49 protein-coding genes (2 of these 49 only partly in view) are annotated in these 57,671 nt (G+C 54.9%); 8 read left to right on the forward strand and 41 right to left on the reverse strand.

Annotation, left to right across the window (positions count from 1 at the left end):
- The 17 genes from U9M73_RS09825 to U9M73_RS09905 all read right to left on the reverse strand — a co-directional run.
- Nucleotides 1-1,013, reverse strand: partial view of an HD family phosphohydrolase gene (locus U9M73_RS09825; RefSeq protein WP_009225549.1) — the 5' portion only. Its footprint begins 1,279 nt before the window's first position; the window shows 1,013 of its 2,292 coding nt (coding positions 1-1,013); the start codon lies at nt 1,011-1,013; its stop codon lies beyond the left edge, outside the window.
- Between the two features lie 49 nt (nt 1,014-1,062).
- Nucleotides 1,063-2,034 (reverse strand): PhoH family protein, encoded by a 972-nt coding sequence (locus U9M73_RS09830; RefSeq protein ID WP_009225548.1) that lies wholly within the window; start codon nt 2,032-2,034, stop codon nt 1,063-1,065.
- Between the two features lie 6 nt (nt 2,035-2,040).
- On the reverse strand, nt 2,041-3,222 hold the full coding sequence (gene yqfD / locus U9M73_RS09835; RefSeq protein ID WP_009225547.1) for a sporulation protein YqfD: 1,182 nt from the start codon (nt 3,220-3,222) through the stop codon (nt 2,041-2,043).
- Between the two features lie 3 nt (nt 3,223-3,225).
- Entirely contained in the window at nt 3,226-3,513 is a 288-nt protein-coding gene (gene yqfC / locus U9M73_RS09840) for a sporulation protein YqfC (protein ID WP_009225546.1), read from the reverse strand.
- Nucleotides 3,514-3,822: 309 nt separating this feature from the next.
- Nucleotides 3,823-4,266 (reverse strand): GatB/YqeY domain-containing protein, encoded by a 444-nt coding sequence (locus U9M73_RS09845; RefSeq protein ID WP_009225545.1) that lies wholly within the window; start codon nt 4,264-4,266, stop codon nt 3,823-3,825.
- A gap of 16 nt (nt 4,267-4,282) precedes the next feature.
- Complete coding sequence (gene rpsU / locus U9M73_RS09850) at nt 4,283-4,456, reverse strand: 30S ribosomal protein S21 (protein WP_005547957.1); 174 nt, start codon at nt 4,454-4,456, stop codon at nt 4,283-4,285.
- Nucleotides 4,457-4,587: 131 nt separating this feature from the next.
- Nucleotides 4,588-4,953 (reverse strand): histidine triad nucleotide-binding protein, encoded by a 366-nt coding sequence (locus tag U9M73_RS09855; RefSeq protein WP_009225544.1) that lies wholly within the window; start codon nt 4,951-4,953, stop codon nt 4,588-4,590.
- A gap of 247 nt (nt 4,954-5,200) precedes the next feature.
- A complete protein-coding gene (locus U9M73_RS09860; protein ID WP_009224098.1) occupies nt 5,201-6,355 on the reverse strand; it encodes an ABC transporter permease in 1,155 nt (384 codons plus the stop codon).
- Nucleotide 6,356: 1 nt separating this feature from the next.
- Nucleotides 6,357-7,481 (reverse strand): ABC transporter permease, encoded by a 1,125-nt coding sequence (locus tag U9M73_RS09865; RefSeq protein ID WP_009224099.1) that lies wholly within the window; start codon nt 7,479-7,481, stop codon nt 6,357-6,359.
- 43 nt (nt 7,482-7,524) lie between these two features.
- Entirely contained in the window at nt 7,525-8,460 is a 936-nt protein-coding gene (locus U9M73_RS09870; RefSeq protein WP_009224100.1) for an ABC transporter ATP-binding protein, read from the reverse strand.
- 137 nt (nt 8,461-8,597) lie between these two features.
- Nucleotides 8,598-9,710: a sensor histidine kinase gene (locus tag U9M73_RS09875; protein ID WP_009224101.1), complete on the reverse strand. Its 1,113-nt coding sequence runs from the start codon at nt 9,708-9,710 to the stop codon at nt 8,598-8,600.
- A 3-nt stretch (nt 9,711-9,713) separates the two neighbouring features.
- The gene (locus tag U9M73_RS09880; protein WP_009224102.1) at nt 9,714-10,457 is read right to left on the reverse strand and encodes a response regulator transcription factor; all 744 of its coding nucleotides are present in this window, start codon (nt 10,455-10,457) and stop codon (nt 9,714-9,716) included.
- An 80-nt stretch (nt 10,458-10,537) separates the two neighbouring features.
- Entirely contained in the window at nt 10,538-14,008 is a 3,471-nt protein-coding gene (locus U9M73_RS09885) for an AAA family ATPase (protein ID WP_323077143.1), read from the reverse strand.
- Entirely contained in the window at nt 14,005-15,204 is a 1,200-nt protein-coding gene (locus tag U9M73_RS09890; protein WP_323077144.1) for an exonuclease SbcCD subunit D, read from the reverse strand. The genes U9M73_RS09885 and U9M73_RS09890 overlap by 4 nt, the downstream gene beginning before the upstream one ends.
- 101 nt (nt 15,205-15,305) lie before the next feature.
- Nucleotides 15,306-19,331: a helicase-exonuclease AddAB subunit AddA gene (addA, locus tag U9M73_RS09895; protein ID WP_323077145.1), complete on the reverse strand. Its 4,026-nt coding sequence runs from the start codon at nt 19,329-19,331 to the stop codon at nt 15,306-15,308.
- On the reverse strand, nt 19,328-22,870 hold the full coding sequence (gene addB, locus U9M73_RS09900) for a helicase-exonuclease AddAB subunit AddB (RefSeq protein ID WP_323077147.1): 3,543 nt from the start codon (nt 22,868-22,870) through the stop codon (nt 19,328-19,330). Before addB ends, addA begins: the two co-directional genes overlap by 4 nt.
- Before the next feature lie 253 nt (nt 22,871-23,123).
- A complete protein-coding gene (locus U9M73_RS09905) occupies nt 23,124-24,497 on the reverse strand; it encodes a class I SAM-dependent rRNA methyltransferase (RefSeq protein WP_260070471.1) in 1,374 nt (457 codons plus the stop codon).
- Between the two features lie 173 nt (nt 24,498-24,670).
- On the opposite strand from U9M73_RS09905, the gene U9M73_RS09910 reads away from it, so the two are divergent.
- A complete protein-coding gene (locus tag U9M73_RS09910) occupies nt 24,671-25,696 on the forward strand; it encodes a Na/Pi cotransporter family protein (protein WP_009224109.1) in 1,026 nt (341 codons plus the stop codon).
- 71 nt (nt 25,697-25,767) lie between these two features.
- On the opposite strand, the gene U9M73_RS09915 is transcribed toward U9M73_RS09910, so the two are convergent.
- From U9M73_RS09915 to U9M73_RS09945, 7 genes are all read right to left on the reverse strand, one after another.
- The gene (locus tag U9M73_RS09915; protein WP_009224110.1) at nt 25,768-26,205 is read right to left on the reverse strand and encodes an NUDIX hydrolase; all 438 of its coding nucleotides are present in this window, start codon (nt 26,203-26,205) and stop codon (nt 25,768-25,770) included.
- Between the two features lie 305 nt (nt 26,206-26,510).
- Nucleotides 26,511-27,854, reverse strand: coding sequence for a tRNA (N(6)-L-threonylcarbamoyladenosine(37)-C(2))-methylthiotransferase MtaB (mtaB, locus tag U9M73_RS09920; protein ID WP_323077149.1), 1,344 nt, complete (start codon nt 27,852-27,854; stop codon nt 26,511-26,513).
- Nucleotides 27,855-27,857: 3 nt separating this feature from the next.
- Complete coding sequence (locus U9M73_RS09925; protein ID WP_323077150.1) at nt 27,858-28,622, reverse strand: 16S rRNA (uracil(1498)-N(3))-methyltransferase; 765 nt, start codon at nt 28,620-28,622, stop codon at nt 27,858-27,860.
- 89 nt (nt 28,623-28,711) lie between these two features.
- Entirely contained in the window at nt 28,712-29,395 is a 684-nt protein-coding gene (locus tag U9M73_RS09930; protein ID WP_323077151.1) for a site-2 protease family protein, read from the reverse strand.
- Nucleotides 29,396-29,401: 6 nt separating this feature from the next.
- Nucleotides 29,402-30,370, reverse strand: coding sequence for a 50S ribosomal protein L11 methyltransferase (prmA, locus tag U9M73_RS09935; RefSeq protein ID WP_009224114.1), 969 nt, complete (start codon nt 30,368-30,370; stop codon nt 29,402-29,404).
- 110 nt (nt 30,371-30,480) lie between these two features.
- Nucleotides 30,481-30,660: a YfhD family protein gene (locus U9M73_RS09940; protein WP_009224115.1), complete on the reverse strand. Its 180-nt coding sequence runs from the start codon at nt 30,658-30,660 to the stop codon at nt 30,481-30,483.
- Between the two features lie 76 nt (nt 30,661-30,736).
- Nucleotides 30,737-31,105 carry a hypothetical protein gene (locus tag U9M73_RS09945; RefSeq protein WP_323077153.1) on the reverse strand — a complete coding sequence of 123 codons (369 nt, stop codon included), beginning with the start codon at nt 31,103-31,105 and terminating at the stop codon, nt 30,737-30,739.
- Nucleotides 31,106-31,320: 215 nt separating this feature from the next.
- Here U9M73_RS09945 and U9M73_RS09950 point away from each other — a divergent pair, with 215 nt between their 5' ends.
- Nucleotides 31,321-31,752 (forward strand): hypothetical protein, encoded by a 432-nt coding sequence (locus U9M73_RS09950; RefSeq protein WP_323077154.1) that lies wholly within the window; start codon nt 31,321-31,323, stop codon nt 31,750-31,752.
- A 3-nt stretch (nt 31,753-31,755) separates the two neighbouring features.
- Complete coding sequence (locus U9M73_RS09955) at nt 31,756-32,040, forward strand: YxcD family protein (protein ID WP_009224118.1); 285 nt, start codon at nt 31,756-31,758, stop codon at nt 32,038-32,040.
- A gap of 73 nt (nt 32,041-32,113) precedes the next feature.
- Here U9M73_RS09955 and dnaJ read toward each other — a convergent pair whose 3' ends face one another.
- From dnaJ to U9M73_RS10010, 11 genes are all read right to left on the reverse strand, one after another.
- Complete coding sequence (dnaJ, locus tag U9M73_RS09960) at nt 32,114-33,232, reverse strand: molecular chaperone DnaJ (protein WP_009224119.1); 1,119 nt, start codon at nt 33,230-33,232, stop codon at nt 32,114-32,116.
- A gap of 162 nt (nt 33,233-33,394) precedes the next feature.
- Nucleotides 33,395-35,230: a molecular chaperone DnaK gene (dnaK, locus tag U9M73_RS09965; protein ID WP_323077155.1), complete on the reverse strand. Its 1,836-nt coding sequence runs from the start codon at nt 35,228-35,230 to the stop codon at nt 33,395-33,397.
- A 59-nt stretch (nt 35,231-35,289) separates the two neighbouring features.
- Nucleotides 35,290-35,892: a nucleotide exchange factor GrpE gene (gene grpE / locus U9M73_RS09970; RefSeq protein ID WP_050769722.1), complete on the reverse strand. Its 603-nt coding sequence runs from the start codon at nt 35,890-35,892 to the stop codon at nt 35,290-35,292.
- Nucleotides 35,893-35,995: 103 nt separating this feature from the next.
- Entirely contained in the window at nt 35,996-37,024 is a 1,029-nt protein-coding gene (hrcA, locus tag U9M73_RS09975) for a heat-inducible transcriptional repressor HrcA (protein WP_009224122.1), read from the reverse strand.
- Nucleotides 37,025-37,131: 107 nt separating this feature from the next.
- Nucleotides 37,132-37,599: an N-acetyltransferase gene (locus U9M73_RS09980; RefSeq protein WP_009224123.1), complete on the reverse strand. Its 468-nt coding sequence runs from the start codon at nt 37,597-37,599 to the stop codon at nt 37,132-37,134.
- A gap of 171 nt (nt 37,600-37,770) precedes the next feature.
- The gene (gene hemW, locus U9M73_RS09985) at nt 37,771-38,976 is read right to left on the reverse strand and encodes a radical SAM family heme chaperone HemW (protein ID WP_260070479.1); all 1,206 of its coding nucleotides are present in this window, start codon (nt 38,974-38,976) and stop codon (nt 37,771-37,773) included.
- 115 nt (nt 38,977-39,091) lie between these two features.
- Nucleotides 39,092-40,909 carry a translation elongation factor 4 gene (lepA, locus tag U9M73_RS09990; protein WP_009224125.1) on the reverse strand — a complete coding sequence of 606 codons (1,818 nt, stop codon included), beginning with the start codon at nt 40,907-40,909 and terminating at the stop codon, nt 39,092-39,094.
- A gap of 137 nt (nt 40,910-41,046) precedes the next feature.
- Nucleotides 41,047-42,069 (reverse strand): glycoside hydrolase family 130 protein, encoded by a 1,023-nt coding sequence (locus U9M73_RS09995; RefSeq protein WP_028539687.1) that lies wholly within the window; start codon nt 42,067-42,069, stop codon nt 41,047-41,049.
- A 37-nt stretch (nt 42,070-42,106) separates the two neighbouring features.
- Entirely contained in the window at nt 42,107-42,940 is an 834-nt protein-coding gene (locus U9M73_RS10000; protein ID WP_009224132.1) for a carbohydrate ABC transporter permease, read from the reverse strand.
- A 3-nt stretch (nt 42,941-42,943) separates the two neighbouring features.
- Entirely contained in the window at nt 42,944-43,819 is an 876-nt protein-coding gene (locus U9M73_RS10005) for a carbohydrate ABC transporter permease (RefSeq protein WP_028539688.1), read from the reverse strand.
- A gap of 120 nt (nt 43,820-43,939) precedes the next feature.
- Nucleotides 43,940-45,295 carry an ABC transporter substrate-binding protein gene (locus U9M73_RS10010; protein ID WP_028539689.1) on the reverse strand — a complete coding sequence of 452 codons (1,356 nt, stop codon included), beginning with the start codon at nt 45,293-45,295 and terminating at the stop codon, nt 43,940-43,942.
- 250 nt (nt 45,296-45,545) lie between these two features.
- Between U9M73_RS10010 and U9M73_RS10015 the strand changes: the two genes are divergently transcribed.
- The 4 genes from U9M73_RS10015 to U9M73_RS10030 all read left to right on the forward strand — a co-directional run bounded on the left by U9M73_RS10015 (nt 45,546) and on the right by U9M73_RS10030 (nt 50,118).
- On the forward strand, nt 45,546-46,568 hold the full coding sequence (locus U9M73_RS10015) for a substrate-binding domain-containing protein (RefSeq protein ID WP_036700814.1): 1,023 nt from the start codon (nt 45,546-45,548) through the stop codon (nt 46,566-46,568).
- Nucleotides 46,569-46,745: 177 nt separating this feature from the next.
- The gene (locus U9M73_RS10020) at nt 46,746-47,705 is read left to right on the forward strand and encodes a glycoside hydrolase family 113 (protein ID WP_028539691.1); all 960 of its coding nucleotides are present in this window, start codon (nt 46,746-46,748) and stop codon (nt 47,703-47,705) included.
- Nucleotides 47,706-47,718: 13 nt separating this feature from the next.
- On the forward strand, nt 47,719-48,915 hold the full coding sequence (locus U9M73_RS10025; RefSeq protein ID WP_323077159.1) for an AGE family epimerase/isomerase: 1,197 nt from the start codon (nt 47,719-47,721) through the stop codon (nt 48,913-48,915).
- A 24-nt stretch (nt 48,916-48,939) separates the two neighbouring features.
- Nucleotides 48,940-50,118 carry a glycoside hydrolase family 130 protein gene (locus U9M73_RS10030; RefSeq protein ID WP_028539693.1) on the forward strand — a complete coding sequence of 393 codons (1,179 nt, stop codon included), beginning with the start codon at nt 48,940-48,942 and terminating at the stop codon, nt 50,116-50,118.
- 58 nt (nt 50,119-50,176) lie between these two features.
- Here the strand turns inward: U9M73_RS10030 and U9M73_RS10035 are convergent, their stop codons facing one another.
- The 4 genes from U9M73_RS10035 to gpr form a co-directional block, all read right to left on the reverse strand.
- Complete coding sequence (locus U9M73_RS10035; RefSeq protein WP_009224139.1) at nt 50,177-51,247, reverse strand: LacI family DNA-binding transcriptional regulator; 1,071 nt, start codon at nt 51,245-51,247, stop codon at nt 50,177-50,179.
- 92 nt (nt 51,248-51,339) lie between these two features.
- Nucleotides 51,340-51,867, reverse strand: coding sequence for a hypothetical protein (locus tag U9M73_RS10040; protein WP_028539695.1), 528 nt, complete (start codon nt 51,865-51,867; stop codon nt 51,340-51,342).
- Between the two features lie 18 nt (nt 51,868-51,885).
- Complete coding sequence (locus U9M73_RS10045) at nt 51,886-53,301, reverse strand: stage II sporulation protein P (RefSeq protein ID WP_009224141.1); 1,416 nt, start codon at nt 53,299-53,301, stop codon at nt 51,886-51,888.
- Between the two features lie 158 nt (nt 53,302-53,459).
- On the reverse strand, nt 53,460-54,473 hold the full coding sequence (gene gpr, locus U9M73_RS10050) for a GPR endopeptidase (RefSeq protein ID WP_009224142.1): 1,014 nt from the start codon (nt 54,471-54,473) through the stop codon (nt 53,460-53,462).
- A gap of 205 nt (nt 54,474-54,678) precedes the next feature.
- Here gpr and rpsT point away from each other — a divergent pair, with 205 nt between their 5' ends.
- Nucleotides 54,679-54,951: a 30S ribosomal protein S20 gene (rpsT, locus tag U9M73_RS10055; RefSeq protein ID WP_016311419.1), complete on the forward strand. Its 273-nt coding sequence runs from the start codon at nt 54,679-54,681 to the stop codon at nt 54,949-54,951.
- Between the two features lie 87 nt (nt 54,952-55,038).
- Here the strand turns inward: rpsT and holA are convergent, their stop codons facing one another.
- The gene (holA, locus tag U9M73_RS10060) at nt 55,039-56,067 is read right to left on the reverse strand and encodes a DNA polymerase III subunit delta (protein WP_009224144.1); all 1,029 of its coding nucleotides are present in this window, start codon (nt 56,065-56,067) and stop codon (nt 55,039-55,041) included.
- Nucleotides 56,068-57,216: 1,149 nt separating this feature from the next.
- Nucleotides 57,217-57,671, reverse strand: partial view of an anti-sigma factor family protein gene (locus tag U9M73_RS10065; RefSeq protein ID WP_323077163.1) — the final stretch only. It continues 760 nt past the right edge of the window; only the last 455 of its 1,215 coding nucleotides appear in the window; the start codon falls outside the window, past its right edge — the gene reads right to left on this strand; the stop codon is at nt 57,217-57,219.

Consider the following 57,671-nt stretch of genomic DNA (forward strand, 5'->3'; position numbering starts at 1 on the left):
ACGAACTGCGCGTTGTTGTATTTGAACCGGCTGGCGCCTTCCGATTGACGAATAAACATAATCAGCCCGGTCGCCATCAGCAAAGACAGCAAAACGAGCCCCAGTTGCGGTGAATAATCGACCTCATCCTTGAGAAGGCCGTTCTTCTCCAGCAGGGTGTACATTTCCTGGGTAATTCTTTCGCCCTTATGGACGAGCACATCCCCTTGCTTAATATATACCGTAGGCGTATTCTCGCGCGCTTCCACCTTCGCCGCCTTCGTTGCTTCTTCATCATAAAACTTATTAGCGGTGATGGACAGACGGGCAAGCTCCTGCACAACCTCGCGTGCAGTCCTTTTGCTTAGCGAGCTTGTGCTGACCATTTCCGCGACTTTTGCCCGTGCGGTTTGCGCTTCAACGATCGGATCCGCCGTCAGCCGGGCCACAATATCCGCAGCAACCGGCTTCATCGCATTGATATCCTCTGCCGTTAAGCGAGGGATCTTGATAAACGTCTCTTCCGAAATGTGATATTGCTGTTCATCAATGCGCTGGGTCACTTCCTCAAACAAGGTCGCCGAATAAACGCTGGAATTCCGATTGTTCATGATGAAGTTCTGCACATAATCCTTAACGCGCTGCGGCAGCTCCTCGCGATAGATCTTAATCTTATCTTCTTCCGAAACCTGGTCGTCCTGGTTCAAGCGGAAGATCCGGTCAAGCATTTGCGCGACTAATGTTTCGTTGCGGAGCGGCAGGATGGTGTAGACCTGTCCCACCTTCTCGGCAGCCTCCTCCTGCGCTTTCAGCGTCGCCTTGGTATCGGGAATGTCCATCGGCGCCAAGATTTCCTTCTCGCTCGGCAAACCTACCGCAATGTCATACGTTTCGGGCAACAATTTGGGCGCCAAGCTGACGTAGAACATAACGACAAGCAGCGCGAACAGAACATAACGCACGCTGGTGCTATGCTTCCATCCTGCAAATCTGAATTGTAACGCGCTTTTCTTTTGCTGATCGTCATTTGTCATATTAGACAGCCCTCCTGAACATGGTAAACCCTAACAACGTCTGGGAAGCTTACCCTTGGTTTTCGGCAGCGCGGTCGTACGCCATAATAATCTTCTGGACCAGCGAATGACGAACGACGTCGGACTCGGCAAATTGGACGAATCCGATCTCTTCGATTCCGCTCAAAATCGCCTTCGCTTCGACCAAACCGGATTTCTTCCCTTTGGGAAGGTCGATTTGCGTCACGTCCCCGGTAATTACCATTTTAGAACCAAAGCCTAGCCGAGTCAGGAACATCTTCATTTGCTCCGGCGTCGTATTTTGGGCTTCGTCCAAAATAATAAAGGAATCATCCAGCGTCCGGCCCCGCATATAGGCAAGCGGCGCGATCTCGATTAACCCGCGCTCCAGCGCCTTAGCGGTCTGCTCCGGTCCCATAACATCGTACAATGCATCATACAGGGGACGCAGATAAGGATCCACCTTCTCCTGGAGATCCCCAGGCAAGAATCCCAGGCTTTCCCCTGCTTCGACCGCCGGACGAGTCAAAATAATCCGTTTGACCGAGCCTTCCTTGAGCGCGCTAATCGCGAGGACAACGGCCAAATACGTTTTGCCTGTCCCGGCAGGGCCGACGCCAAAGACGACGTCCCGTTTCTTAATCGTCGTAACGTAGTGCTTCTGCCCGATCGTCTTCACCCGAATCGGCTTGCCGCGATAAGTAATGGCAATTTCACCTTTATATAAATCAAGCAGCTGATCCGCGCGGAAATCCTTAGCCAAATCGACGGCATATAACACGTCCCGTTCGGTCAAGATATATCCGTTCCGAATCAGTTCTAGCAAAACTTCAAACAACTGCTCTACCTTCTCCGCCTCACGTTGTTCCCCGCGGATGGTAATTTCCGATTCTCGCAAAACAATGCTTGCTGGTAAATGCTGTTCAATTAATTTCAGGAACGAATCCTGAGGGCCAAACAAAGAGAGTCCTTCAGCCGCACTGTGAAGCGGTAATTTGATGTTCACCAGTTGTTCCGACAAATAGCCTCATTCTCCTTGATCTTGTACTATCGGCACTTCTTCCGAAATGTTCTGTTCTACTTCGAAATGCACTTTTATATAAACTTTACCATTGTCCGCCTTCTCATGCAAAATTTTTTGATCCAGAATGACGCTATCCGTGCCGTATTTCGCCAGAATATCGCGCTTCGCTCGCTCAATTCCCTCCTGTTTTGCTTGTTCCTCCGTCCGTTTCAGCTCAAGCTCCGTCGTTTCCATCACCTTCTCGGTCATCCAGCCAATCGGGAGCTTCCAACCGCGCCATGTCAACGGATCCTGATCGGTCATCGTCTCTGATTGTGCATAAGTCACTTTGCCATAACCGGTTAACTGAATCGCAGTATTGCCAAAATATAAATACCCCCGTTGCTTGCGCTCTCCCGTGTAAACCTTCTGCTTATATACCAGCGGTACCTGGATGTTATACTCGTGCCAGACAATACCGCGGATCTTCGCCACGGGCACGACCAGCTTGCCGCCTTGGAATCCCGACACCAGCACTTGTCCTTTCTTCACCCGATCGTTTTTCCTGACCTCCGGCTGACCTTTTTCCACATAAATATGTGTGATCACCGCGTCATGCTTGCTGATCAAATGGCTTGGGCTGACCAGTTTCTGGTCCTTTGGTTTGGTCGCCTCCACCACTTGGATCGTGATTTTTGTCCCCGTACGGGTAACCCCAACCCAGGACGTGCCCGGCAGCTTGCGGGTGAGTTCGGCAGACAGCTTGTCCTGCTCAGGCAAACGAAAAATCCATTGAAACGGATAAATGCCCTCTTGTCTAGCCGCTTGAAGAATATCTTGGGAGGCAATCTCCTTGTTCCCTACTACCTCGACATCCCAGACCAGCGAAGATAAGCAAAAAATCGCCGCAACAAATAAAGCGAATCCGGCGATAAACCCCTTCCTCTTCCATACGCGGCCTAACACAAACGGGAGCCCGGAGCGTCCCTGAACCGACATTCGGCAGCCTGTCCGTTTCAAGAGCGGCCGCAGCCGAAAGAAGTCGGGCAGCGCGATCTTCATGTTCATTTGCCCTCCGGGCAAGGGTTGGACATCCCAAATGTCGATGCCCTGGTGAGATATCTCATTCACAAGCTGTTCGATCGATCCTCCGCGGACCGTGATGGTAACGATGCCTCTCAGCTGGTTTAAGGCCGGTGATTTCACGCTTCATTCCCCCGTTCCACGATATTTAATGCCGAAGATCCGCCCTTCCACGACCACTTCTTCGGGCATGATGGCTTTAATAACCAAGCCGCTTCCCTCGACTTCCAGCGTTCCTTCACTCAGCGCCAAATGCAGCGCTTCGGGAGAGAAGTGGACCACGCCCCGATGATTTTCTATATACAGCTGCTGACCTCCAATTAAGGTGAGCCTCGGCAAATCGAATACAAGGTCACTGGGCAGGTCGAGCGCATCGACCGTCCATTTGCGAATTTTGCGGACAAACCGGCTCATATGAGACAATCCTCCTTCCCCTACTGTACAAATTATGCGGCCCTGCTTGGATTTATGAGAATGGAAAAGGAGAAGTAAAAGCCAAGGTTGCTTAGGCCGGCAACCTTGGCTTTCATGGGGGGGATATATAATCGGATAGGAGGCTACCCATGAATTGAGTAGCCGACCTTCCACACCGTACGTACCGTTCGGCATACGGCGGTTCAACCGCTTGACACGTTTGTCCTGGGTTTGCTTATCGCCCATGCCGGGCGCACATGAAAAAACACCTTCTACGAATACATCGTAAAAGGTGTTTGTCTCTCGAAGTTATGGCAAAAGCTGTTGAACCGTCTGGTTTACGAGCTTACCGTCTGCCCGGCCTTTTACCTTGGGCATCAGTGCACTCATCACTTTCCCGAGATCGGCTTTCGAAGAAGCACCGGTTTCCTGGATGGTCTGCTGTACAATGACTTTAATTTCTTCTTCGCTTAGCTGTTCGGGAAGGTACTCAGCAAGGATCTCCGCTTCCGCTTTCACTTGCTCGGCAAGATCGTCACGACCCGCTTTCTCAAATTCTTGGAGGGCATCTTTGCGCTGTTTGATTTCACGACTTAGGATATCAAGCACTTCATTATCGTTCAAAGTTCTTTTCAAATCTATCTCAAGATTCTTGATCGTAGCACGAACCATTCGAATGGTGGAGAGCTTGAACTTGTCTTGACTCTTCATCGCTTGCTTCATATCTTCGTTCAATCGCTCGCTAAGATTCATCGCTGATTAAATCCTCCTAAAACTTTCTCTTACGAGCAGCCTCGGACTTTTTCTTGCGCTTTACGCTTGGCTTTTCATAATGCTTACGTTTCTTCACCTCAGCCAATACTCCATCTTTCGCGATGGAACGTTTAAAGCGACGAAGTGCAGCATCAATTGTCTCGTTTTTGCGAACTTTAGTTTCAGACACCAGTTTTCCCTCCCTCCGACCAGACCGTCCAAGAGCATAACACGGTTCATCAAACTTCATTATAGGGGAAAGAGAAATAGGGTGTCAACCTGAGCACCGGCTTTTTTCTCTTCCAAATTCTAAAAGGAGTTTTAGAGCGCGTGAGAGCTAGAGGATTGCACCAACGCGCCCAGCTTGGCGCCTCCAATCAGATGGTAATGCAGATGCGCGACCGCTTGTCCGCTGTCGGGTCCGCAGTTGTTGATCAGCCGGTACCCGCTCTCTGCAACGCCTAGCTTCTTCGCGGTTTCTTGCGCAACACGGTGCATCTCGCCGATCAGAGCAAAATCTTCGGGAGCCACGTCATTCATGGAAGCGATATGCTTCTTAGGAATGATCAGCACATGTACCGGTGCAGCGGGTTGAATATCGTGGAAAACAAGAACGCGATCATCCTCATACACCTTGTTCGACGGGATCGTCCCCTCGACGATTTTACAAAACAAACAGTTGTCCATCGGAAAGCCTCCTAAACAGATTCTGTGATAGGTTTCATTTTACCGAAAATAGGCAAAAAAAAGAAGCACCCTGCCGCCTCACAGAATGAGTTGGCTTTACGCACGGACGTATTGGACGGAAAAAGCAACGACTCTTTCTGTCACCAATACGTCCGGCGGGGTGCTTGCAAATAGGATGTCGGCTAACTGTAGTATAACAGCAGGTTGATACTGTTACTGTGATGTACATCACCGGCGAATGAATATTTTAAATGAAATTACGCGTATCGTTGTTCCGTGCGATCTTATAGGCTGCCAGCAGGAAGAAAACCAGGGCAAACGCGGCAAGTACGGACAGGTTAAACCAGATTTGAGCAAAGCCTACGCCTTGCTGCAGCGTTTCAATCGACTGCAACACCCAGTGCTGCGGCATGAACTCGGAGATCCGCCGCACCGCTTCCGGCATGATCTCGCTTGGGAAGAAGCAGCCCGCGAGCAAGCAGGACGGCGTCACGATAATATTTTGCAGAGCGCTGGAGATGCCGCTGTTCTTAGAGAACACGACGATCACGAGCGACAGGCCGATCGATACGAGCGCAAACAGCATCAGAAGCAGCGCCATCCGCCCAAACGGAATCCCAGTATCGATGTGGAACACGACCTCCAGGAAAAACAGGGTGACCACAATCTGTACCGCCATCACCACGAAATTGACGATCAAGTTAGAAATCACAAAATGCTTGGCGTTGATCGGAGAGGAAATCACACGGAAGAAGGTGCGGTCCTCCCGGCTTTTCAGAATCAACTCCGACAAATTCACGGCTGACATCATCATCAGCATAACCAGGAAGCCAATCGTTTGATACGTCATCGCATGCTTTTGCTCTACAGAGCTGTCAGCCGACTGGACGGTGAACGTAATCCCGGAGTGCTGATAATCTTCGTAAAGCTTGGCAAACTTCGCTTCGTCTCCCTGAGCAACCCGGGTAAGGGCAGCCAGATTACCGGTGTAATTGTAGAGCATCGCTTTCATGTAGGCGGTGACCTGAGCGCCTTTGACCGATTGAATTCCGATATGGTCGGGCTCCCCGGCAAGGATGCTTTGCGAATAGCCGGCCCCCAGCACCAGACCGCTGTCCAGCTTCCCGGCTGCCAGTTGTTCGCGAAGCCCTTGCTCCGTTACTTCCGTCAACTGAATCTGATCCAGCCCTTCCAGAAACCGGATCGTATCCACCGCGATCGGTTCATTCCCGTCATGATTCACAACGCCGACCCGCAGTCCGGCACTTTCGCTGTTGCCATAAATCATGAGCGATAATAAGACTCCAGCCAGCGGCAGGGCTACATATAGAATGAGATTACTGCGTTTACGAAACGTCTTCCGCAAAGTTTGGGAAGTCAACCACCAAATGTCCTTGAGCATGTTACAGACCCTCCTTGCGCCGCATCATCCAGGCTGCCGCTGCCAACAGAACGACGCCTAAACTTAAATTTAAAGCTACAACCGGCCACATCGCCGAAACTTGATTGTTATAAATGATTTGCGTAATCGCTACGTTCGCCCATCGAACCGGTGACAATTTGGCAGCCGCCCCCATCGGGCCGAGTTCTCCCATAGGAAAGTACGCTCCGCCTAAGAACGCTGCGACTTGAGTAAAAATCAAGATCACTCCTTGCGTTGCCGCCTCTTTCAGCACATAGCTTACTGCGAGCCCCAGACTGACGGCCATGATCACTTCCGAGCCTAACACGGCCAGCACCGCACCCGGATGCTCTCCCCAATAAGCCTTAAAGACATATTTACTAAAGAGAATCAGGAGGATCACGCACAGCAGGTTAATGACCACGTTGCCGAGTACCTTGCCGGCAAAAATCTCGCCTTTGGCAATCGGAGACGCCGCAAGCCGGATGCTGGTCCCCTGCCGAATCTCCCCGGTGATCAGCCGGCTGGCGGACAGCGAGCCCCACAAAGCGATCATGGTGGTCATCGCCAGCGCGTAATAATCAAGCGATCCGGGCTGACGGTCGGCTGCAATCGAGGTTTCTTTGATGTAATCCCGGTTATTCACCGCTCCCGCCGCCATCGCTCCTTCCGATTGGCCAGGAGCGTTCTTCTCAATAGCCATTATCGCGTTATATTGCTGGGCAAAGGCCGTCAGCATCCCTTGCACGACATTGCCCTGAATGGCATCCCGACCGCTTAAGTAGAGCAACACGCCTTGGCCGTTCAGTTCTACGTATTCATCGTAATGGTCGGCTTCGACCTCTTTCCGGGCATCTGCCCCCGGAGCCAGCGTCTCGAACGTTAGTCCCATACCGGCCGTTTCTTGAGCAAAAGCCTTGAAGGCTTGTGTTAAAGCCGGATTGTCACCGTTATCCTTCACCAACACGCGAATATCCCCTACCTGGGCGGTGCTGTCAAAAGCGTTCGACAGGGCTGTACCCAGAATTAACATCAGCACAATCGGAAAAGCGAGCATAAACACCAGCGTCCAACGGTTGCGCGCCTCCTGCTTAAGCTCCTTAAGTGCAATCGATAATGTATTCATTCCTCAGATCTCCTCCCAAAGCGATCGGTTTGCGACCGCTGCTCTAGTCCCGCAAGTTGCGTCCGGTCAGCGTCAAGAACACCGTTTCCAGATTTGGCTCCTGCTCCTCAACGGAACGAATGACAGCCCCGCCGTCGATTAACTGCTTCAGGATGCCGCTAAGGTTATCCACCGACAAGTCGCTATGAATACGAATTTCGGATTCCTGTGCCGTTACTGTCCTTACCCCGGGCAACCGCCGGATCAGCCCCAGGAACGCTTCGCCATCCTGTTTCAGTTCAATGCGCACTTCCTTCACATCGGTGATCGTGGCGATCAGCTGCTCTTTGGTACCGTCCGCGATAATTTTGCCATGATCGATAATGGCGATCCGGGAGCAGATTTCTTCAACTTCCTCCATGTAATGGCTGGTATAAATGATCGTGCAGCCCATTTCGTTCAGCTTCCGGACGGAGGTGAGAATGTAGTTGCGCGACTGCGGATCAATGCCAACCGTAGGTTCGTCCATGATGATCAGCTTCGGCCGATGGGCAATGGCGCAAGCGATATTCAGCCGCCGCTTCATCCCGCCGGAGAAGTTCTTCGGAAAGCTCTTCGCCTTATCCTCCAACCCAACAAAATGAAGCGCTTCCTCAACCCGCTCCTTCAGCTCTGCTCCCCGCAAGCCGTACAATCCGGCGAAAAACTTCACATTTTCATAAGCGGTCATATCCTGGTAAATCGCCAAATCCTGCGGAACAATGCCTAGGTTCATTTTGGCAAAGCGGTTGTGCTTGCTGATGTCTTTATCCAAAATGCGGATCTCCCCGCTCGTCGGACGCAGCAGCGAAGCGGCCAGATTGATCGTTGTGCTTTTGCCGGCGCCGTTGGATCCAAGAAATCCGAAGATCTCCCCTTCCCGCACGGATAAGGACATATTGTCAACTGCGATAAAGTCGCCGAATTTTTTCGTGAGTCCGCGAATCTCTAAAACGTTCATTGCAACCTCTCCATTCTGCTTCGTTCTTGACCTTATTGTAGAAAAAAAGGATGCCCTTATGTCAGTGCATAAGTTCATCCTTTGCGCATGAGAAAATTCATATTGTCTTAGGGGCGGACCCATGCCAATGAAGTTCTTCATGATTCGGGAGGTGCGTAGGGAATTAAGGTGGTCACCTTGAATCCCTGCGTGCCGTCTGCGATCACCGTGCCGTTCACCGCAGCCGCGCGCTCTTCCATACCGATCAAGCCCATTCCTTTGACGATCTTGGCTTGCCCTCGGCCATTGTCCGTTACGACGGCTTGAATCCATTTGCCGAGAACCCGCACTTCGACCTGTACGGAGGTAGCTCCACTGTATTTGGCCGTATTGGTCAGCGCCTCCGTCACGTTGTCATAAATGATTTTCCAATAAAGCGGTGTAATCTTCTCCAGATCTCCGCTATGGACGACCAGGGTCTGCAGTCCGGAACGGTTGCCAAAGGCTTCTACGGCGCTTTTCAACCGATGGATCCCTAACTGCTCCACCGGAGGCTTCATGTTCTTCAGCGTTTGCCGGATACGTTCAATCGATTCCTGGGCAATGCCAATCGCATTCTGCAGCAGCTTCTCCGCCCCTGGCGGGTCGGTATGCAGCACACGCTTGGCGGCCTCCATCTGGATCAGCGCCCCAGTCATGGAGTGGCCAACGCCATCATGAATTTCCTGGGAGAGACGGTTTCGTTCTTCCAGCTTATACGTGTATTCCGAAGCCCGAATGAAGTCCTCATTGTCGTTCAGCCGCTTCCGCAGCTTATCCTGAGTCAAACGCAGCTTGTCGAGCTGCTCCTCCTGCCGGCTTAACCTCATCAGCAGGTGGCGGACATGATGCCTGTTAAGCAAGCTGATGATCACGATAAACGCGTATACCGCTGCCAGCGTCCCTTTCAGGAAGAGCAGCGGTACTGCAAGCAGCGCCGCAGCAACGATGAGCGTGCTCTTTCCCTTTGCCATTTCATAGGTGGTTGGCGGCAGCAGCAGCACGAACTCGGGAGAGACGTAAACCGCGCAACAGGCGCAGTAGATCAGCATCGCTCCGTACAGCGCATTTCGATACGCCAATTTGGGAAGCAGAAGCGCCGTGAGGTCCAAGGCCAAATAAAGTAAAACGATCAAGATCAGCCAGGGGGACGGGGAAGCTTCCCTCGCATAGATCAAAGCAATGGCCAGGCCCAGCACGAGCCACTTGTTGCCGATGCTCCACCGTTCCATAAGCTAGCGGACCTTCCCGGTCAAGTAATAAATGGCGATTTGCGTGCGGTGCTCCAGCCCGGTTTTGTTCAGGATCGAGGTGATGTAGTTGGCTACGGTTCCCTCTGATATAAAAATTTCCTTCGCGATTTCCTTGTTGGACAAGCCCTTGGCAATTCGGGACATGACCTCCAGCTCCCGTTCGGTGAACCGCTCCAGATCGCTTGGCGACAGGCCGGTGCCTACCGGAGTTGAAGCTGCAGCAGGAGTCACCGGCGATGCAGTCGCATTCGCTTGCGCGCTCACCGATTCCGGCGGAGGCGGCACCTCCGCTTCCTTCGAAGCTCCGCCAGAGGCAAGCGTCTGCTTGAGCTTGTCCAGCACCACGTCCTGCAAGACGTTGTGGCCGTAATACACGCTTTTGATCGCGTCGCGAATGCGTTCCGGGTCGTTATTTTTCAGCAAATATCCTTTCGCGCCAAAACGGATCGCGTCCATGACGTATTCATCGTCGTCGAAGGTGGTCAGGATCAGCGGCTTCGCCAGCCCTTCCTCCGTCAGCAGCCGGGTCGCTTCCACCCCGTTCATATTTGGCATCCGCACGTCCAGCAACGCAACGTCTACCGGGTTAGATCGGCAGTACTCGACCGCCTTTTGTCCGTCCTCCACGGTCTTCGCCACCTCGAATTCCTCAAAGCTGTTTAAAATAATTCGCATTCCCTCACGGATAAACGAGTTGTCGTCTGCGATCAGCACCCGTATCTTCATACCGCTCCTCCGTTTCGTCTCCTTACTCGGCGGCGTTGCCACAAGGCCCGCCTTGCGCTTTCTTTCTAAATTTGTGAAGGCTACAGCCGTTCCAGCTTAATCCGGGAACCGGCCCCGCCGCTTTCCGACGGAATCACCACCAGCTTGCGGGCCAACCGGGTCTGCAACTCGGCAACGTGGCTGATAATCCCCACCGAGAGATGGTCGTGATGCAGGTGCTCCAGTGAGGTGATGACCGTATCCAACAGCTCGGGATCCAGCGTCCCAAAGCCTTCGTCCAGGAAAAAGAATTGCAGCGGATATTGGCCGCGAAGCTGAATCTGCGCTGACAAGGCCAGCGCCAGCGCCAGGGAAGCCAGGAAGGTCTCCCCGCCGGACAACGTCGCCACCGGGCGCTTCACGCCGCCGCTCGCATCGTCGCGGATGACAAAGCCGCCGCCGGAGTCGGTCTCCAGCGCATACCGCTGCTTCGTCAGGAACCTCAGACGTTGGGAAGCGGCATGGCTGACATTCATCAGCTGCTCCTCCGCGACATACTCAACGAACGCGTTCCCGCGCAGCGCTGATTGCAGCTTGGCGAGCAAGCCGGCTTCATGCTCCAGCTGGCTGCGGACCTGCTCCAGCTCCTGCCAGCGGACATGGCGAACCTGCAGGTCCTCCCAGTCCCGCTCGGCCCGGGCTTTTTGCTGCAAGGCCGCTTCATCTTGCTCTTTCGCCGCGGCGAATGCCGCTCTACTTTGCTGCCATTCCTCGTCGCTGACCGTTTGTCCCGACAGCTTGGCGTCCAGCTCACTTAGGCTAATCACGAGCTCCTGCTCCCGGCTGCGGTGTTGCTGCACCGTCTCCGCGATCGATTCCGCTTCTCCCGGGGCAAGCAGGTTATTCAATACGGAAGCTTCCTCCTCAAAAGGCGACGCCTCCAGCGCTTGAAGCCAGCGGGCCGCAAGCTCCGCCTCCTGCTCCCGGGCCGATGCGGCCGCTTGAGCAGCCAGCGCTTCCGCTTTGGCGAGCTCATGGCTTCGGGCCGCTGTTTCCGTCTGCATCGCTCGGCTGCGCTCCGCCTGCTCACGAAGGGCCGCCAGCTTCTCCCGTGCTTCGGTTAGCAGCTCATCAACCGGACGTTCCCCGGCCACGGCGTGCAATCTCTCCTGTTTCTCCCGCAGGAGATCCTGTTTCCCCTGCTCCTGTACTTCCCATTGGACCAGCGTTTTGTCCAGCTCGATCATTTCGCCGGTCAATGCCTGCAGCTTGGCCATTTTCTCCTCGATAAACGGCACGCTGACGGCGAGCCGGCCCCGCAAATCTTCGGCCAGCCGATCCTTGGCGGCATACGTCTCCATTTGCCGGGCGGCTTCCTCTGGCGAGAGGTCCGGGTAAAGCTCGGCCCACTCGCGCTGCTTGGCCGCGAGGGCCTCGCGGTGCTGCGCGCTGCGGGCGACCGCCTGCTTCAGCTGGCCGGAGGCCGCGGCTTCCGCCGCTTCGGCGGCGGCACGCTGCGGCTGCAAGGCCGCCAGCGCGCTTTGCGCTGCGCGGCCGTCCCGCTGCAGCGCCTCCAGCCGGCGGCGGCAAGCGGCGTGCCGCTCGGCCAGCGCCGCGGCCTGGCGCTGCAGGGCCGCGAGGCCGGCGGGCGCGGCTGCGTGCGGCGCGGCGAGCGCAGCCGCTGTGGCGGCGGCTTCGGCGCTGGCGGCGGCTTCGCCCGCAGCAAGCGCGCCTGGCGCAGAAGCAGGCTCGCCGCTGTAGCCGAAGGCGCCGTCCTGGGCCAGCGCCTGCAGCAGCGCGCTGCACACGTCGCGGTCGCGGGCGACGGCGAACTGCAGCTCGCGGGCCTCCGCGATCAGGGCGGCGAGCGTCTCAAGCTCCGCCTCCCCGCCGGCGCCCCCGTCGTCATCGCCCTCGGCCGGAGCCGGATGATGCGCGGAGCCGCACACCGGGCACGGTTCGCCGCTGTGTAGCTGCTCGGCTAACCGTGCCGCCCACAGATGACGTTCACGGGCTTTCAGCGCCTGACGCAGCGAGTGTTCGTATCCGGTGAGCTCAGCAGCATGTTGCTGCAGCTCCTTCTCCACTGCCGTCAGCTCCAAAGCGGTTTCCGCGAGCTGTCCGGCAAGCGCTTGGCCGGATTGCTGTACCTCGGCAATCTCCCTCGCGATTTGCTCCAGCTTGCCTGCAGCCTGCTGCAAGCTCGTACGCGCAGCCGCTTCCTCGGTCTCCGCTTGCGCAAGCTGCTCCTGCAACGCGGCCAACTGCTGGGCCAGCCGTACGGCAGCTTGCGCTTGATGACGCTCCTCGGCCTTAACTTCCGTGTCCTTCAGCTGCTGCTCCAGCTCGCGCTGGCGCGTCTGCGCCTTGGCCAGCAGCTGCTCCTCCTTCGCCGTCTGCTCGGCGAGGTGCTGCTTACGCTGCGCGCCCTCCGCGCGCTGCGCCGCGAGCCGCTGCAGCTCGGCGCTAAGGCGCGCGGCCTCATCCTGCAGGCTGCGCGCCTGCTCCAGCTGCTCGAGCCGCACGAGCAGCGCCGGCTCCTCGCGGCCGAGCGCCGCCGCTGCGGCTTCGGCAGCCGCGCCGGCCTCGGCGGCCGCCGCAGCCGCGGCCCGGGCGGCCTGCTCGGCCTCGGCCGCTTGCTGCGCGCGGACGGCGGCGGCGCGCTGCGCCTCTTGCCAGGCCGTCAGCACCGGCCTGAGCGCCTCGGCGGCGCTCCCGCGCGCCAGCTTCGCCTCCAGCGCGGCGATCTCGCCGACTTGCGCGCGCAGCGCCTCCAGCTGCGCCGCACGCTCGGCGCGCTCCACCGCCAGCTCGCGCACTTTGGCGAGCTGGTCGTAGCGCTGCTGCGCGAGCAGCAGCTCGCGGCGCCGCTGGGCGGCGAGCGCTGCGGCTTCGCGCACCGCTGCCGCCGCTTGCTCCAGCGCCTCGGCGGAGGCATTGCCGAGCCCTTGCTGCTCGGCAGCGACCTCAGCGCGGCGCTGCTCGTTCGCTCTGACCTTGCGGGTCAGCTTCTGCCCGAGCAGGTCGCCGTATTTCTCCAAGTGGAACAGGCGCTGCAGCATCGCCCGTCGGTCCGCCCCCTTCAGGGACAAAAACTCGGCGAATTTCCCCTGCGGTAATACGACCGCGCGGGTGAAATCGTCCATCTTGAGGCCCAGCTTCTGTTCCACGCAGCGCGTCACGTCAGCGAGCTTGTCGGCGATCACTTTTTCCTCATCATCCGGCAGAATTTCGATAAACCGGCTGATCGTATTGCTGACCGACAGCTCGCCCTGGCGCTTAAACCGCCGCTCCACCCGGTAACGCTCCGTCCCGGCAGCAGAGGTCAGCTCGAACGTAAACGCGACGAACAGCGCGTCTTCCAAATGGTTCATAATCCCTTGGGTTCCGCCGGATGCACGGCCGACCTTGCCATAAAGGGCCAGCGTGATCGCATCCAGAATCGTCGACTTCCCGCTGCCTGTCGGCCCAAAAATGCCAAACAACCCTGTCTCGCACAGCTCGGTAAAATCGATCGTCTGCATCTCACGGTAGCTTTGCAGCCCGGCTAATTTCAGCGTAATCGGCTTCATCGGCTTACTCCCTCCATCGCTCCATCCGCATCCGCACCTTCGTCCTCTTCTTCGGAGACGAGCGACATAAACAGCTCGACCAACTCGGCCTCCGGCTCGGCTCCGCCGGTTTGCCGCTGATAAAACTTGCGGAACAGCTCATGCACCGGCACACTCTCCCGGGAGGCCAGCTCCTCCTGCAGCTCCCGTCCCGGATATACCGGCCGGATATGGACGATCCCGTCATGGGCTTTGCGCAGCGCCTGGATGTCGCCCAGCGACATCGCTTCGCTCAGACTGATTTCGAGGTCGATAAACGCATTCGCGTCCCTCCCCTCCTCCAGCCAGCGGTACGCTTCTGCCAGTCCGCCCCGGCAGCTCCAGCGCACCAGCGGCCGCCCGCTGCTCAGGTACAGCTCCTCCAAGATCGGCTCCTTCCCGGTCGCCACGTCCAGGAGCATCACCGATTTGGCTTGTCCTGCCTCAGAAAAAGAATACGCCAGCGGCGACCCGCTATACCGGGTCAATCCGCCTCCCTTCACCGCCTGCGGCCGATGCAGGTGGCCCAGCGCCGTATATTGCGCGCCGATGTCCAGCGCCGACGGGTCCACGGTATATGCGCCGCCAACCTGAATCGGCCGTTCAGAGTCAGACTCCACGCCGCCAAGCACATAGATATGGCTCATCGCGAGGTTCACCGTGTCCGGGCGAAACGCACCGGCCAGCTGGCGCATCAGCAGCCCTACCTTGGCGCTGTAGGCAAGCCGCAGCTCGGATTCATCCGCGTCGCCGGCCAGCAGCTCGGACAGCCGAGCTTCGGAAGGATAGGGCAGCGCGGCGATGACCGCCGTCTCCCCGGTGCGCGGCACGGGAACGGTGATCGCCTCCGGCACCGGCAGCCCCACCAGCGAAATGCCCCGGCGCGCAACCAGCGGCGATACCGCGGCCACCCGCTCCGGCTGGTCATGGTTCCCGGCGATCACCGCCAGATGACAGCCGGTCTCCGTCAGCCGCGCCGCCGCCTCATAGAACATCGCTTCCGCCGCAGCCGGCGGGTTCACACTGTCATAGACGTCGCCCGCCATCAGGACGAGATCAACCTGCTGCTCCTTAACCATCTGCACCAGCTCGTCCAGAAACGCCTCCTGCTCTGCGAGCCGGCTGCGTCCCTCCAGCGTGCGCCCCAAATGCCAATCGCCCGTATGTAAAATGCGCATCCGTTTCTCCCCCTTGATTCCGGCCAAGTACGCCGGCGTTCAAAACATCCCTTTTTTCATAAAGCCGTAAAACCTGCAATTCTATCCATACTCATTTTAGATTACAGTCTCACCGCTTGGCCGCCGTCGAAGAAATACAACCACTTCTCATCCACGGTCGAACCGGTGATCTCCTCAACCGCCTTGGCGTACAGCTCCAGCTGGAACCGGTACGATTCCGCCAGGGCCGCAGCGCCGCCGCGATGCTCCAGCACCCGGTCGCTTTTGTAATCGAGCAGGTACACTTTGCCGCCTGCAGCGAACAGGCAGTCCACGATCCCCTGGATCAGCACCGTTTCCCCATCCAGCTCCCGGATTGCGTCGCCTGCTGTGCCGTCTTGCATGGCTTCCAAGCCCCCCAGCTGCGGCGAGACTTCCGCTGCAGGCAGCCCGTAGCTGAACGGCATCTCACGTTTCACCCAGTCCGCCTGCCGCAGCAGTTCGCCAAGCGGGCTCTGCAGCAATCTGGCGATGCTATCCACCTCGATGGCCGCAGCCTGCTCAGCGGTCATAATCTTCCGCTCGATCAACCGGGCGAGCGTCGCTTGGACGACCGCGATTCCCGGCTCTGCGTCAAACGGCAGATGCTGCATCAGCGTATGGTAGGCCACCCCGCGTTCGGTTGGGGTCAGCTTGCGCTGCTCCATGAACCGCGGCCGCCGCAGATGCAGCTTGAAATCCGGCTGCTCTTCCGCCTCCGCCTGCTCCCGCTCGCGCAATAGCTCCGCTTCGGCGAAGACGTCGCGCACCGGCTCCTCCTGCAGCATCAGCAGCGCCTTCATCTCCGTCACCGAGGTTTTGGCCGCGATTCGGCTTGCTGCCGCATAAGGATACGTCCAGCTGAGCCGGGACTCCACCATAGCTCTCATCTCAGCGGCCTCGGTACCGTCCGCATCCTCTGCAAGGACCGCTGTCGGCTGCCCGGACAGCAGCGCCTTGATTTGCGCCGTGTCCACCGCCGCAGCCTCTGCAGTTGCTGCCGCTTCTGTTTCCGCTCCTCCGTTCTGTCCCGCCGAGCGGGCGGAAAGAAACGCGATGTGCCAGTCAGAAGGGCTGTCCGCTAACACGGCAGGGCCAACCTCCGGCAGCCCGGCAAACTGTCGCAGCTCGCGCGCGCTTGGATGGCGAATCAACGCCGGGCCGATCCAGTCGAGATAGCAGCGGCCGCGCGCCAGCAAGTAATCTGGCAGCTGCTGTTCACTTGCCTCAAGTGCACCGCCCCAAGCTTCGACGGACTTGGTGAGATTTTTGACCGAGGAGACGAGCACGAGCTTGTCCTTCGGGCGGGTGAGCGCCACGTACAAGACGCGCATCTCCTCCGCCAGCAGCTCCATTTGCGCCCGCCGCCGGATCGCCAGGTTCGGCAGCGTCGGGTAGCTGACGCGCGTGTTCGCGTCGACGTACTTCGGACCAAAACCCAGCTCCTTATGCATCAGAAACGGCGCGTTCAGATCCTGCCGGTTAAATTGCTTGGACAATCCGGCGACGAACACAACTGGAAACTCCAAGCCTTTACTCTTGTGGATCGTCATGATCCGAACGCCGTCGCCCTGTTCCCCGGCATCCCCCGGAGCTCCAAGGTCTCCGCCGTTCTCGCGCAACCGTGTGACGTAACGCAAGAAGCGGAACAACCCGGGCGCAGAAGACGATACCTCGTATTGTCTCGCCCGATCCAGCAGCGCCTGCAGGTTGCTCTGACGCTGGGTTCCGCCCGGCAAGCCGCCAACCCATTCCAGATAACCGGTTTCCCGGTAAATCTCTCGGATCAGGTCGCCCAGCTGTCCAACCCGTGCCATGCTCCGCCAAGCTTCCAGCTGCCGTAAGAAAGCCTGCAGCTTCAGCGCCAAAGCATCATTGGCCGAAGGTTCAATTTGCCCCGTCTCCGGGTGATACACCGAGGCTTCCCCGGCGTCGCCTCCCCTGCTGTCGCTCAAAGCCGACTCCGCATTCCCTGCGGCTGCCCGTGCGAGCACCGCCTCATAGTAACGGCCGCTTGGAGAAGCAAGGCGAATGTCCGCCAGCTCCTCCTCGGAGAAATCGTACAGCGGAGAACGCAGCACCGCCGCCAGCGGAATATCCTGCAGCGGATTATCGATCACCTGCAGGAGCGACAGCATCGTCTCGACCTCGGACGCCTGAAAATACCCCTGGCTCAGTTCCCCGTACGCCGGGATTCCTTCCACCCGAAGCTCCTCGATCATCGCCGGCGCCCAGGTCAGCGTTGAGCGCAGCAAAATCACCATGTCCCGGAAAGCGACCGGGCGCATCGCCTGCAGCTGTTTGTCGTAGATGCGCAGCGGTTCGCCGCCTTCGCCCAGCATGCCGCGAATGCGGGCCGCGATCGCACGGGCTTCCAGCCGCACCGCTTCAATCAGCGCCGCCTCATCTTCCTCATCCCCGCCGTCGCCGTCCGTCCATTCGTTGTCCCCGCGTTCGGATGAATCTGAACCGCCGCTTGAGCCGTTGTCGCGATCGATCAGCAAGAGCTCGGGCCGATAATCCTCCGCCCCCTCCGGCGGAAAACCTTCTCCATACACCAGTTCCGCTCGTGTATCGTACGAAATTTCCGCCACGCTTTCGTTCATGATTTGCCGGAACAGCAAATTCACCGCATCAACGACCTCACGCCGGCTGCGGAAGTTCCGCGCTAAATCGATGCGCAGCCCGGCTCCGTCAAAATCGTCGCCATAGGTCCGATATTTCTCCAGGAACAGCCCCGGTTCAGCCAAGCGGAAACGATAGATGCTCTGCTTCACGTCGCCGACCATAAACCGGTTGCCCGGGTTCTCCCGGGAGATCAGCCGTACGATCGTTTCCTGCACCGTATTGGTGTCCTGATATTCGTCCAGCAGCACCTCATCGAATTGCCGGCGGTATTCCAAGGCAGCATCGGACGGCCGAAGCTCGCCCGGCTCCGAATCCGGATGCCGCAGGATCTGCAGGCAATAATGCTCCAGGTCGGAGAAATCGAGCCAGCCCTTGGACACTTTTTGCAGCCGGTAACGTTCCCCAAATTCGCTTACGAGCTCGGACAACGCGCCAAGCAGCGGAGCCATGTCATGCATCTCCCGCAAAAACGCCTCCGGCGGCCGGCCATAGAGTTGCGTGCGCAAATCGGTCACCGTCTTCTTCGCTTCCTCCCGCAGCGCCTTAACCCGCTCCTGCACCTCCGGATCGGTCTGGTCTTTCTTGACCGGCTTCAGCTTGCCGAAGTTCACACCCTGAAAGGCGTCATACAACGAAGCCCAAGCTCCGCCTGCCACCGCTTCCTGCAGCGAGCGGACCACGTTCAGATCGTCCTCCAGCGTGACGGCGTACGGCTCCGGCCCTCCTGGAGACAACGCCAGCGCCTTCGCTTGAGTCAGCAAGCTGATCGCGCCTCCCAGCGCCAACTTCGTATCGGCCAATAGGCTTTGGACCCATGCGCTCTTCTCTAAGGCATCGAGATCCGGAGCCATAAAAGCTGAGGATGCTTCCTGAAGCCAATGATCCGGCCAAGGATGGCTGCGCGAGAAGTCGTAAAGCCGCTGCACCAGCGTAAAGACCGCCGTATCGCTGCGCTCTCCGCCAAACAGATCTACCAGCTTCAAAAACGGGCTGTCCTCCGGTTCGCTGCCGTATTTGTCCTCAAGCAGCTCCTCCAGCACCTCTTGACGCAGCAGCGCCGTCTCGCTTTCCGAGGCGATCCGAAAGCCCGGATCTAACGGGATCAGCGTGTAATAGCGTTGGATCACTTCCATACAAAACGAGTGGAGCGTCGTGATCGAAGCACGCCCCAACATGGCCAACTGATGGTTTAGGTACTCGTTGCCCGGGTCCTTGGTCAGTTCCTTCTCCAGCGCTTCCGTGATCCGCCCCCGCATCTCCGCGGCGGCGGCTTTGGTGAACGTGGCCACCAGCAGCCGGTCCACGCTCAGCGGTTGTTCGCGGTCCGTCAGCTTGCGGATAATCCGCTCGACGAGCACCGCCGTCTTGCCGGACCCGGCGGCCGCCGCCACCAGCATGTCGCCGCCGGACAGAGCGATCGCCCGCCATTGGTCGTCGCTCCAATAACTGCCGGCCGGTTTGGGTTTCATCGGGATGGTCATGAAGGGTTCCCCTCCTTTCCGCTCTCCTGTCCAAGGAGCTGCCAAATTTCGTTTTTGCCCGGTTTGCCGAGGACGTGGTATGCATTGCCGTCCAGCGCTTCCTCAAAGCGGCACACCGGTTTGTAGGGACAAAACGTACAAGCCGTTTCCAGCCCAAGCCGATATGGGGCAATCTGCACGTCACCGTCGGTGATGCGCGTGCCGATCTCCGTAATCGTCCGCCGCACAGAACCCAGCAGCGTATCCCACTGCTCCGGCGTCGCAACCGAGGCGCTGCTATAAAAGCCGCCGTCCGCCTTGATCGCCACCGGGATGATATCGGAATAGCCTTTTTCCAGCTGAGCGTCCATCTTCGCAATCACATCCCGGTCTGCCAGCAGCAGGCCCTTCATCTTGAATCGCTTTAACAGCTCCTGCTGCGCCTGCTCCGCGCTCATGCCGTTGCTGCTCTGCAGCAGCGGGTTATGCACGTGGAAATACAGCGTGCCCGCAGGGAGCGCAGGCTGGCCAAGCCAGGCTTCCGCCGAGGACAATAAGACGTCCAGATACGTGAGCATTTGCAGCGATAAACCGTAATACACCTCATGCAGCTTCAGGTCGGTCTGGCTTGACTTGTAGTCGATGACCCGCAAGAGCAGGCCTTGCTCCCCTTCCGCCATGTCCACGCGATCAATCCGGCCGACGATTTCCATAACGCAGCCGTTCGGTAACTCAAACGTCAGCGGAGGCAAGGGCCGCCCTGGTCCAAAATCCAACTCCAGTCCAACCGGTTCAAAGCTGCCCCGGCGCGCTTGCTCGCCAAGGATCAACGAAGCACGGCCGACGATAGCTTTCAGCTTGCGGGAAATATAACCGTAGCGCTTGGAGCTTAACAGGATTTCTCCCTGCAGCTTGGGCGCCAGTTCATCAACGGCCGAATTGGCCGCCTGAATCGCCTCCTCCGGCGTGAGGCTCCCCCAGCTGCGGTTTTGCGCCTTAAAAGTGATCGCCATCTGACTGAGCGCAGCGTGAAACAACTGTCCGATGTCCGGCGCTTGCAGCCGGTAAAGCTGGCGTTCCTTCAGCTTCAGCCCATGCGAAGCGAAGTGCGCAAACGGACAAGCCGAGAACTGCTCCATTCGCGACACGCTTGTCCGCAGCCGCTTGCCGTAAAGCCGTCGGCTCGTTGCCGGCGTCAAACCGCGCACCCGGTTACGATAATCCAGTGAGGTCAGCAGGCGCGCCGCTTTGCTCTCCCATTCCGGCCGGGTCTTGTACCATTCCAGCACACGCCACCATAGCGGTGAAATGGACTCTCCCGCCTTCCACAGCCGCAGCTGGCCGATTAAGGCGTTCAGCGCCGGGCCCGGACGGGAGACGAATTCAAGCTGCGACGCCATCGGATCGGCAGAACTGCTTGCAGGTCCTGGTGTTAACAGCAGCGGCCGCTCCGTTAGTCCCGGGAAAATCCGCTTCACATGCCGGATCACCTCCGACGGCAAAAGCGCACCGCCCTCTCCGTCGGCAGCAGGGTAGCTCAACCACAGAGAACGGCTTGCCCCAGACAACGCTTCGTAAATGAGGAAGCGCTCATCCAGCAGCTTGCGGGCCAGCCCCGGAGCCAGCTCCAAGCCAAGCTCCGCCAGTCGCTCCCGCTCCTGCTCGCTGAGCACACCCTCCTCCTGCAGATTGGCCGGCATGATCCCTTCGTTGATGCCAAGCAGGAACAGATGCTTGACTTGCCCCGAACGCGTCCGCTCCGTACTCCCGATCAGCACCTGGTCGAGCGAAGGCGGCACAAGCGACACCTTCAGCTCCTTGAGCCCGGTCTCCAGCACGCCGGCAAACAGCTCCAGCTCCAAAGGCTCGTCCCCCATCATTTCCACGATCTGGTCGAGCACGTCCAATACCGCGCTCCATAGTTGGCGATGCTCCATCGCCTGACGCGGCTTGCCTTCGCGCACCATCCGATGCGCCAGCACATCCAGACGCTGGGCGGCCTCCACCCGCTCCAGCAGATGGAATACTGCGGCACACATGTCTGCCGCGTTCTTCGCCTTGCGGATCTCTTTCTCAAACGCTGACAAAGGGCCGGCGACCGCAGCGCGGCACCGCTCCAGCAGCTGCAGCTGCTCCATGGCTTTAACGGATGCCGCCGTTTGATCCTCCTGCTCCAGCGACAGGCTTGGCGCCGACTTCCAAGGACGGCCGTCAAACCAACGGTAACCTTGAATCCCGCTCGCCAGAGCATAATTCTCCAGCACATCCATATGCTCGCGCGTCAGGCTGCCGTCCAGCGGCAGAAGAAATTCGCTTTTCACGCAGCGAAATACGTCTTCGTATCTCCAAAACCCGAGTACCACGTCCAACGCGGCCCGGATAAATTCGATCATCGGGTGATACAGCATACTTGCTTTCTGGTCAAGAAAATAAGGGATCCCGTATGCTTCCATCGTCGGAGCAAGCAGTTCTTCATAATCCCCTAAGTTGCGCACCAGCAGCGCCATGTCCCGCCAACGCACGCCTTCTTCCCTGGCGAGGCGAACCATCTCGCGCGCCGCGCCTTCAACCTCAGCCCGCCGGCTGGCAGCCCGGTGCAAAGATAGGGCCTGTTCCAAATCTTGAGGCGGCTCGGACTTCGGCCACGGCGAACGCCGCTCGTACGCAGACTCCAGGTACGAAAGCGTCTCGCTCTCCCGAAACCGCGGAAACGGACGGGCCTCCAACAGCTCTGCCGGCAGAACTTCAATTCCCTCTTCTGCGGCCAGTCGGCTCAGCTTAACGAAGGCGGATGCAGGGGTATAAAACAGGTTTAGTTCATGCGGCAGATTTCCATTGCTGTATACCCGGTCCAACGTCAGCGAGACGGTGACGGAAGCCGCCGTCTTCAGCAGTGCGAGGATCGCTGTATATTCCTGCGGCGTAAACGTATGAAACCCGTCAATCCAAATTTCCGCCCCGCGCAAATAAGCCGACTTGCTAGCCCCCTGCGCCAGCTTGACGACATGGTCCTCGTTGTCGATGTACAAGCGGGACAGCTCTTCGTCATACTCCGCAAACAAAAGGCTAAGATCGTGCATTTTATCCTTTAATAAAGGGGATTCCCCTTCGGTCTGCTCCAGGAGTTGATAATGCTCCCGCAGAGCTGAGAAATCCACGTTGTATTTCTTCATTTCCGTGTATAGTCCGGCTATCCGGTCAATTAATCCGAGCTGGTCTCCGCCGTGTCCAAACAGCTTCAACTCGCCTTTGCGGCGGCGCATGAGCTTATATAGCAGCATTTTTTTGCCTTCATCATCGATCGGCACCAGCGCCGCACCGCCGGTTTCCTGCATGACGCGCAGCGCCAAACGGCGAAAGCCAAGCACCTGGGTGCGTACCGTACCGCGCAAGCCCGGGGCCGTGGCGATCCGCTGCTCGATCTGAAACGTGCCTTGCTCCGGGGTTAAAATAATCAGCGGCGGACCGATCGGCTGCTCGCGCAGCTTGGCGGTCACCCGGTCGAGAATGAGGCTGGTTTTGCCGCTGCCGGAGCGGCCGAGTATGAACTGTAAAGACATGGAAGTACCTCCTACGACGGACAATTCGTTAAGTTCCAGTATAGCATAAATACGATCAAACATTCGTATCTTCTTCAAGCATAAGAAAAACGTCAATCGACGTACATTCAATGTAGACAGACCGCGTTTAGCGGAAGTTTTTCTTGCGATATCAGGATGTCAATCCCCCGAAGCTTATACTTTCTGATACCTTAAAAAAGCCCCGTACCGCGAAAGCTCGCGAAACGAGGCTGTTTATCCGTTATATCCAATTTTACAACGCGTGTTTGCTGCGCACTTCGAAAATGGCAAATTTCAGGTAATGTCCTTCGTCCACCCCAAGGATTTGCGGATGATCCTTGCCGGCTGCCCGCCATTCCACAAGGCGCAGCACTTTGCCTGCATCCTCCGCGGCCTCGAGGATCGTCTCCAGGAACAGATCCGGTCGCATATGGTAGGAACAGCTGGCCGTTACCAGATAGCCGCCTTCATTCACCAGCTTCATGCCGTGCAGGTTAATATCTTTATAACCGCGAACGGCACCTTTAACCGCCGCTTTCGTCTTGGCAAACGCCGGGGGATCGAGGATCACGACGTCCCAAGTCCGCCCGCCGCCGGCCGTCAGCGGCACGGAAGTGTCCACCTTGGCGTCTTGGGCCGCACGGCGCGCCCGTTCCTCCAAGCCTTTCACCTGACTGCGCAAATAATCAAACGCATCAGCCACGACAAATTCGACGCGATCGGTGAACCCGTTCAGCTCCACGTTCCGCTTCGCGCTTTCGATCGCATGCTCGGAGATGTCAAGGCAGGTCACCTTTTTGGCTCCGTATTTGCAGGCATGTAAGGTGAAGCTTCCGGTATGCGAGAAGCATTCCAGCACGGTGGCTCCGTCCCAGTACGGGAAAGTGACTTCTTTGCCGTTCCGGTTGACCGGCGCTAGCCGCACGCCGCCGTCTTCCGTCGGCAGTTCCTGCAGCGTGATGCCGCTGCGTCCGCCCCAACCGGTCATCAGCGGCTTGATGGACGCCCGGTTCTCCCGCTGGTCGAAGAAATAGCCCGTTTTTTGCCCCTGCTCAATATCCACCTCGATCTTGAGCCCGTTCTCCGACACGATGACATGGCGCGGCGGCTGGCCAAAGATCGGCCCTTTCACCTGCTCCAAGCCCTCCATTTCCCGGACGGCTACATCGCTGCGTTCATAGATGCCAACGGGATGCAGCACTTCCGACAACGCCTCCACAATCTGCTCCCGACAGCGGTCCATACCCAGTGTAAGCAGCTGTGCAACCAGTACGTCACCAAACTTGTCCACGATCAGCCCCGGCAAAAAGTCGGCCTCTCCGTACACGAAGCGGTAAGCATCCTCCTTCACGAACCGTTCCCGATGCTTCAAGCATTCCTGAAACCGCCGGACAAAAAAGGCCGTGTCCATCGCTTCCAACGGCGTATACGACACAACGCGGACGGTAATTTGCGAAGCCGGGTTGTAATACCCGGTGGCCAGGTAACGGTTCCGGTGGTCAACGACCTCAACCAATCCGCCCGGTTCCACGTTCCCTTCCAAACGCTCGATTTCATTTTTGAAGATCCAAGGATGCCCTTTTTCCAACCGTTTCTTGCGGCTGCGCTGCAATATGACCCTTGCCACTTAATCCTTCACTCCTCATTAAAAATATGACCCACTGCGCCTAAAGCACCCCTGCGGCCGGGACGGTACGTCAGCTTGGCTGGCATGGAAGTTGTCCGACCGTCATATATGTAACTTGTACGATTGTCGCTTATCTGCATTTTACAGATGATCCGGGAAGGGAGGCTGCCAATATGTTTCATGAGATCTTGTTTCCAGTGACGTTTGGCTTCGCCCTGTTCCTGTTCGGCATGAAGGTGATGGAGGCTGCCCTGCACGCATGGGCGGGTCCCCGGCTGATCGGTTTTCTTCACCGGACGACGCGGACGCCTTGGACCGGCCTGCTGTCGAGCACCTTCATCACGGCCGTCTTACAGAGCAGCACTGCCGTGACGGTAATGACGATTGGCCTGGTTAATGCCCGCCTGTTGTCCTATGCGCGAACGCTGGGCATTATTCTGGGAGGCAATATCGGAACCTGCCTGACCACAGAGCTGCTTGCCCTTAATATAGCCAAGCTGGGGGTCCCCATGCTGATCGTTTCGTTAACGTTATGGGCGGCCGCTGTGCTGGGAGGCGAAATGCTGCCGGACGAGATCAAACGCCGCATGCCATGGTTGTTGCCCTTGCAGTTTGCCACACTGGCCTTAGCCGGCTTCAGCCTGGTTATGATCGCCATCCGCTTTATGCAGTCGATCGGTCCGGCGCTGGAAGAACGCGGCGTGATCTCCTGGCTGCTGGAGCATGCCACCGGCAGCCTGCTGTGGGGCGCCTTCGCCGGCGCCATCCTGACGGCGATCATTCATAGCAGCGCCGCAGTCGTCGCCATGACGATGGGACTCGCCGCCAGCGGTGCCTTGCCGGTGGAATTCGGCATTGCCATGGTTATCGGATCCAACGTTGGCACCTGCGTCACGGCGGTGATCGCCGCCATCGGCGGCACCCGATCCGGCCGATTCGTCGCTTGGTCGCACGTGGCGCTCAACGTGCTGGGGGCAGTGTTGTTCTTGCCGCTGGTTCCGCTGTTGCAAGCGGCGGCAGCCTGGTTAACCAGCGATCTTTCAGCGCAAATCGCACACACGCAGACGATTTTTAACGTCGTCTGCTCCTTGCTGGCGTTGCCTTTCTGCTATTTGCCCATCTGGTCCAAACTGGATCGGCCCGAGGACCTGGATCATCTCGCCGGCCCCCTCCTCCCGAATACGAAAGCGTCTAAATAGCCGTAAAAATGCAGTTATTTCCCCCGATATTCTCCCATCTCTTAAATATCGCAGAAAATAACTGCACCGTATTAGTTCTCCGGCTCGATACCAAGCATTTGCAACGCCTTCTCTAAGATGAAGTCGTTGTTGTCATATCCCGCCTTGCGTTGCTGACGCCAAGCCTCCTGCGGCTCATACCAGGACACGCTGCGGATCTCCTCAAGCTGAGGACGGAGGGCTCCGCTTTGCCATTCAACCAAGTAATAATGGACTTCTTTATCCACGTTCCCCAGCTTGGGATGATGGTAAGTATACGCGATGATATCAATCAATTTACTGATCCGGCCCACAATGCCGGTTTCTTCCAAAATTTCGCGCAGCGCCGTTTGTTCCACGGTTTCTCCCGGTTCCCGCTTTCCTTTCGGAAACGATATCTTGCCATAGCGATCGGTAATCAGTTGCACTTGCAGCCGTCCGTCTTGGATGCGGTAAACGACGCCTCCAGCAGAGATTTCTTTGAATGGCATTCTGGCTGTACCTCCCTTTATTTTACCCAATCCTCCCTTACCGTAAAAGAGGGCCCTATGGGTTCGCAGCCCTTAGGCATCCCGCAAACGGGACAAACGCGGGAGTGACTGAGGCGCTCCTGCTCGCTGTTCCCTCCGGGAAAATGCTGCCTTCGGCGCTGGGCGAGAAATTATTGACACCTGGTGTTATTTGTTAATTATAGGAGCATCGCACTCATACTTCCAATTTGCCCGTATGTAACAACAAGGATTTCACCCCCGACAGGGTGAAATCCTTGGCCTATGCCCGGTGTCGGGCGACAGTATTATGCTAAAGCTTGCGCGGCATCGTCCAGGACTCGGACTAACTGGCCTTCGCAGGTGTTCGCATCCGCTTGGGTCAGCTTCACGCGGCAGATTTTGCCGGTCAAGTCCGGTGTGCCCGGGAAGCGGATTTGCAGGTAGTTGTCGCTGAAGCCAGTCACATAGCCGTCTCCGGCTGTGCCTTTCTCATCCTTCTCTGGAATGACATCCAGCACCTGGCCAACGAATTTCTCCGCATAAGCAAGCTGCATTTGCTCGGACAAGTCGATCAGTTCATGCACGCGAGCATGCTTCACTTCCTCGTCGATCTGGTCCTCCATCCGCGCTGCCGGCGTACCGCTCCGCTTGGAATAAGGGAACACGTGCATTTCCGAGAAACCGATGCGTTTGATCGCTTCGAAGCCTTCGCGGAACAGCTCGTCAGTTTCCCCAGGGAAGCCGACAATAACGTCCGTGGTAATCGCAACATCCGGCATGAAATCACGGATCATTTTGATTTTATGCTCGAACTCTTCAATCGTGTACTTTCTTCTCATGCGCTTCAGCACTTCATTGCTGCCCGCTTGCAGCGGGATGTGGAAGTGGCGGCACATCTTCGAGGAGTTCTTCAACACATCCAGCATCCGGTCATCGATCTGGCTTGCTTCAATCGAACTGATACGGATGCGTCCCAGCCCTTCTACTTTATCCAAGTCCCACAGCAGGTCGGACAAACGGTAGTTCTCCAGATCATCACCGTAGCCGCCCGTATGGATGCCGGTCAGGACGATTTCCTTGTAGCCCGCAGCGACCAGTTGACGCGCTTGCTGAATCACGCTTTGCGGGTCACGGCTGCGCGACAGTCCGCGCGACCAAGGGATAATACAGAAGGTGCAGAAGTTGTTGCAGCCCTCTTGGATTTTCAGATAAGCGCGGGTATGATCGGCGAAGCTTGGCACGTCCAGCTCTTCGAACTCCCGGGTCTTCATAATGTTGCGCACGGCGTTAATCGGCTTACGTTGCTCTTGGAGCTGCTTGACGTAAGGGATAATTTTGTCCCGGTCTTGCGTTCCGATGACCAGATCCACGCCGGGAATATCCAGAATCTCCGCAGGCGACGTCTGCGCGTAGCAGCCGGTTACCGCGATGATCGCGTCTGGGTTGCGGCGCACCGCCCGCCGAATGATCTGACGGCTCTTCTTGTCACCGGTATTCGTAACCGTACAAGTATTAATCAAGTAAACGTCGGCGGCTGATTGCTCAAAATCAACCTGTTCATAGCCTTCGTTTTTAAATAGTTGCCAAATGGCTTCGGTATCATAGAAATTAACTTTACAGCCCAAGGTGTAAAAGGCGACAGTAGGCATCGCTCATTCCCCCCCCATTTCTCCGGATTCATACATGATGCAGGTCAGGGCGGCCATCGCAGCCGTCTCGGTGCGCAGAATGCGCCGGCCTAAACCAACGGATACCGCTCCCGCAGCTTCGGCTTCCTCCACTTCCGCTTCAGTAAAGCCGCCTTCCGGTCCAACGACAACAGCGACCTTCACCGTTCTCTCGGGCGTCAGCCCGGTGACGAAAGGCTTAAGCACGTCCCGCAGCTGCCGACCGTCCTCTTTTTCATAGCATAAACATACCAAATCGTAGTTCTTAAGCTCTACAAGCAACTTGTCCCACTTGACAGGAAGCTTAACCGCCGGGATTTTGCTGCGATGCGCTTGCTCGGCGGCTTCCTTGGCGATTTTCTGCCAGCGGGTGAGCCGCTTCTCCTCCTTCTTGCTGTCATACTGTACGATCGTACGTTCTGATAAAAAAGGAAGGAAAGAAGCCGCGCCGATTTCCGTGCACTTCTGAATGACGGTTTCCATCTTGTCGCCTTTCGGCAAGCTTTGGGCTACAGTCACTTGAAACCACGGTTCTCCCGACGCCGCCAGCTCCTCTATAATAGCCGCAGTCACTTGCTGCGGCTCTATGATCGTAATCTCCGCGAGGACTTCCCGGGATATCCCGTCGCTCACGATCAGCTTATCGCCGGGTTTGGAACGCATCACCCTGCCGATATGACGGGCATCCTCGCCGGCAATCGTCACTTCCCGATCGCCAAATTGCGCGGGATCCACAAAATATCGCTGCATGCCATCATCCTCACCGTTCCATCAAGGTCAAAATCACCAAACTACATCATACAACTTTTGAACTCCCGTTTCCAGTCCTTCTCCCCGGTCTAAACCCCAAACAATGCCAGGAAAAGATGGGCAAACTGGTAATAGATTGATTCGGCTGCATTATATAACGGCACAATCGTATATTGCTGCATCCCCGGGACGATCAGGATCACTAAGAAGATCAGCACCGACCACTGCTCATATTGCTGCAATTTGCCCAGCATGCGGCGCGGCACGACATCCTCCAAAATTCGATAGCCGTCCAGCGGCGGTAAAGGAATCAGGTTAAATAAAAATAAGAAAAAGTTCATGACCGTAAATAGATTAAAGAAAATGAGAACGGCTTGAAACAACTTCTCGTTCGTAATCGAATCCAGCACGCCAAAGCGAGCCAGCATCACGTAAACAAGCGTCCCCAGGACGCCCAGCAGCAAGTTGCTGAGCGGCCCGGCAACGGATACAATCACACCCATCAGGCGCGGTTTGCTGAAATTGTCCCGGTTCACCGGAACCGGCCGAGCCCAACCGAACCCGGCAAGCAGGAGCAGGATAATGCCCAATAGATCAAAATGAACTGCCGGGTTCAACGTCACGCGACCCAGCAGCTTGGCTGTCGGGTCCCCAAATTTGTTCGCAAAATAGGCATGAGAAAATTCATGCAGCGTAAAGGCGATCACCAGCGTGATCAAATAAAAGGGGAGCTGTTCCAACGGAACCCGCAATATTCGGTCTAGTAAATCCATATATAGTTACCTCTTTCTCGTCACAAAAGCGACCCAATCTTCTTCCCGGGCCGTCCGTTCCAGTTCGAAACCCGCGGCAATCAGCGCTTCTTGTACGGCTTGTTCTTTATTCTTATAAATCCCCGAGGCGATATAATAACCGCCGGGTGCCAATGCTTGATAGACATCCTCGATAAACAGCAAAATGATCTCTGCCAAAATGTTAGCCACGACCACCCGTACCGGCAGCTTGATCTCTACACCCGTGCTGCCTTCTCCTTTCAGAACGGATAACAGGTCGCTTTCCACGACTTGGATCCGGTCCTCAAGACCATTCAGACGCGTGTTCTCCTTCGCACTAGATACGGCTACCGGATCCAGATCCAGCGCCAACACCTTGGAGGCACCAAGCCGACATGCTCCGATGGCCAGAATCCCTGAACCTGTGCCGACATCAATCACTTCGTCCCCTTCTTGGATAATGCTCTCAAGCGTGCGTAAGCAAAGGGATGTTGTTGGATGCGTACCTGTACCAAACGCCATACCAGGGTCCAGCTCGATAATTTGCTCGTTCGGCGAAACTGGTACATATTCCTCCCACGTTGGTTTGATCGTCAGTCTCTCAGAGACCCGCAGCGGCTTGAAATATTGCTTCCAATTGTTCGCCCAATCGTCCTCACTGACATCCCGCACGGAGATCTCCGCAACCCCAGGATCGATATCAAAGCTCTTAAGTTCCTCGATGCGTGCGCGGACTTCCGCAATCACTTCGTCGATATCTAGTCCTTCCGGAAAATACCCGCTGATTTTCGCTTCTCCTTCAGGAATGTCATTAGGGGGAATTTCAAACCATTGTCCCAGTGAAGTATCCCGAGGTTTATCGTTATCGACGTGCTCTTCAATGGTTACCCCGCCTGCGCCTGCTTCATGCAGGAAGTTGGAAACCATCTCCACCGCTTCTTCCGTCGTATGTATAGTTATTTCTTTCCAAATCATCGTATGATTTCCTCCTTGACTTACATGCATAAAATTAATTGTACTATAGATTCAGGAACGTGACAAAACAAAACAGGGAACCATTCGGGTCCCCCGTCTGCTGCTTACGATTACAGCTTGTATTGTCCCTGCTGGCGTGCGTCCGCCCGTTCGCTGCGCTCCAGCGCTTCCCAATCCTCTTGATCAGCCCTCTCTTCGGAAAACTCCACATCCGTGTAATGTACGATCGGCAGATTTTTTCCTTTGGCAGAGATCCGCTTGGTTCGCCGATCCTCCTGGCTTTGACTCATCTCTCGCTTCAGCTCCTTTCCATGTATTCTCCGAGTATTCTCCGATTGGCATGATTGGAGTCATCCTTCTTAACGATTAAATCAAGCCGCCCGCTTCTTCAATGATGCGCAGCGCCTGATGATGAATCGATTCGTCAACGACAGCGGTCAGTAAAATATCATGGCCGGTCGGCCCGCCTTGTCCCCCATGGCTAAGTCCGCTGGCTGCCGGATCCGCTGCTGCCAATATCCCCGCTGATTGGTTGGTCATCGACGCATCCTGGATGACAGCCGCCAGGCTGGAGATGCTTCCCGTCACCGGGTTCATCGGATTGTAGCCCTCGCCGGCATAACGGCTGAATCTATCAATCGATATCTCTTCCACCCGCAGCGCATTTAATTTGCGGGCAACCCCTTCGGCCTGTTCCGGGCTTTTGAAATAGGCCAAAATGTTCTTTTCAGCCATCCTTCCTCCCTGCCTTTCGTTTTACACTTCAATGAAGCTGCACGCTCGCAGCCCATTATTCGGTAGGATGTAATTTTGGCCATGGCTTTATACAAATTTTGTTCGTTTACCGACCTGAATTGATTTAAAATTGAAACGTTTCCTTGGCTTGTCCGTATTACTCGATGGGGAAGCGAACATACTTATCTTACAATCATAGGAGGAGTTTATAGACGATGTTAAAAAGAATAATGCTTCTGATGATGGTCTTCACCGTCTTCTTCACCTTCACCGCCCCTGACTTTGCTGACGCCAGACGCGGCGGATTCAAATCCGGCCCTCGGTCGTACAATCCAACCCCGAAGAAGCCGTCGCAAAGCGAATATCAGAATACGACGGGCAATCGCACCGGAACCCAAACGGGAACTCCGACAACAAACCGCGGATTCTTTAGCGGCGGCAGCTTTATGCGCGGCATGATGATCGGCGGGCTTGCGGGTCTGCTGTTCGGCAGCCTATTCAGCAGTATGGGCTTCTTCGGCAATCTGCTGGGATTAGCCGTAAATCTGTTGGCAATCTATGTGATCATTGCCGCCGCAATGGCTCTGTACCGCCGATTCAAAAAGCAGCCGCGCCACGACGATTATCGCAACGGAGGCCGTTATTAAGCCATGATCCTCGGTATGGACGAAATTATTAACGCGATTTGCCTGCATACGGCCGAACGGAGGGGCGTCCGCCCCACCGATGTGACGGTCGAGCTCAGCTGGGACGAGGATACCGGCTATACCGGTGAAGTATGGGTGAACGGCCGCAGTTGGTATATCGTTGAGTCGAACATCATGGAGGCGATCATGGTGTACGTACATCGGGAATACGGAATGCGGGTCTTCCGGGAAGATATCCGGCTGATGCTGGAGGATGAAATCTTGGCGGAGATTCGGACGGAAGGTTGATTTTTCAATACAAAAACAAAAGCGCGAACTAGGGAATTATTTCTCCTTAGCTCGCGCTTTTATGTTGGAGCGATTAGTCTCCGCGAAACGCCCGTTTCATTCGGTCAAAAAACGATTGCTCATGCTCATGCGTCTGCTCGCCGTCCAACGAAGCAAATTGGCGCAGCAGCTCCTTCTGCTCTTCGCTGAGCTTGCTTGGCGTCACAACGACCACTTTAACATGCTGGTCGCCTTGACCGATTCCACGCAGGCGCGGCACCCCTTTCCCTTTCAAGCGGAAGTAGGTTCCGGTTTGCGTTCCTGCCGGAATTTTCAGCTTCACTTTCTCTGTCAGCGTAGGAATTTCGATTTCATCCCCCAGCGCAGCTTGGGCGAACGTCAACGGAACCTCACAATAGATATCGTCGCCCTCGCGGTAGAAGAAATCATGCGGTTTCACGCGGATCACGATGTACAAATCGCCGGCTGGACCGCCGCGCAACCCGCTTTCACCTTCACCGGACATCCGCAGTTGAGCTCCATCGTCAACCCCTGCCGGAATGCGGACATGAATTTTACGCTGCTTCTTTACCTTGCCGCTGCCTGCGCAGGTCGGACATTTCTCCTTGATGATTTGCCCTCTTCCGCCGCAGTTCGTACAAGTACGCCGGTTCACCATACGGCCAAACGGTGTATTTTGAACGACTTCCTGTTGCCCGGTGCCATGGCACACGGAACAGGTGACCGGTTTGGTCCCTGGTTTCGCTCCCGTTCCAAAGCAGGTATCGCAGCTTTCAGTACGCGGAATGGTGATGTCCGTTTCTTTCCCGAACACCGCTTCCTTAAATTCGATCGTCATCGTGTATTGCAAATCGTTACCGCGCTGCGGCGCATTCGGATCACGCCGGCTGCCGCCGCCGAAGAACATATCGAAGATATCCCCGAAGCCGCCAAAATCCGCGTCAGAGAAGCCGCCGCCCATCCCCTGATTCGGATCCATATGGCCATATTGGTCATAACGCGACCGTTTCGCTGGATCACTTAAGACGTCATAGGCTTCCTTGACTTCTTTGAATTTCGCTTCCGCATCCGCCGCTTTATTGACGTCCGGGTGATATTGCCGGGCCAGCTTGCGGTAAGCTTTTTTGATTTCGTCTTCAGTTGCGTTTTTACTGAGGCCCAGCACCTCGTAGTAATCGCGCTTCTCTGCCATCCTTCCACCCCCATCGGTCATCTTTTAATCACGAAGTAAATCTATTCAATAACCCTTATCAGCAAAAGGAAAGTCAAAGTGCGGTAGCAGCCCGCACTTTGACCTTCCCGGATGCCAAAGTCTATTCACCAGACTCAAACTGCTCTGTGAGCCATCTTAGCTTTATTTCTTATCTTCGTCAACCACTTCGTAGTCAGCGTCAACGACGTTATCGCGGTTTTGGCCGCCGGCAGCTTCAGCGTTGCCTTGCGCACCTGCCGCTTGCGAAGCTTGCTCATACAGCTTCACGGACAACTGCTGAACAACCTCGGTCAATTTCTCCGATGCCGCTTTGATTTGCTCCAGATTGTCGCTTTCCAGCACTTTCTTCAGCTCTTCTTTAGCGGCGTTTGCTTTCTCAACTTCAGCTGCGTCAACTTTGTCGCCCAGATCTTTCAACGTTTTGTCAACGCTGTAGATCAGTTGGTCAGCGTTGTTTTTCGCTTCAACCAGCGCTTTGCGTTTTTTATCTTCTTCCGCATGCAGCTCGGCGTCCTTCATCATCCGTTCGATTTCTTCATCGCTCAAGCCGCTGGAGGAAGTAATCGTGATTTTTTGGCTCTTACCGGTCCCTTTATCGGTTGCCGATACGTTAACAATCCCGTTCGCGTCAATGTCGAAGGTAACTTCGATTTGCGGTACCCCGCGTGGTGCAGGCGGAATATCACCCAGGATAAAGCGGCCCAACGTTTTGTTGCCGGCTGCCATTTCCCGTTCCCCTTGCAGGACGTGGATCTCAACGCTTGGCTGATTATCGGCGAAGGTCGAGAAGATTTGCGACTTGCTCGTCGGAATCGTTGTATTCCGTTCGATCATCTTCGTGAATACGCCGCCAGCCGTTTCGATCCCCAGCGAAAGCGGAGTAACGTCAAGCAGGACAACGTCTTTGACATCGCCAGTCAATACGCCGGCTTGCACCGCAGCACCAAGCGCAACGACTTCGTCCGGGTTTACGCCTTTATGCGGCTCTTTGCCCGTCAGTTTCTTGATCGCTTCTTGTACGGCAGGAATCCGCGTAGAACCACCGACAAGCACGACTTTATCGATGTCAGCCGGAGTAAGGCCAGCATCGCTCAAAGCACGGCGAGTTGGTCCAAGGGTGCGTTCAACAAGATCCGCAGTCAACTCTTCGAATTTCGCGCGGGTCAGGTTCACTTCAAGGTGTTGCGGCACGCCGTCAACTACCGTGATGAATGGCAGAGAAATCGTCGTCGTCAGCACGCCGGACAGTTCTTTTTTCGCTTTTTCCGCGGCATCTTTCAAACGTTGTACCGCTGCTTTGTCCTTGCTCAAGTCAATGCCTTGATCTTTCTTGAACTCGGCAACGAGGTAGTCGATGATCTTCTGGTCGAAGTCGTCGCCGCCCAGATGGTTGTCCCCGCTGGTCGCTTTAACTTCGAAGAAGCCGTCGCCCAGCTCGAGGATCGATACGTCAAAGGTACCGCCGCCAAGGTCATATACGAGAATCGTTTGATCTTCAGCTTTATCCAGACCGTAAGCCAGTGCAGCTGCCGTTGGTTCGTTCACGATCCGCAATACTTCCAAACCGGCGATTTTCCCGGCATCCTTCGTCGCTTGACGCTGACTATCGTTAAAATATGCCGGAACCGTGATAACCGCTTGGGTGACCGGTTGTCCCAAATACGCTTCGGCGTCAGCTTTCAGCTTCTGCAAAATGATCGCAGAAATTTCTTGCGGCGTATATTCTTTGCCGTCGATGACTTCTTTATGGTTCGTCCCCATATGACGTTTGATCGAAATGATCGTCCGATCCGGATTGGTGATCGCTTGGCGTTTCGCCGTTTCGCCGACGATCCGTTCGCCGTCTTTCTTAAAACCTACGACGGAAGGGGTTGTGCGCGCACCTTCCGGGTTAGGAATGACGACCGCTTCGCCGCCCTCCATCACCGCAACGCAGGAGTTCGTTGTACCAAGGTCAATACCGATTACTTTGCTCATTACGTTATGTCCTCCTTAATAGGTTGAATCGTCTTTTGGATTCGTTGTTAGCTGCTATATTAGCCGCTGACTTTGACCATCGCCGGGCGCAGCACCTTATCTTTCAGCATATAGCCTTTCTGCACAACTTCCACGACGATGCCCTCTTCATGCTCCTCGGATTCCACCTGCATAATCGCCTGATGGAATTCAGGATTAAACGGCTGGCCCTCCGCTTCCATCGGAGTGAGGCCTTCCGCCTTCAAGACGCCTTCCAGTTGGCGGAAGATCATTTCCACCCCTTTGACATATGAGGCGGCGTCCGAGATGTCTCCGGTTGTGTTAAGCGCCCGTTCAAAGTTGTCAATCACCGGAAGCAGCTCGGTAATCAGCTTGGCGGATGCGTATTTGCCCAGTTCTTCCTTTTCCTTCACCGTACGGCGCCGGAAATTATCGAAATCCGCCTGAGCACGCAGCAAGCGCTGCTGAAATTCCTCGTTCTCCGCACGCAGCTTCTCCAGCTCCGCAGTCACATCTGCGTTATTCGCTTCGTTGACAGCCTCAGCTGCACCCTCTCCACCGGCAGCGTCCTGAGTATCCTGCGGCTCTTGAGCCGCTACTTCATCCTGCCTCTCTTCGGATTCCGGGGTGTTTTGCAAGTCCTCTTTCACGTTATCGTTCATATTCGTTTCTTCCTCTACAGTGTGATTGTTGTCCTGAATCGGCTGTGATTCCTTCAAGATGCTCACCTCCTTAACATGCAGCTAGACCCGCAGATCATGCATGTTATTGCATCCGGCTCAGAAAATTGCTTAGGTCCTTCGACAAAATTTCCAAAATCCGGATCACTCGGGCATATTCCATCCGTGTAGGTCCCAAAATGCCGATCGTACCAACCGCTTCGCCTTCGACTTGATAGGTTGCCGTGATGAGGCTGCAGTTGGCAAAGGCTTCATGCCCGTTTTCGGTGCCGATTCGCACTTGAATGCCAGACCCGGATGCGGAAGAGATCATTTTCGTCAAGGTTGGGGTCTCTTCCAGTACATCCAGAATCCCTTTGACCTTCTCGACATCGCGGAATTCCGGCTGTGTCAGCATGTTCGTCGCCCCGCTCAGGAAGAGGCGTTGCCCCTCTGTGCCCGGGTCAAGCGCTTGATCCAGCACCTTCATCAGATCTTCAAAATGCTCAATATGCCGTTGCATCTCTTGAGCAATCTCGTTATACAAGGCAGTCTTGAGCTTATAGATCGGCACCCCAGCAAGTTTGCGGTTCAACAGGTTGACCACCCGCTCCATTTCGGATACGGATACGTCCGGCGGAATCGCGACGGTCTTGTTCTCCACTTGTCCTGTATTCGTCACGACGATCGCCACCGCCTTCGTTTCGTTTAACGGCAATAGCTGGAAGTGACGCAAAGACGTATGAAAAACTTCCGGCCCCAGCAGGATGGAAGTGTAATTGGTCATTTGGGATAGAATGGTCCCAGCATGTTGAATCACTTGTTCAGTTTCGTTTAGCTTTTCTGCGAAGAATGCTTTTAACGTCGTTACTTCTTCATTCGATAGTAAGTTCAACGGCGTCAGGTGATCCACATAGTAGCGGTAGCCTTTATGAGAAGGAATCCGCCCCGCCGACGTATGCGGCTGCTCCAAAAAACCGAGCTCTTCCAAGTCGGCCATTTCGTTCCGGATCGTTGCCGGACTGTACCCGACATCGCCCCGTTTCGAAATGCTTCGGGATCCCACAGGCTCCGCCGAGCGAATATAGTCATCAACAATAGCGGTCAATATCATTCTTTGGCGTTCCGTCAACATGGCAATCCCTCCCGGATAAACTCGATTTTTCCGAATCGTTAGCACTCAATGTCATAGAGTGCTAATCACTAATACAAAAATACCAAACCGACCTGACGATTGTCAAGTCAGTCCAGTATCTTGAGAACGGCGATTTCATCGCAGCAATGCTGCTTTGCACAATTGACGCAGTCGGTCCATACTTTCTCCGGAAAGATCTCTTTATTCACGACTGTAAAGCCATTTTTAATAAAAAAGGAAACCTCATAGGTGAGCGCCATCACTTTGGGGATCGCTTGTCTCCGGGCCTCTTCCACCAGTTGCTCGACCAGCATGGAACCAAGCCCCTTCCCCTTGTGGCCTTCGGCGATCCCAAGGGAACGGATTTCAACCAGTTCCTCCCCCAGCTTGCACAGCGAACCGCAGCCGACGACCTCGCCATCCACTTCCGCCACGACGAAATCCTGGATCTGACGCTCCAACACCGCCCGTGAACGCGGCAGCATAATGCCTCGCCGGGCATACCCTTCAATGATGTTATATAATGGCTCGACATCCGCTAAATTCGCCTGTCTGCACACGGCTACCGCTGGCATGCTGATTCCCCCTCGATCACAAATAATATGAATAAATATACATTATACGGTATAAAACTTCAAGAGAAATGTTTCATGGCCATGTCATTTTTCCAAGTATATTCAGCGACATGTAAAAAAGCAGCTTTGCTACTTCATTAAAGAAGCGCAAGCTGCTTGTTGGATAAGTCACTAATCCGTTAAGACGCCGATAAATTCGGCAAACACTTCGTTTCCGAACAACACGCCTTGCTTGCTGAGCCGATAGCCTTCACCGTCGCTATGAGGCTCCAACAGGCCGGCGCTTAACATCTTCGTAAGCTGCCGGGCAAATACATCGTCCAGCTCTTCGCCAAATTGTCTCCGGAAATCCGCCTTACGGATGCCGTCCAGCATCCGAAGTCCAACCATAACGAAGTCCTCCATCGCCTCTTCCCGGGACACGCCAAATTGCTCCAAGCGAGGCAATCCTGTCTTCGCCGCTTCCACATAAGGGTTCACGCCCTTAATGTTCACGTGACGCGTGCGGCCGACATACCCGTGGGCGCCGGCGCCCAAACCGTAATAATCCTCGTTCTTCCAGTACGTGATGTTGTGCCGGCTGGCGAAGCCGGGTTTGGCAAAATTGCTGATCTCGTATTGCTTGTAACCGGCTTGTTCCATTCGCTCCATTAACAGCAGGTACATGTTCAGTTCCTCCTCTTCGCTTGGAAGCGGGAGCTGATTTTTGTGGTACAACGTATGGAACAACGTGTTCTCCTCAACCTTCAGGCTGTAAATCGAATAATGCGGCAGCCCAAGCTCCAATGCCCGTGAGACGCTGTAGTCCAGCATCTCAACCGTTTGGTTGGGCAGACCAAACATCAAATCGATGGACAGATTATCTAGCCCAACAGCTCTAGCATTCTCCAAGCTCCGGTAGACATCATCGGTGTTATGGATCCGGCCAATGCCGCTCAGAAGCTCATTCTGGAATGCCTGCACGCCAAAGCTGACCCGGTTGACGCCGCCGTCTTTCATGACGGTCAACTTGTCGCGGTCCGTCGTGCCCGGGTTCGCTTCCATCGTAAATTCGATATCGCTGGCCCAATACGGGAAATGACGTCTGACTGATGCCAGGAAAAACTCCATCTCCTGCGGAGTCAGCACGGTAGGCGTCCCGCCGCCCACAAATATGCTGCGGATTTCGCCCGGCGGAGTTTGCTGGACCGTCAGCTCCATCTCCCGATCCAAGGCGCGCAGATAGTCCATCACCGGCTGATCTTTTAATACGTAGGAGTTGAAATCACAATAGAAGCACTTGTTGGTGCAAAACGGGATATGAATATATACCGCATGCGGTGCGCCGGATGGTCCGGATGATGTCACGCCGCTTGCCGCAGGGTTTTGGATCGGCATTCCCTGCCCCGGATGCTTCATCGTTTGGTCCATGGTCATGCCCTCCTCCAAGTTTCTCTTAAATAATAGTAGAAAGGAAAGCCTGACGGCTTTCCTTCGTCAACCAACCTGCTTCTTAATTGTCGTCGATCTTCAGCACCGCCATGAACGCTTCCTGCGGCACCTCGACGCTGCCGACCTGCTTCATCCGCTTCTTGCCTTCCTTTTGCTTCTCCAGCAATTTCCGCTTCCGCGAGATGTCGCCGCCGTAACACTTGGCAAGGACGTTCTTGCGCATCGCCTTTACGGTTTCACGGGCGATGACCTTCGTTCCGATCGAAGCCTGAATCGGTACCTCGAACATTTGGCGCGGAATCAGCTCGCGCAACTTCTCGCAGATGATCCGACCGCGGTGATATGCGCGATCGCGGTGCACGATAAAGGACAAGGCGTCCACCTGCTCGCCGTTCAGCAGGATATCCATCTTCACGAGATTGGATCTGCGGTAGCCGGACAGCTCGTAATCAAACGAAGCATAGCCTTTGGTGCTCGATTTTAACTGATCAAAGAAGTCGTATACAATCTCCGACAACGGAACCTGGTACGTAATCGTCACGCGCGTCGTGTCGAGGTATTCCATATTGACGAACTCGCCGCGTTTGCTTTGGCACAGCTCCATCACGGTTCCGACATAATCGTTGGGCACAATGATCGACGCTTTGACGTAAGGCTCCTCGACATAGTCGATTTTGCCGACCTCCGGATAGTTCGACGGGTTGTCGATGGAAATCGTCTCGCCGTTCGTCAGCGTTACTTTGTAGATAACGCTTGGTGCTGTCGTAATCAGCGGAATGTTAAATTCCCGTTCAATCCGCTCCTGGATCACGTCCATGTGCAGCAGTCCCAAGAAACCGCAGCGGAAGCCGAAGCCCAGCGCGCTTGAAGTTTCAGGTTCGAAGCTCAGCGAAGCGTCGTTCAGCTGCAGCTTCTCCAGCGCTTCACGCAGGTCGTTGTAATCCGACGTTTCGATCGGGTACAAGCCGCAGTACACCATCGGGTTGATCTTCCGGTAACCCGGCAGCGGCTCTGGTGTCGGATTCTTCGCGTCCGTCACCGTATCCCCGACACGGGTATCGCCAACCGTCTTGATCCCGGCGACGATAAAGCCAACATCGCCGACGTTAAGCTCGTCCACAATCGTCATCCGCGGTTTGAACGCGCCGACTTCGATGACCTCAAAGGTTTTGTCCGTCGCCATCATTTTGATTTTCGAACCGGCTTTGATCTTGCCGTCAATGACGCGCACATAAACGATAACGCCTTTGTAAGGGTCATAGTGGGAGTCGAAGATCAGCGCCTTCAGCGGTTTATCCGGATCTCCCGTCGGTGCCGGCACCTTCTGAACGACCTGTTCCAAAATCTCCTTAATCCCGATTCCGGCCTTGGCGGAAGCATGCACCGCTTCGCTGGCATCCAGGCCGATGACATCTTCAATCTCCTGCTTTACCCGGTCAGGATCTGCGCTCGGCAAGTCGATTTTGTTGATGACCGGCAAAATCTCCAGGTTGTTATCCAGCGCCAGATAAACGTTGGCCAACGTCTGCGCCTCAATCCCCTGGGCTGCGTCCACGACCAGCAATGCGCCTTCGCAAGCCGCCAAGCTGCGGGAAACCTCATAGGTGAAGTCGACGTGCCCTGGAGTATCGATGAGGTTCAGCACATACTCCTCGCCGTCGTCAGCACGGTAGTTCAGGCGGACCGCCTGAAGCTTGATCGTAATTCCGCGCTCCCGTTCCAAGTCCATCTGATCAAGAACCTGATCCTGCATTTCCCGGGAGGTCAGCGCCCCGGTATACTCCAGAATCCGGTCGGCCAAAGTCGATTTGCCATGGTCTATATGTGCAATAATACAGAAATTGCGAATTTTCGCTTGTCTAGCCCTAATATCTGTCATCCTTACCCCCACCACAAATCATCGAAGTAATGCAATCAATTTATTATAGCAGTTGAAGGGGCAAGCAGCAATCACGGCCAGCGATTTTCCGTTTACAGCTTCAACCTCTCCAGAAGAACCCGGTCGCCTCCGTCCCGCTACATTCTACCGATTTCTGCGTCATCGCCAACTTCCTCATGCGTCGCCTTGACATAATCCACGATTTCCTGAACCGTCGTATAGGCGATCCCAACATAGGTATCTGCAGCGCCGTAGTAAATGGCGATACGGCCTGTGGCAGCATCGGTCAAAGCGGCGCAAGGGAACACGACGTTCGGGACGAAGCCGCGCTCCTCATACCATTCCTCCGGCGTTAATACATACGTGCTGGAGCGATATTTCACGCGGGACGGTTCCTCTCGGTCAAGAATGACCGCACCCATGCTGTAAACAAGGCCATTGCACGTCCCGGTGACGCCATGGTAGAACATCAGCCAACCCTCGGTCGTTTCGATTGGAGCGGGACCGCCGCCGATTTTCACCGACTGCCACCAGCCTTGCCCGCCCTTGGTCATCACATGGCGATGTTTGCCCCAATAGACGAAATCCGGGCTTTCGCTAAGGAAGATGTCGCCAAACGGAGTATGCCCGCTGTCGCTGGGACGGGACAACATCACGAAGTTGCCTCCGATTTTCTTCGGGAACAACACGCCGTTGCGGTTAAATGGTAAGAACGGATTCTCCAAACGGACAAACGTCTTAAAGTCTTGGGTTTTGGCCACCCCAATCGAAGCGCCGTAGAAGTCCGTGCACCAAATAATATAGTAGGTATCCTCCACCTTCACCAACCGGGGATCATAGGCATATTGAGGTTGGAACGGCTTCCCTTCCTCATCCACAAAAGGAATACGCTCCTCGTCGATCTTCCATTCATAGCCGTCTTCGCTCCAGCCTGTATGCAGGTGAGGACGGCCGTTAATCGTTTCGGCGCGAAACACGCCAACAAAGCGGCCATCGTAAGGAACAACTGCGCTGTTGAAGATGCGCGCGATGCCTTTGGCCGGATTCCTCTTCACGACCGGATTGTCATTATGTCTCCATACGGGTCCTGCCGCATGCTCCGGTTTGTCTTGCCAAGGAATGTTCGGCAGGTTCTCTCCAATGATTTTCACTGTGCTCATGAGGTTACCCCTTCCAAATCAACTCAAATAAGTGCGTTTATTTAACGGAGCCTTGGGCAAATCCGTTATAGATGTATTTCTGCAGCGCCACAAAAGCAATCAGGATCGGCACAATCGTTATCATGATCCCGGCGCAGATCACTTCCCATTGCGAACCGTAAGGGCCTTTAAACTTAAACAGCGCGGTCGAGATCACCTGCAGGTCCTCGCTTGGCATATACAGGAACGGCGTGTAGAAATCGTTATAGATATTCACGCCTTTGACGATAATGACCGTCACGATGGCTGGGGCGAGCAGCGGCAAAATAATGCGCCAGTAAATCGTGAAATAGGACGCGCCGTCCAGCATCGCGGATTCGTCCAGCGATTCGGAAATCGAATCGAGGAATTGCATGAAAATATACACGGCGATAATGTCAGTGCCTAAGTAAAGCAAAATCGGAGCAAATCGTGTATCCACCAAGTGGAAGAAGTTGATGATTCGGAATGTCGCCACCTGGGTCGTCACGCTTGGGATCAAGGTCGCCAGCAAGAAGGCCCCCATCAACAGCTTGTTGCCGCGAAATTTGAAGCGGTTTAGGACATAAGCGATCATGGAGCCGATCAAGGTCGCGCCAAGAATTGAGATGACTACGATAATGACGGTGTTGCCGAAGCCAAGCAGCATTTTTCCATTAATAAAAGCCTTGGAGTAGTTGGCGAAATTCAGCCAGTTCTCCGGCGGCGTCAAGGGGCTGGTCGAACCGTATTCCTTGTTCGTTTTAAAGGAAGCGAACAGCACCACCACGATCGGAACGAGCGCGGCGAAAGCGCCCAGCAGCAAGCTGACATATTTAATGAAGGCCGCGGCTACGTATTTCAGTCTATACATGGCTTACTTCTCCTCCTTGATCAACAAGCGCTGCAGCAAGGTGACAATGATCACGATAAACAGCAGGACAACCGCCATGGCGGAGGCAAGGCCAAGCTTGTTATATTTAAACGCGGTGGTCACCGTTTGGATGACAAACGTATTACTTCCGTTGGAGCCGCCGGTCATAATGTACGGAATATCGAAGGCGCTGATTGCACCGCTGATGGCGAGGATCAGGTTGAGCTGCACAATTTTCATGATGCTGGGAATGATGATATGGCGGAACTGATGCCAACGGTTGGCCCCGTCGATCTCGGCCGCTTCGTAAATATCGGAACCAATCGACGAAATCGCGCCCAGGAAAATGATGAAGTTAAAGCCCATGTATCTCCACACGGATGCGCCCGCCAGCGAAATATTAATGATGTTCGGGTTCTTCAACCATCCCTGCGTGTAAGCGCCAAGCCCCACCGATTGCATCAAGGTATCCAGCGTACCGTCCGGACGGAAGAAGAACAGGAAGATAAACCCGATCGCTACCCCGTTTAAGAGGTAAGGAAAGAACAGGACGCCTTTAAAGAAGTTTTTGAATCGCACCTTAAAGCTAAGTATCGTTGCAAAATAAAGAGCAATTGCCATTTGAACAAAGGTCGCGCAAAAATAATACAAGCTGACCTTAAAGACGGTGAAATATTTGGAGTCGGTAAAGATCGTCTTGTAGTTCTCAAACCCTACGTAATCATAATGCTTGCTGTAGCCGTTCCAGTTGGTGAAGCTGTATTTGAACATATTAAAAACCGGCAAGTAGGCGAAAGTGAACAACAAGGCGACCGGGATCAGCGAGAAGGCGAAAATGATCACTTTCCGCTGGGTTTTGTAGCTTAAATTTTTGAACACCACTCACACCTCCAAAAATCCTGCAAAATGCCTATCTCTGTCTCTCCTTGGCTAAAATCACAAGGGAAACGCGCATCCGGCACGTTCCCCCTGCAACTTTGTCCTCCCCTGTGACCGGTGTTATTTCACGAATTTGGCGCGGGATTTCACCCAAGCGTCGTTGAGATCCTTCATGATGTCGTCATAGGATTCGTTCAGGTTACCGATCGCGGCTTCCATGATCCGTTTCTTGAATTCCGGCTGCCACAAGCCGATTTCCGCGTCTTTGTCGATTTTGTCCACCAGGCCCTCTTGCCCCGGTTTTGCAGGAGTCTGCAGTTCGAACTTCACGTCAGTTCCTTCGAATTGCTTCAGCGATTCCGGAAGAGGAGCGCCGACCACCGGGCTCATGCCGCCGGCTTGTTCCGTGGGATATCCGGATTTGTTGATGAACCAGTCCACCCAAGCTCTTGCCGCCTCTTTGTGCTTGCTGTGCTTGCTGATGCCCAGCGTATAGTCGTCTGCAAGCGGCATAATGATTTCCTTAGCATTCGTTGGGAAAGGCATGTAAGCGATGTCATCCGGATTCTCAGCTAAGCCTTGAACCTGCCCGATCGCCCAGGAGCCCAGCACCATCGCACCGATTTTGCCATTGGCCATGTCGGCTTTGGAAGCTTCCCAGTTCGTCGTTGTCGGGTCATCTTCAATCAAACCTTGTTTGGCGGTGTCGTACATCACCTTGTACAGTTCATAGTGCGGCTGTCCAGGAACGAAGTTGTCATCGGTGTTCGGCTGGATCACATTGACATAGTCGACGTCGCCGGCAACGGTAGTTAATACAGCTTCCCATTGCGTCAAAGGCCAGCTGTCTGCATAGTTGCTGTACAGAGGAATCGCGTCGCCTTTTTCTTTGATTTTGTGCAAAGCGGCCAAAAACTCGTCCGGTGTTCTCGGCGTCGTCGTTACGCCGGCGTCGTTAAATACTTTCTTGTTGTAGAGGATCCCGGAAAAGTTAACAGCGATCGGAATCCCGTAAACTTTGCCATCAACGGTTCTTTCCTCCAGGCCGATATACTGCTTGCTCATCTCTTCCAACGTACCCAGCGGTTCAAAAAACTCCGGCGTATCCGCCAGCGGAATGCTGGTTGGCAGCAACAGAACATCACCGTAATCGTCAGAGTTCATCCGCACTGTGATTTGTCCTTCATAATCGGAAAGCGCTTGGAAGTTTACTTTCACGTTCGGGTATTCCTTATTAAATTCGGCGGCATAATCCTTGAATACGGTGTCGACGATGTCTGTTCGTTGCGTAATGACGGTAATCTCTCCCGAGATGTCCCTTCCCGCCGTCTGTTCCGTGCCGGAGTTCGCGGTTCCGGCATTTCCGGCTGCATTGTTCTGTGCCGCGTTATTACGGTTGTTCCCTCCACAGCCAGCCAACAGAGTCAAAACAAGCATCAAGGCCAGCAAACCGATGAAAGCTTTGTTCTTTTTCACATCCGTTTCCCCTTTCAATTTATAAATTAAGTTATCGATAAACTAACTAAGATTCTATAATGTATACGCTTACTAGTCAATGGATAAATCCATTTATTTTCGGTTAATAAAGTAATATATTAAGTTATCACTTATGAATGATAAGTTTAATTTTTAGCTCATCTTCCTATTTACCAACAGAATCGGTATACTGGATTTTAGATCGATTGGCTCTGGATGATAGATTGAACGGGATGGTGAATATAAGTTCATGAAACGCAACATAACGATGAAAGATATCGCCGACAAGCTGGGCGTCAGCAGCGTTACGGTATCCAAAGCGCTGAATGACAAGGAAGGCGTCAGCGACAGCCTGAAGCTGAAGATCAAGAAGGTGGCCAGTGAGATGGGCTACCGCTTTAACTCGGCGGCCAAATCGATCAAGGACGGGCTTTCTTATAATATTGGCGTGATGATTCCGCAGCGTTTTACGGGTCTTAGAGAGTCCTTCTATTTGCAGGTTTATCAGCAGATCGCCATTCAGTTGGACCACTATGGCTATTTCGGAATCTTAAATATCTTAAGCAGCGAAGATGAGGAACAGCTCAATTTCCCGCGGGTATACAGTGAAAATAAGGTGGATGGCATCATCATTTTGGGGCAGGTCAGCAAGAAGTACATCGAAACGGTGCAAAATATGGAGCTGCCGAAGCTGTTTCTCGACTTTTATGACGAGCATGCCGCGATCGATTCAATCGTTACCGATAACTTTTACGGCGCTTACGAGATCACGAACTATCTGATCCGATGCGGCCACCGCGAGATCGCTTATGTTGGCAACGTCTATTCCACCAGCAGTATCCAAGACCGCTTCCTGGGTTACTACAAATCGCTGCTGGAGCACGGGTTGAAGTTTAACGAGCGTTATCTGATCAATGACCGTGATGAACACGGTACCTATATCGATATCGAGCTTCCGGAGCAAATGCCTACCGCGTTCGTCTGCAACTGCGACCAAGTCGCCTATCTTTTGGGCGAGCGCCTCACCAGCATGGGTTACCGTATCCCGGATGACTGTTCGATTGTCGGGTTCGACAACGACGTATACGCCACGCTGGCAAATCCGCCGCTAACTACGGTTGAGGTGGATATTGAGCAGATGGCCCGATCCGCCGTCAAGGCGATTATGGATAAAGTGTCCAACCCCCATCGCCGCATCGGCCGCATGCTGGTGCAAGGCAAGATCATCTACCGGGATTCCGTTAAGAACCTTAATACCGAACCCGCCGAGTAATCGGCGGTTTTTTGCTTCTTTAGGACAACTTCACGCTAACAAATTCAAAATAAAAAAGGTTGAATCCACCGTTTAGCCGTTATATAGTTATGTCATAATTAGTATTTTGTTATCTTAATTTATATAACAAATAATAACAAATTTTAAATTTTCGAGATCGTGGGGTGAAATGCAAGTATGCAATCGCTCGAACCTTATATTGCCGGAATGACTTGGGGGTTTATGGGCGTCAGGGGGACCTGGGGCAACGAGACCGCAGCTCATTCCATGGAAATGATGGCGAAGGTGACCCGCAGTAACTGGACGGCCATTGCTTTTGCCGCACTGCAAGCAACAGCCTTCTCCACGGATATCCCCTTCTGGGAGGCGCCGACGGTGACCGACGAGGAAGTCCGATGGGCCATTCGTAAGGCGCATTCGCTGGGGTTGAAGGTATGTCTGAAGCCGATCGTGAACTGCGCGGACGGAACTTGGCGAGCGCACATTAATTTTTTTGATCGAGACGTCCCTTGTGAACCAAAATGGTCTGACTGGTTTGCCTCGTATCGCGCATATCTCCTTCATTTCGCGCAAATCGCCGAGGAAACCGGGTGCGAGATGTTCTGTATCGGCTGCGAAATGGTGCAAACCGACCGGCGGGAAGCGGAATGGCGCGCTTTGATCGCCGACATTCGCCAGGTTTACCACGGACCGCTGACGTATAACTGCGACAAATATCAAGAGGACAATGTGATGTGGTGGGATGCCCTGGATGTGATCAGTTCCAGCGGCTACTACCCGATCGGAGATTGGGATCGTCAGCTGGATCGAATTGAAAGCGTTGTCCGGAGATACGGTAAGCCGTTTTTGTTTATGGAAGCCGGCTGCCCGAGCCGCACCGGGTCGGCGAACGTCCCAAATGACTGGACGCTGCAGGGTGCAGTGAATGAGGCAGAACAGGCGGAATATTACCGCACGATGCTGGAGAAATGCGGAGAACGCGATTGGGTCCGCGGCTTGATGCTGTGGGATTGGCCGGCGCGGCTGTACGATCGGAGCCAGGCTGCAACAAATGATGGTTACTGCATTTATGGCAAGGAAGCGGAGACGGTCGTAGCTGAAGCTTATGCCGCCAAGCTGAACGCGATCGAGCGATAAGGAGGTTTTTTACGTGGAAACCCATGATTGGAAGGTACAGCTGCAGCAGGAGCTGCAAGGCAACATTCTCCCGTTTTGGATCGAACATACAATCGATTGGCAGCATGGCGGCTTTGTCGGATACATCGATGAGCAGCTCAACAAGCACCCCGAGGCCGATAAAGGGCTGGTGCTGCACGCCCGCATTCTATGGACCTTCGCTTCGGCCTATCGTCGATTTCCCGATCCCAAATACCTGGAAATCGCCGAGCGGGCTTATGATTACCTGAAGACGCATTTTGTGGACCCTCAGTACGGCGGTTTCTATTGGATGGTGGATGTCCAAGGACGGCCGGTTCAAGACAAAAAGCAGGTCTACGGGCAAGCGTTTGTCATTTACGCTTTGACTGAATATTATCGCGCAACCTCCAGCGAAGAGGCATTGGAGCAAGCGGTCAACCTCTACCGCCTGCTGGAGCAGCACAGCTATGATCCGGTTCATAAAGGCTATGTTGAGGCTCAGTCCCGCGACTGGAAACCCACCGGGGATTTAAGTCTCAGCAACAAGGATCTAAACGAAAAGAAATCGATGAATACGCACCTGCACGTGCTGGAGGCGTACACCAATTTGTACCGGGTATGGAAATCCTCTGAGCTGCGGGGCAGCTTGTCCGAGCTGATCGAAGTGACGCTAGAGCAAATCATCGATCCGAAAACTGCCCACTTCCTGCTGTTCTTCGATGACGGCTGGCAGGTCAGAGGACATCATGTCTCGTATGGCCATGATATCGAGGGCAGCTGGCTGCTCGTCGAGGCAGCCGAGGTGCTGGGTGAGCCCGCTCTGCTGCAGCGCGTGAAGGAAACCGCCTTAAAGATGGCCGAGGCTGTGTATGCGGAAGGCGTTGACCGGGACGGCGGGATATGGAACGAAGCCGATCCAAACGGCCTGACTGACAATAACAAAGACTGGTGGCCGCAGGCGGAAGCGATGGTTGGTTTCTACAATGCGTACCAACTGACCGGAGACCCCAAGTACCGGGCGGCTGCAGCAAATTCCTGGAGCTTTATTCAAACGTATCTGGTGGATCGTAAACACGGCGAATGGTTCTGGGGCGTGGATCGAGGCGGCGCACCGTTGCCGGGCGAACCAAAGGTCAGCCCTTGGAAATGCCCTTATCATAACAGCCGCGCGTGTCTGGAAATGCTGGAGCGTCTGGAACGCGAGAAGTAATTTGATGGATCGGAGGAATTGAGAATGAGCCTATTTGACGAAAGAAAACAGCAGCTGACCGAACGTTACGAACAGCTGATTGCGCGCCGCAACGAGAAAATGCCCTATGGCAACGGGGTGTACGACCGCTACCGCTATCCGGTCTTGACGGCGGAGCATGCGCCGCTCATTTGGAGATACGATTTCAATCCGGCGACGAATCCGTATTTCTCTGAACGCCTTGGCGTCAACGGCGTGTTTAATCCAGGAGCCATCGAGTTGAATGGAAAATTTTATCTGATCGCCCGCGTTGAAGGCGTAGACCGCAAATCGTTCTTCGCTGTAGCCGAGAGCGATAACGGCATCGACGGCTTCCGTTTCTGGGATAAGCCGGTGGTTATGCCCGAAACCGAAGATCCGGACGTCAACGTCTACGACATGCGGGTCGTGCGGCATGAAGACGGCTGGATTTACGGGCTGTTCTGTACGGAGCGGAAAGACCCCCATGCGCCGCGGGGAGATCTGTCGAGCGCCGTAGCCCAGTGCGGCATCGCCCGCACGAAGGATCTCGTCACTTGGGAGCGGTTAGCCGACCTGAAAACGAAATCTCCGCAGCAGCGCAATGTGGTGCTGCACCCCGAGTTCGTAGACGGGAAATACGCGTTCTACACCCGTCCGCAGGACGGCTTCATCGACGCCGGCTCCGGCGGCGGCATCGGCTGGGGGTTGTCTGATTCGATCGAGCAGGCGGTCATCGACGAGGAAATCATCGTTGACGACCGCAAGTACCATACGATCAAAGAGGTCAAGAACGGCCAAGGTCCCGCCCCGATCAAAACGGATAAAGGTTGGCTGCACATCGCCCATGGCGTGCGGGGAACGGCGGCCGGGCTCCGCTACGTGCTGTACGCCTTCCTCTCCGACTTGCAGGAGCCGCAGCGGGTGACGCATCGGCCGGGCGGCCATCTGATCGCACCGGAAGGCGAGGAGCGTGTCGGCGATGTGTCCAACGTCGTGTTCTGTAACGGCGTCATCGCCCGCGACAACGGCGACGTCTTCATCTATTACGCTTCCTCTGATACGCGCATCCACGTCGCCACAACGACGGTCGACCGGCTGCTGGACTACGTGCTGAACACGCCGGAGGATCCGCTGCGCTCCTATGCCTGCGTACAGCAACGAATCGATTTGATCGAGCGGAATATCCAATTTCTGAACAAGTAAAACAAGCGAGCTGCTAGGAGTTCATCTCTTGGCAGCTCGTTTGTTTGAGTTGACTTCTTTACTCGGCCTTTCGATGCGGCTCGGCGGTGGAATCCCGGTATACCGTCTCGACGGAGATCATGATTTTCTCCCGCGGCGCGTCCGGTTGGGCCAGTCGTTCCAGCAGCTTCCTCACCGCCCGCTGGCCAAGGTTCTCCTTCGGCACGTTAATGGTGGTAATGGCCGGAGTGTACCGGGCCGCATCGTCGATATTGTCAAACCCGCTGACCGTGATATCCCCGGGCACGTGAAGGCCAATCTCACTCAGGACGGAGCAGGCATGCATCGCGATGGAGTCGTTCGCACACACAAGCGCGGTCGGGAGCGTCCCTTCCGCTTTCTGCCCCTCCAGCCATCCGCGCAGCACGTCGCCGTAAGCCCCGGTGTCGACACCTTCCAGCTCCAGCATCGGATCCTCCAGGGACTGCGGTGTCAAGCCGTTCTCCTCCAAGGCGCTGCGGAAACCAATCCAGCGGTCCCGAAAGCTGCGGGAAAACGTTAAATTGCCTAAGAAATGCAGCTTCCGATGCCCCAGGCCGATCAGGTGATTGGTCAAACGGGCCATCCCATCAACGTTGTTAGCGAAGACCGTGTCGCTTGGAATCAGCGGGTCCTCATGATCGACCAGCACGATCGGCAGCCCGATCCGGTGTACCTCCAGCAGGAATGGGGTGGCGATCTGCCCCACCCCGATCATCCCCAGAATCCCGTCAGGATTCAGGATGCTCATGAAGTTGTCACCGCGAGGTTCGGATACGATAATCATCCCCAGCTCCTGCGCCTCCAGCTCCCGGGAGATGCCTTCCAGCAGTCTACCCCAATACAGCGATTCCTTGTTCTGAAACCGGATATTTGGCATCAGCACCAGCACTGACTGCTTGCCGGCCGGTGCCGGCAGCGCGGTTCCCGTAGGGATGACGTTCTTCACATAACCGTTCTTCTGATTAAAATACCCAAGCTGGGAGGCAGCTTGAATGACCCGCTCCCGGGTCTGCTCGCTGACCCCTCCCTTGCCGGACAAAGCTTTGGATACAACGAATTTCGAGACGCCTAGATGGTCGGCGATTTGCTGCATCGTAATTTTTTTCAAGGACTCTAACCTCCGAAATAACGTATAACGAACGGGTTCATAACAATATAACAACAGTATAACAAACTCGCCATTCGTTATAAATCGTTATTTCATTCGCCTGGACCAAACCAGGAGGCAACCCAATGAATGCTCTTCTGCGACGCCTGCTGCAATAGGTGAGCCGCTTTGTCGGCAAATCGGTCGATGGCCGGCGGCGAGGGCGGCGGCATCAGCAGGTCAGCTGGCGTCTGCAGCGCCTGACCGCCCCCCGTCGTGTTTGGCACATCGGTCCCGGATGGGGAGGTTCCGTAGCCGGGAACCTGGGTATAACCGCCTGTCGTTCCTTGCGGCGCGGCATTGCCTTGACCGGTTGTCCAAATGGGGGGGGATCCGGCGGTCCAACCGTTGTTGTTCTGCTGCAATTGCTGCTGTAATTGCTGTTGCGATTGTTGCGGCTGCTGCGATTGCGGATAGGGATAGATCATGGATTGTCCGTTCATGCCTGCAGTCGTCCCTCCGGTTTGAAATCCGGGGCCGAGGATCGAGCTGGTTCCGCTTTCGGCAAGCTGCATCCCCAGCGTCACCCCAGTCGCCAGCAATAAACCGTATACCAATGTTTTTCGCAGCATTTTAGCCATGTCCATCCCCCATTCAAATCAAGATTTCTTGTTTGTGCTGTTCGTTCCTTTGTTCACGCTGTCCGAAGACTTATTGGAACTGCCCGCGCCTTTGTTCGTGGTGCCAGCGGACTTGTCCGTGCTCTTTGCGCTGCCGCTAGCGATGCCGTTCGTACTGCTCTTCGACAGCTTGCCTGCTTTCTCCGCGTCCTGACTTTCCCAATACAGATCGGCCAAAATTCCGGCCAGCACCTTGGCGGTACGCTCCAGCTCTTCCTGGCTGTTGTCGATGCCGCCGATTTCGATCAGCACGCTGTTCGGCGACAGCGACTGGTTATATTCCCCGTTGCCTTGGGAAGACGTCTTCCCCCAGATGCCTCTGGAAATCCCGGGATACGACTTCTCCAACCGTTCATGGATGGAGCTGGCGAATTTCTCATTCTCGCGCCAATTCTTGTTCCCGTGTCCGATAATGAAGTATACCTGGGCATAATTCACACCGTTGATGGTTGTTGTCGTTTTGTCGTGGCGCTGCGAGTCGCGGTGAATATCGATAAAATATTGCAGCTGACCGTTTTCAGCCATCGCTTGTTTGACAGTCTCTCGTGAATATTTATATGAGTAGTTGTAGTTGTAATTGCTCACCTTGGCCGCATAATTTTCGTACGTGTGTAAGGTTGCGACCCCTCTGCGTTCCAGCTCTTTCGCCAAGGCCTCTCCAACTAAGCCTACGTTCTTCTTATCCTCCGCCGAGCTCGGATTATCTACATTCGTGCCAAGCACGGGATTAAAAGATTCTTGCGGATGGGAATGATAGATCATCACGATATTTTTATTGCCCGGCTTGATGGAAGGCTCCTCCTGATCCCCGGACGTGCCGTCCGTCTTCCCCGGTTCCACTGCTGGCGGCTGTGCTGTGTCCGAATTGTCGCCGTCCTTCCCGGGATCCGCGTTACTTCCGTCATCGGGGATATCCGGTTCCGGGTGATCCGGCGCACTTCCGTCGGCTCCTGCGCCTGGCCGGTAGTCCTCCGGAGCCTGGGCCGTCCCGTTGCCGGAGCCGGTGCGCAGCAGGATCGGACTGTCAGCGCCAAGCCCTGGGACTTCCCGGGCTACCAAGCTCTTTGGATCGGACGGATTCACGTCCGTCAACAGCTGAAAGACGAAGTTCGTCACCTGCCGCCCGGAAATCGCCGGGGTCTGCTTCTCGCTAGCCACATGCGGCAGCTCCATGCCAACCATATCCATGAAGAATCCGCTGGACAGCGAGGCCGCCAGTCCTTTCATCGAGGAGACAGGGGAGGTGTTCAGCTGTTTCTCAGCGATCCCCAGCACCCCCAGCATGACGAAGAAGATCACCGACATGACCGACAGCAGCAAAAAGGTGCGTCCCATCGCCAACACATGAAGCAGATTCCTTCTCATTTTCCCTAGATTCCAAGCCTTGAATTTCATATGCATGTCCTCCTCCAGCCGCTTTCAAACTATATTCCAAATCTATGAACCTAGTTGAAAGGCTAGAACCTCAAATTCTCACACAAAAAAAGAAATCCGCTAGATTCGCGGATTTCCTTGAGATTTAAGGAGAAGGAACTAGAAGCAGCATACGCTCGTTAATGCGTGTAGGACGCCACGTTATCCGGAGTAACTGCCTCATGCAGCGAGATGTTGAGTCCGCTTGCAATGACGTTGGCGACGTCCTCGATGAATTCATCAATTTCCTTCGGCGTGACGATCAAATCATGGCCGAGCGGTTCAAGCACCTCTTTGACGAGACCCAGACGCTCGTTTTCGCTCAGGTCGTTCAGCATGCCCATGATCTGCTTGGTCGGAGCTTTTCCGTCGTCGCTTTCCTGGTTAAAATGATTTTTCATCAAATCCAATACATTATTTACGATCGTCGATGCGTAGCACACCGTTGGAACGCCGATGGCGATACAAGGCACGCCCAAAATTTCCTTGGTCAGCCCCCGCCGCTTATTGCCGATCCCTGAGCCGGGATGGATGCCGATATCGGCGATCTGGATCGTGGTATTCACCCGCTCCAACGAGCGCGAAGCCAGCGCATCGATGGCGATGATGAGATCGGGTTTTGTCCGATCCACGATCCCCTGCACCACTTCGCTGGATTCAATACCGGTAATGCCAAGCACCCCGGGGGCAATCGCGCTAACCTCGCGGTAACCTGGCGCTACCTGGTCCGGTGTCAGCTCAAAATAATGGCGGGTGACCATCACATTTTCCACCACCAGCGGTCCAAGCGCATCCGGCGTGACGTTCCAGTTGCCGAGGCCAACGATCAACGTCTTCGCCTCCGGTCCAACCCCGATTTTATTTAAAAATGCAGTAAACTCCTTGGCGAACGCCGCAGCCACCTTCTCCTGCAGCTCGGTATCCTGATTGCGGAGACCGGGAACCTCCAGCGTCACATAATGCCCCTGGATTCGTCCAATTTGCCGCGAGGCTGCCTCATCGGTCACATCCAGACGGGTAATCTTGATCCCGTCCTGTTCCTCGACCTGCTCATTGAGCCCAGGGACCGGGCCGCCATGGATCGTCTCCGCCATTTCCTTTGATTCAACGGCCAAGTCAGTGCGTACGGAATATTCGCGCAAGTCCAAGTTCATGCCATAAGACCTCCATTTCCTCTGATTGCCTTTATTGTGCGGGAGAGGGAATGGGTTTATACATCCCTTCTGCGAGGCTGAAAAACTTGCGCGAAATTGAGAGATTCGGTATGATGAATTTATTGCTTTTTGCTATCTTGCGTGATAAAATATTTTAAGTTGTGAATCATCTGGGTTGATATATGCTTTACAGGAGGTGAATGCAATGCCTAACATTAAATCCGCAATCAAACGCGTAAAAACGAGCGACAAACGCCGCGCGTTGAACGCTTCGCAAAAATCCGCCCTGCGTACGGCTGTGAAGACAGTTGACACCGCTCTGGCGAACAACGAAGTTGAAGCAGCTAAAGCTGCTTTCGTGGCTGCTACCAAAAAATTGGACAAAGCCGTTACGAAAGGTCTGATCCACAAAAATGCAGCTGCCCGTAAGAAATCCCGCTTGGCTAAAAAATTAAACGAACTTACGTCCCAAGCGTAAGTCTCGTTAAATGATACGAAGCTCAAAAAGACCTGAACGATAAATCGTTCAGGTCTTTTTGGTTATTGTTTAGGTCGGGCTTGTACCTCAAGCCGCCAGTTTTAGCAGGAACAGCTCCAGCCCCAGGACTTTGTCGATCTGCCCGCTCTTCATCCGGTAGTCCAGTTCGGCCAGCTCGGACAAAATCGCCTTCAGGCGGCCGGTCTCAAACTTCCGGGCCTGGTCGCCGGCCAGCTTGACGACGTACGGATGCAGGCTCAGCTGGGAGGCAATTTGCTGCTGCGAATAGCTTTGGCGGGCGAGCTCCTTCACCTGCAGCATAATCCGGAACTGGCGGGCGATCAGCGCCGCAATTTTAATCGGTTCCTCACGTTGCTTCAGCAGCTCGTAGAAAATGCCCAGCGCCTGCTCCAGCCGAATCGCGGCGATATGCTCCACCATCACGAACACGTTCTGCTCTGTGCTGCGCGCCACCAGCTGCTCCACCGCAGCAGTATCGATCATGCCGCCGGCTCCGGCGTACAAGCAGAGCTTGTCCATTTCCGCAGCCAATACAGCCATCTGCACACCGCTTGCCGCAATTAATGCTTCCGCGGCATCCCGTCCAATTCGGCAACCTCGCTTCTCTACCTCTTGCACAACCCACTGAACAAGCTCGCCGCCGCCAAGCGGCAAAAAGGACAACACCGTACCCGCCGCCTTGATCGCTTTGACAACCTTCTTTCGCTCGTCCAGCTTTTCACCGTTCACGACAAACACAACGACGCTATGTTCTGCCGGGTTGCCGATATACGTCAGCAGCGCCTCGACTTTATGCTCAATCTTGCCGCCTTCCTTGCCGCCTGCTACAAGCAGGGTGGAGTCGCGTACAACGATCAGCTTGCGCTCCACGAGAAAAGGCATCGTCTCCGCCTCCTCGACCACCACCTCAATCGGCGTCTCCGCCAAATCAAAGGTCGCGATGGCAAAATCCTTCTGATCCGGATCCACCAGCTGATCCTGGAGCAAACTAACAAACTCCTGAATTTGATACTTCTCCGTACCGTAACATACGTACAACGGGGAGACCCGCCCCTGCTTAATGTCTTTTATCGCTTGTTTTTGCTTTGCGTCCATCCGGTATCTCCCTTTCGACTTTGTTGCCTTCTTCCATCATACTTCGATTTCACGCATTCGTCCAAGCTCTGTTTATTGTTGTTCAGTCGAAATACCGTCAAGTTACTTGAGGTCACAGCAAGGGGAAACGTGCGCGGTTGTTATTAGACGGGGATGCGGCGGAAAATGTTCAGTTGCATGACAGGGGTTGTACTGTTCCAGCTCCGATGTACCGCGAAATGGGCCTAAGGTTGGCCTAAAGTAACGTAACGGACCGTACAGCCCTTATTTGTACATTTCCCGGCTATTTCCCGCTGTAACGGACACCTGAGACCTTATTGGGCACTTCCAGCACCCTTTTAGCTGGATTTGTCCAGAATAAGGTCTCCTCGGTCCGTTAGAATCGGTAAGCCTACGATATGTGAAAATAGCGGCTCTAGAGTCCGTTAGCCTGCGGGGATACCAGGAACCGAGCTCGGAAGGCCCGGCTGAATTCAAGATTCGACGTCGAAAACACTTCCCCGAGACACTTCGTGATCCCAAGATGATTTTTTAAACTACCTCTTCCAATGAAGGTTTAAAAAGTCAGGTTGGGAGCACCGAGAAGGTTGGATGAAGCTTAGGGACTGAGTAGCGGAGCGTAGCCGGAGGCTACGTGAGCAACGGAAGGCCCGGCTGAATTCAAGATTCGACGTCGAAAACACTTCCCTGAGACACTTCGTGATCCCAAGATGACTTTTTAAACTACCTCTTCCAATGAAGGTTTAAAAAGTCAGGTTGGGAGCACCGAGAAGGTTGGATGAAGCTTAGGGACTGAGTAGCGGAGCGTAGCCGGAGGCTACGTGAGCAACGGAAGGCCCGGCTGAATTCAAGATTCGACGTCGAAAACACTTCCCTGAGACACTTCGTGATCCCAAGATGACTTTTTAAACAACCGCTTATAATGCAACAGAGGGACCTCTGCCTCTTGGCGAAAGATCCCTCTGTCCCGGAACATCTATATAAACGCGGGCTAAAGAGCTCTAGAAACTCTCCCGCCAGCGGTCATACGACGATCAGGGGTTTAATCCGTTATCTCTACTATATATATAACCTATTCCATATCTCCTGAAAAGGTGACTGCCGCATGTTCAAAAAACCGCCCAAATTCGTCCGTCTTTTGCACTTATTTTAGGGTTGTGTTCCTTTTGCAGCATCCGTGGCCGCCTTCTCGGCATCGATGGTATGAACCGCAGGGGTTCCCTCGATTTCTGTCTCGTACGTAAATACATGGCCTGCTTCCGACCACGACCCGTCAACCCAATTCCCATCGATCACCTGATCAGCCACCAGTTTCCGTTCCTCGGCTTCGAGACGATATACATACAGGTGTCCGTCCTTGAACTCGGCTTCAAATGCGCCATCTGGAGAAGTCCAGATATTAAAGCTCGCGATGCCAAACTTCTCTCTGAGATCATCGATGAGCATTTGCTGATCTGCGATCGGATATTCCAGATTGTCCGGAGCTTGCGTATCGCCCGCAGGGTCCGAATTTCCCGCTTCTGGTGATGTTGGCTCCTGCACAGGAGCCTTGTCACTGCCGCCATTTGGAACCGAAGGGCTGCCGGACGAATGGTTCTTCCCTT

The sequence above is a fragment of the Paenibacillus phoenicis genome (assembly GCF_034718895.1).
Taxonomy (GTDB): domain Bacteria; phylum Bacillota; class Bacilli; order Paenibacillales; family Paenibacillaceae; genus Fontibacillus; species Fontibacillus phoenicis.

Excerpts from the sequence above, each read along its gene's own strand:
- U9M73_RS09860 (WP_009224098.1), bottom strand. The coding sequence starts at position 6,355 with ATGCTCAAGGACATTTGGTGGTTGACTTCCCAAACTTTGCGGAAGACG.
- U9M73_RS09925 (WP_323077150.1), bottom strand. The coding sequence starts at position 28,622 with ATGCAGCGATATTTTGTGGATCCCGCGCAATTTGGCGATCGGGAAGTG.
- U9M73_RS09995 (WP_028539687.1), bottom strand. The coding sequence starts at position 42,069 with ATGAGCACAGTGAAAATCATTGGAGAGAACCTGCCGAACATTCCTTGG.
- U9M73_RS09950 (WP_323077154.1), top strand. The coding sequence starts at position 31,321 with ATGTTAAAAAGAATAATGCTTCTGATGATGGTCTTCACCGTCTTCTTC.
- mtaB (WP_323077149.1), bottom strand. The coding sequence starts at position 27,854 with ATGCCTACTGTCGCCTTTTACACCTTGGGCTGTAAAGTTAATTTCTAT.
- U9M73_RS10030 (WP_028539693.1), top strand. The coding sequence starts at position 48,940 with ATGAGCCTATTTGACGAAAGAAAACAGCAGCTGACCGAACGTTACGAA.
- U9M73_RS09890 (WP_323077144.1), bottom strand. The coding sequence starts at position 15,204 with ATGCGCATTTTACATACGGGCGATTGGCATTTGGGGCGCACGCTGGAG.
- yqfC (WP_009225546.1), bottom strand. The coding sequence starts at position 3,513 with ATGAGCCGGTTTGTCCGCAAAATTCGCAAATGGACGGTCGATGCGCTC.
- lepA (WP_009224125.1), bottom strand. The coding sequence starts at position 40,909 with ATGACAGATATTAGGGCTAGACAAGCGAAAATTCGCAATTTCTGTATT.
- rpsT (WP_016311419.1), top strand. The coding sequence starts at position 54,679 with ATGCCTAACATTAAATCCGCAATCAAACGCGTAAAAACGAGCGACAAA.
- U9M73_RS09910 (WP_009224109.1), top strand. The coding sequence starts at position 24,671 with ATGTTTCATGAGATCTTGTTTCCAGTGACGTTTGGCTTCGCCCTGTTC.
- U9M73_RS10000 (WP_009224132.1), bottom strand. The coding sequence starts at position 42,940 with ATGTATAGACTGAAATACGTAGCCGCGGCCTTCATTAAATATGTCAGC.
- U9M73_RS09955 (WP_009224118.1), top strand. The coding sequence starts at position 31,756 with ATGATCCTCGGTATGGACGAAATTATTAACGCGATTTGCCTGCATACG.
- U9M73_RS10015 (WP_036700814.1), top strand. The coding sequence starts at position 45,546 with ATGAAACGCAACATAACGATGAAAGATATCGCCGACAAGCTGGGCGTC.
- hemW (WP_260070479.1), bottom strand. The coding sequence starts at position 38,976 with ATGCCGATCCAAAACCCTGCGGCAAGCGGCGTGACATCATCCGGACCA.
- U9M73_RS09880 (WP_009224102.1), bottom strand. The coding sequence starts at position 10,457 with ATGAAGATACGGGTGCTGATCGCAGACGACAACTCGTTTATCCGTGAG.
- dnaK (WP_323077155.1), bottom strand. The coding sequence starts at position 35,230 with ATGAGCAAAGTAATCGGTATTGACCTTGGTACAACGAACTCCTGCGTT.
- U9M73_RS09870 (WP_009224100.1), bottom strand. The coding sequence starts at position 8,460 with ATGAACGTTTTAGAGATTCGCGGACTCACGAAAAAATTCGGCGACTTT.
- grpE (WP_050769722.1), bottom strand. The coding sequence starts at position 35,892 with ATGAACGATAACGTGAAAGAGGACTTGCAAAACACCCCGGAATCCGAA.
- hrcA (WP_009224122.1), bottom strand. The coding sequence starts at position 37,024 with ATGTTGACGGAACGCCAAAGAATGATATTGACCGCTATTGTTGATGAC.
- addA (WP_323077145.1), bottom strand. The coding sequence starts at position 19,331 with ATGACCATCCCGATGAAACCCAAACCGGCCGGCAGTTATTGGAGCGAC.
- U9M73_RS09945 (WP_323077153.1), bottom strand. The coding sequence starts at position 31,105 with ATGGCTGAAAAGAACATTTTGGCCTATTTCAAAAGCCCGGAACAGGCC.
- U9M73_RS09865 (WP_009224099.1), bottom strand. The coding sequence starts at position 7,481 with ATGAATACATTATCGATTGCACTTAAGGAGCTTAAGCAGGAGGCGCGC.
- U9M73_RS09845 (WP_009225545.1), bottom strand. The coding sequence starts at position 4,266 with ATGAATCTTAGCGAGCGATTGAACGAAGATATGAAGCAAGCGATGAAG.
- U9M73_RS09915 (WP_009224110.1), bottom strand. The coding sequence starts at position 26,205 with ATGCCATTCAAAGAAATCTCTGCTGGAGGCGTCGTTTACCGCATCCAA.
- addB (WP_323077147.1), bottom strand. The coding sequence starts at position 22,870 with ATGTCTTTACAGTTCATACTCGGCCGCTCCGGCAGCGGCAAAACCAGC.
- U9M73_RS09855 (WP_009225544.1), bottom strand. The coding sequence starts at position 4,953 with ATGGACAACTGTTTGTTTTGTAAAATCGTCGAGGGGACGATCCCGTCG.
- U9M73_RS10020 (WP_028539691.1), top strand. The coding sequence starts at position 46,746 with ATGCAATCGCTCGAACCTTATATTGCCGGAATGACTTGGGGGTTTATG.
- U9M73_RS09885 (WP_323077143.1), bottom strand. The coding sequence starts at position 14,008 with ATGAAGCCGATTACGCTGAAATTAGCCGGGCTGCAAAGCTACCGTGAG.
- U9M73_RS09875 (WP_009224101.1), bottom strand. The coding sequence starts at position 9,710 with ATGGAACGGTGGAGCATCGGCAACAAGTGGCTCGTGCTGGGCCTGGCC.
- U9M73_RS09940 (WP_009224115.1), bottom strand. The coding sequence starts at position 30,660 with ATGAGTCAAAGCCAGGAGGATCGGCGAACCAAGCGGATCTCTGCCAAA.
- U9M73_RS10040 (WP_028539695.1), bottom strand. The coding sequence starts at position 51,867 with ATGGCTAAAATGCTGCGAAAAACATTGGTATACGGTTTATTGCTGGCG.
- gpr (WP_009224142.1), bottom strand. The coding sequence starts at position 54,473 with ATGAACTTGGACTTGCGCGAATATTCCGTACGCACTGACTTGGCCGTT.
- U9M73_RS10045 (WP_009224141.1), bottom strand. The coding sequence starts at position 53,301 with ATGAAATTCAAGGCTTGGAATCTAGGGAAAATGAGAAGGAATCTGCTT.
- holA (WP_009224144.1), bottom strand. The coding sequence starts at position 56,067 with ATGGACGCAAAGCAAAAACAAGCGATAAAAGACATTAAGCAGGGGCGG.
- prmA (WP_009224114.1), bottom strand. The coding sequence starts at position 30,370 with ATGATTTGGAAAGAAATAACTATACATACGACGGAAGAAGCGGTGGAG.
- U9M73_RS09980 (WP_009224123.1), bottom strand. The coding sequence starts at position 37,599 with ATGCCAGCGGTAGCCGTGTGCAGACAGGCGAATTTAGCGGATGTCGAG.
- U9M73_RS09930 (WP_323077151.1), bottom strand. The coding sequence starts at position 29,395 with ATGGATTTACTAGACCGAATATTGCGGGTTCCGTTGGAACAGCTCCCC.
- dnaJ (WP_009224119.1), bottom strand. The coding sequence starts at position 33,232 with ATGGCAGAGAAGCGCGATTACTACGAGGTGCTGGGCCTCAGTAAAAAC.